A 57,671-nucleotide genomic window follows, 5' to 3' on the forward strand; every position below is an offset into this window, starting at 1 on the left:
TTTATCTGCTCCTTTTATACCATGAATAGTATTTATAAGTATTGGCCAAAAACTTCCTATTGTTATTACGGTTATTTTAGAAGCTTCATCTATACCCATCCATAATATAAGTACAGGAACCCAGGCTACAATAGGAATAGGTCTTAAAAGACCTATAATTAAGTCAACAGCTTTCTCTGCTATTTTAAATAATCCAATCAATATTCCGCATATTATACCTAAAGAAGCTCCTATAATATATCCTTTTATCACCCTTAATATACTTATAAATAAATTTCTAGCCAAATCACCACTTTGCAACATATCCAAAAAAGCTAGAAATATAGTATGAGGAGACGGAAGAACAGACTGTCTAACAAGTCCTTTATTACTTAGCAATTGCCATATTATAATTACTATTACAGGAACTATTAATGCAATAAGTATATTTCCCAAAAGTTTAATCTTTTCGTTTAACTTCAATTTTATATTCATTTTATTCACCCCATCATAATATAGGAAATATTTCAATTATTCACACTATTATTTTTGCATGTTATCACATATTTAATCTATAAGAAATTAAAAAGCTGTTTTTCAAATAAGAAAAACAGCCTAAATTCAAATTAAAAGTTTTAACTTAACTATTTTTCTTATCTCTCAGAATAGTTATATTCTGCAGGAATTGACACCGATACATATATAAATGCCGGTTGTCGGGCTTCATAGGGCCAGTCCCTCTGCCTCTCGTGATAAGATATTACTTAGTGATTTATATTCAAAATATATAACCAACTTTGTTAATTTTAATATTCAATTTTATTATTTCTAAAAAATAAAATTTCTATTCTCTAGTTACAGAGACAGAAATTTTCCACAGTCCCACTCTGCTTACTGCAAATAATTACTTTTATAATTCACTAATTTCATGTATTATTATATCAAACAAAAAAATACATATCAAATACTTAAAAAATATTGAATTGATATAAATAAAATATAAATCAGGTGATTATTAGATTCAGTTGGAGCTTGCTCATAACTAATACTTTTCTTAATCTTAATTATTGTATCAAAAGCGAGGTGAATATTTTTATGGATATCAGACAACTGAAATATTTTTTAGCTATAGTAGAAAATGGCAGTATAACTAAAGCTGCAGAACAACTTCACATTGCACAACCCCCACTTAGTCAACAGTTAAAATTGCTTGAAGAAGAACTTGGAATAAAATTGATAGAGCGCAGCACAAGAAAAATAAAAATAACTGATGCAGGTAGAATACTTCAATACCGCTCCAAACAAATTTTAGGCCTGACACAAAATACAAAAGAGGAATTAAATAACTTGAAAGAAGGATTTAAAGGCCTGCTTTCTCTGGGAACTGTGCCGTCTTCCGGAACTACAATACTATTAAAAAAGCTTAATGAATTTCATCACGAATACCCCCATATAGACTTTAAAATACGTGAGAGCAGCACTCCTCAAATTTTAAAACTACTTGATAGAGGTACTATAGAATTAGGCTTAGTATTTACTCCCTTTAATTCTGAAAAATTTGAATCATTACTATTACCCAGCGAATCAATGATAGCAGCAGTAAATCAAAGTGCCTTTTTTACAAATTTCAAAGGTAAGATTAGTTTGAATGATTTAATAAACAAGCCTTTAATAGTTGATCATAAATTTAAAGATATGTTAATTTCCTCATGTCAACAAATTGGATTTGAACCAACAATAGTTTGTGAAAATGAAGATGCCCGTGCAGTACTGCTCTGGGCCAATACTGGAATTGGCATAGGTATAGTTCCAGAATCTGCCTCAGAGCTCATTCCAGGTTTAAATTTAAGATATATTGATATAAATGAACTTTCTTTAAAGACACGTCCTGCTGTAGTATGGATTAGAAATAGATATTTATCTGATGTAGCTAAAGATTTTTTAAGAACTTTCAAAGTAAGTTAACATAACAAGCGGAATAAATCAACTAGACTTATGTGATTTACACTATATGTTGTTTCTGATGGCATAAGCCGACCCTCCCGTTTGCCAAGATATGCTGACTTGTTAACAAGTATGTTTTCAGTTATTTGCTCCTTACTATTGCTTGTGCAGACAATCAAGAAAAAGGTGCAGACTAATAAAAAAATAAGAAGAATTGTTTTTGTTGTCCTATAAAAATCCCCTCCTTTTAGATTGGCTTATTCTGGATAGGAATAAAACTCAAAGCATATATCACACTACCAAATAACAGACAGGATATAATTTGAACAAGAATAATGTTATGAAATATAACCATATTGAAAAACCACACTAAGGCAGCATTAAGCGGTGAAAAAATCATTACTATAATAAATATATCAACTATCCACCCGTACCATTTACCTTGAATAAGCATCATTGTGTGCAATATGCAGCAGAATAAAAACAATACTGCGCTAATTTGAAAAAAAGCACTTAACGACCCGTGAGAAGCAAAGCCCAGTACATCCAATAAATCCACTGTATCGGAGAGCTTTCCACTTAATACAATAGCTTTATCTATAGTAAGGCGGGTAATAATACTTACTGCAGCCGCTATAACAATGGCGGGAATGTATGAAAATATAGCACTTTTGAAAAACTCTTTTCGTCTGCCGCCAAGGTTCATCAGTTTAGTAAAATGTGCAGTTGGAATAAAAATCGCCATGCAGAGCGGTAACAAAAAAGGCAATTACCTACTGGGGGTAATACCAGCAGCCGTGTCATGTACTGAAAAGCATATACCATATAAAGGAAATTAAGAGCCTAATTTATCATTTGCAAAGTAGGCTCTTGTATTTTAAAAATTTATTTATGCTTGTCCTGAAATAGTATAAGTATCTATTGGAATTCTTTCATTCATATCTAAGTCAAAATTTCCATATGGATTTACATGATTATATATTAATGGTGTTAATGCTCTAAAATCTTCAGGTTCCATCATATCGTACCATTTCTTTTCAGATAATACTTGTTGTATCATTAGTGTATTTACGTATACCAAGCAATTTTGCAAGAGATGAAGACTTAATACTGAAAGTTCCTGATCTTCGATTCTATTTGTTGATATTTCACCACTTTTACCATAGAAGATAAATGAGTTGGCTGAGTTCCAATTTTCAACTACATTAAGCCCCTCATGAATCTCTATTCTTAGAGATTCTGAATTTAAATATTCACAAAGGAATATAGTTTTTATAGCTTTTCCTAATTCTGCAAGAGCTAGATATGTTGGATGTTTCAAATTATTTCTAGTAAATCTTTTTAATATAGCTTCTGTTTCTGCTGTGCCTAGTCTTAAAGCTGTAGCATATTTTATCATTTGATCGTATTGTTGCCTTATAAGTTCCCAGTTTATAGGTCTTGTTAATACTTGTTGCAAATTAGGGAAAAGTTCACTTATTCCAGTATCAGGTCTATATAATTTTTGTGAATGTATTGCTTTAATTCTAGGCATCAAGTTAAAACCTAATATATAACAAAACCCAAAAGCAACTTCACTTTGACCATGAGAATCAACAAAATTTTTTTCTATTTCCATATCTGTACAATGTTTTAATAATCCTTCTATCATTGCAGATACCTCAGAAGATGAACACTGCTTTAATTGAGAGTATATGCAGGTAGAATTTTTTTCAACATGCCAATATATCATTACACCACGTCCACGATATCTAATATGCCATTCCGTCATGAGATTTTGATCCCAAGCTCCAAATTTTTTACTATCAGAAGCACAAGTTGTTGTTCCTTCACCCCAGATATCTTCTACTCGACTTTTAAGTATTGCATTAACTACTGCTGATATTGCATTATGTAAGTTATCTTTATTTATAAATTTTCTTTTTATATAAAGTAAATCTTTATAACTTTCCCCATGATTTCCTGATGAAATACGCTTTAACCCTGTATTTGTTCCTAATCCATATAAAGCTAAAATAAGACGTTTTTGAATTAAGGATCTATCCAATTTTTCGTATGCAGCTACAGTTTTAAAATTATCAGTAAAGTTTATCCTTAGATCTGCTTCTTTAAGTACGTCAAGTAAATTAGTCATTGGCCAGTGTCTCATAATTTCAGCTTTTATTTTTGACAAATTCAAAGGTTCATCTTGTGGCTCACTGGGAGATAAAGTAATCCAACCTTTGTTATTTTTATTTGATATACGTACTTTGGGATTCTTAGGAATGGCAATATCTAGTTTGTTTAATGCATTATACATAGATTGCTTAATACTACTTATAAACTCTTCTGAATCTAACGGTTGTTTTAAAGCTTTATAATTTTCTTCTCTATGTTCTTCAAAGTCAGTTGGTAAGTCTTCATCAGGATTTCTATATCTATTTGCACCAACTACCCATATTTCTTTACAACGTAATTTATCTCTTAAAGCCTGTAAAGTAACAATTTCATAGTTTATTCTATTTATGCGTTCATGGCCACTATCATCAGTTTCTATAACCGCATCTCTCATAGATGTACGAATAACACCATCAATTGGTATAAATTCATTGCTGGTAATATAATGGGTACCTATATTATAATATTTTTTGATAATATCCAAAGCTTTTATAATCGGTTGATATATTTGATTATTTGAACAAAATTGTAGAGTGCCAAGTATTTCTGGAACCATTCTTCTATAATGATTACTATACGATGATCTCATAATTGTATACACTTTTTGTTTATATGCAGAACCGGTAGATTTAAACTCCTTTACTAAATCTTTTAATGTAGTCTCACTTACAATTGGGAATAATACTTTCTTTATTGTACCATCTGGATTGTTTATAGCTGCATCTGCCATTTTAAATAAAATATTTGTTTTCCCGTTTACACGTCTAAAATCATTTAAAAATTCTTTATCTACTTTTCGTTCAGCTCTAACGCCTATCCTATGAATAATCTGTATTAAAAGTTCAATAAGATTATCTGTAATTTCTCTGCTTCTAAGCCAAAAAAACATGATAATAAAGTATATCGAAGTGGTTTTGAATGTCTGCGAAGCTCTCGTAAATCTTCTGAAACAGCTCTTAATTTATATTTTTTGAGGGATATTATTAAAAAGATCTTCAGGAAGATTAATTTGTTGAATTGTTTTAAGTTTAGTTACTTCTTTAAATACACTTTCTAATCCGATACGCCCTGGATCAGCTCTCAAATCACTAAAAGAAATATTATCTGAATTACTGTAATTTACTTCATTTTCCTCATAATTAGTTAAATCATTAATTAAAGCATCCATCTTATTTAATGATTCCTTTGATAATTTATCAAAAGTTTTTTGAAAAAATTTATTTTCATAAGTAAAAATAGCTGATTTAGTTATACGGTCTATACGTTCAGGTGTTGGAGGTTCTATTTGTAATTCTCTAAATCTACTGTATACAAGGTCTTTTAGAACATCTATATCAGCATAATGATAAAAAATATATTTAGATAACCAATTTGATATGATATCAGCATCTTCTGAAGTAGGTTCCCTAAATCCAAAATATTCTCTAATTTGAGACTTATGATTATAATAAGTTCTGCTAGTCATATCATAATTATCAAAAAGGTTTCCTTTGACTTGAACTTGCTTTGCAATATACTCTAATACCATTTTAGGTATCTCTTTTTTCGAATTTGGAAATTTTCCTTCATACTGAAAAAATTTTAAAAGTGCCATAAATCCTAGTTTGGTTTCACCAATTTTATTTCCAATAAGAAACATTTCATTTGGCATAATTGTAAAATGATCAATTAAATCATCTAATTCCCAGTTCCTTCTCACAGAATATCACCTTCCATCTATATAATTTGATATTTAATAACAATAATATCATGTAAATGTAGTAAAATAAACGCTCATTTAATTTACTGTTTTTCTTTTTATACTACAAAACGTAAATAAGCCATTTCTATAGTTAATAAACTTGGTAACTAAATCAAAGTGAAGATATTGACTTAGTTAACCATTTACTTTACTATATTTAGTATAAATTGCTATGAAAGGACGTTAAATAATGATATTTGGATATGCAAGAGTTAGCACTCAGGAACAAAATTTAGATAGGCAGATAGATTCTTTAAAAATATCAGGTGCAGAAGAAATAATACAAGAAAAAATCACAGGTACAAAGGCAGATAGACCTGAATTGAATAAATTATTGGATAAACTACGAAAAGGTGATGTTATATTAGTAACTGATCTCACCAGATTAAGCAGGAGTACAAAGGATTTATTTAGTTTAGTAGATCATATTGAAAAAAAGAGTGCTAATATTAAAAGTTTGAAGGAAAGTTGGCTGGATACTACAACACCCCAGGGAAAATTGATGTTTACTTTTATGGCTGGAATAAGTCAATTTGGAAGAGATCTAATAAGCCAAAGAACAAAAGAAGGTCTTGCTGCAGCAAGAGCACGAGGTAGAAAAGGTGGTAGAAAACCAAAGCTTGACGATAATAAAAAGAAAGCAATATATGAATTATATCAGCAGAAGAAAACAACAGTAAAAAATCTATGTAATATGTTTAATATAAGTAAACCTACTCTCTATAAAGTCATAGAAGAAATTAGTAAAAGTAAAGTATCATAGAGATATTATAAAGTTATAATTAATACGCAGTTGTAAAATATGACGACTTAATTATATTGAAGTATTAAAATTAAGTATGCTGAATTGAACCATTAATGATATAGTTTTTGTTTCTCCAAAATTATAAAATGGTCCATATTAACAACTAATATGAACCGTTCTTGTTAAAGTTTAATTTAAGTAATGGCTATTAAATTTATATATTATAAAACTTCATTAATTTTTTTAGAGAACGTACCTAGATTTGTGTAAATCAAATCTAGGTACGTTCTTTTTATGTATGTAGAACTGGTAATAGTGGTAATAATAAGTATAAATAATTTTTGAAAGGAGATTAAATATGAATATACTAGAAGTACCAGACATTGATTTAAAAAAGGAATTAAAGAAGTGTAATAGTATGGAAGATTTAGTAGGGAAAAATGGACTTATGCAAAGGCTATTTGGAGGTATAATACAGCAGTTTTTAGAAGCAGAAATGGAAGAACATCTTGGAAGAGAAAAATATGCAAGGCTCTCTGATGAGGATAAAGACTATAGAAATGGATACAGTTCTAAAAACATTAGAACCAGTTTTGGCCCGGTTAAAGTAGACGTACCAAGGGATAGAAAGTCTGAGTTCGAACCTAAGATAGTCAAGAAATATGAAACTGTCTGTAATGAACTTGATAAGAAAGTTATAGGTTTATATGCACGTGGTATGTCTGTAGATGATATAAAATCAGAGATAGATGAACTTTACGGGGTAGATATATCCCCTGCAATGATATCCAAAATTACAGATAAGGTCATGGATACAGCTCTAGCATGGCAAAATAGAGCCCTTGATCCAATGTATCCTATAGTATATATGGATGCTCTATATTTTAAAGTCAGAGATGAACATAGAATTGTAAATAAGGCTGCCTATGTCTGCATGGCACTTGATGTAAAAGGCCATAAAGACATTTTGGGAATATGGGTTGGCGAACAAGAAGGAGCAAAATACTGGTTATCTGTATGCAATGATCTTAAAAACAGGGGTGTTAAAGATATTTTAATAGCCTGTATGGACGGTCTTAAAGGACTTCCAGATGCAATTAAAGTAGTTTTTCCTGAAATTAACATACAAAATTGTATAATACACCAGATAAGGAATTCTATAAAATATATACCATCAAAGAATGTTAAGACTTTTATGAAGGATTTAAAAGAAGTATATAAGGCAGTTAATGAAACAATGGCAAGTAAGTCATTACAATCACTGAATGATAAATGGGGAGATAAGTATCCTATAGTTGTACAGTCGTGGCAAAATAACTGGGAAAATCTATCTACATATTTTGATTTTCCTCAAGATATAAGAAAAATAATATATACAACTAACGCCCTGGAAGGTTTCAACAGGCAGCTTAGGAAATTCACTAAGATAAGGACTGTATTTCCTACAGACGATTCCCTTCTAAAAGCCCTATACCTGGCAACCGAGCAGATAATGCTGAAATGGACGGCACCTTCTCCAAACTGGGCAAATACGCTGGCCCAATTAACCATAATGTTTAAAGATAGAATAGAGCCATATATATAAAGATAAAGCCTGTACTATTTTATATAAAGATGAATAATAATAGTATTATTGCTAACAATACTATTATTAGAAAGCTAAACCACACTATTATTAGTTATTTCCTAAAAAATAAAAATTACTACAGGAATTTAATCCTATAGTAATTTCCAAATAAATTTTATCCCGTCTATTCTATTTACACAAACCTATGGACGTTCCCTTTTTTATATAATTATTAAGAGATATTAAATGTTTATTTAATATAAAATGTTATTTTGTATTTTGGTACTTGGAGAATATCAAATCCAATTACGATCAATTTCCCGTTATTATTTAGCAGTCCGTTTGCTTGTTTAAGAAAACTATCCCTATTTAAAATTTGAACAGATGATATTTTCATAGTAGAAAGGTCTTGTATAATCTGTTCTTTTGTTGTCCAGTTTCCCATGCTCTGTGATGTTGTACTAACCCATTGAGTTACTCTTGGCAACAAGTCCCTAATATCAAGGACTGATGTCTTTTTAGGATAAATAATATCAACAACATTAGATAAATAATCATCTGGACCTGGTTCACTACTATATAAACGTAATGAATTTATGTCTTGGAATTTTTTAATTGAAGTAAAGTCATTTTCCTTTAACTCTGAAATTCTGTACACGCCTAAGTCTATGATGTTATTCGCTGGAGTTGTCCACAATTGCTTTTGCCTATCCAGAGATAATGCACCAACAATTCTAAGTAAAGATAATGCATCTCCAGTACCATCTAAAGTAGCCTCTGCTAATCCAGGATAGTAACTGAAACCTCCTTTACTTTCAATATAATATTTTTCAAATTTATTTCTTACGATATTCTCCATGAACTCCTTGGATTTATTTTTATTTTCAGTGGAAATGCCTTGCCACAAATAATTTGTAATCAAGCTTATTCCTTGATACCTTGTTAAGTTCCAGTCATGTAGTTCACTCAAATTTGCATCTTTAGGTGCAGGCTGAGAAAGTTTATTAATGGCTGTTGTTATTATCTCATTATTATAGCGTAAAGGAAACTCACTATGTATATTGTCTCCATTTTCATTTACAAACAACTTGATAATATGGAAAGTAGATCCTAAGTCCCCAGAATCTAAAAGCTTTCCGTTGCTCCTTAATCTTGGGCCCCAAAAGCCTGTTTTACTATCTTCATTATTGTATAGCCATTGTAAGAGTGCTTGTTTCCACTCAGGAGAAAAAGTGTATAAATTAGTATGTTCAAAGTCGTTATAATAGCATAGTTCAGCTATTTCAACATAAGGTGTTCTTGGAAGTTTAGATGCTATAAACCCAATTGTAGATAAGTCATCTAAAAAGGGCTTTAGCTTTTCAGGCGAATTGATTTGATTCAAAAATTTAATTGGATATTTAAGTTTTATAGGCTGACCTGTATCATTTGATAAAGATTCAAGATGCTTAATCATGTTTAAAGTTGAGCCAATATATGTAAAAAGTGGGTAAGAGTTATCCATAAACGCCCCCGTTTTAGGATTTTGTAGACCAATATAAAACTCAAATTCCTCTTTTTTGCTAGTGAATTTCGGAACTTTTATTAAACCTTCTTTAGTCTCTAACTGCTTATGTATTTGATTCAATTTAGAAAATGCTGTTATGTAATGTCCCTTATCGAGATAATAAGCACATCCAAGCATTTTAAATTCAAATTGCCCCATATAGTAGCCTTCAGCTTGAAGTTTGCTGTTTAAACGAAATATTTCTGAAATTGATGTAACACTTCTATAAATAAAACTTCCTAAACAAATTAAAATTATCATTACAAATATAGATATTATTATAATTAAACGTTTTTTTTTCATTATATTTAACTATCCTCACTTTTTCTTATTATTAATTATTTCTCGAATATAATCTAAACTTTCTTCAGCCCAATAAATGTGAGATTCAACATCATGAAAACCTCTACTAAGTGCTATTTTCCAATAATAAACTTCATCCTCTCTATCAAACATTTGTAGATATTCTCCAAGTTTATTTTCAACTGATTTAAGGTTTTCATAATCTCTTTTATACTTTTTTAATCTTTCTTGAAGCTGAAAAAATAATTTTTCAAAACCTACATTTGAGGATAAAAAAACTCTCGATAAAAAAGCATTACGGTTATCCTCGTCTATTTCATCAGGGACATTAGTAAGCCATTCTTTCAGGTAGGATAACCCTTGTTCAGTAATGCTATATATACGCTTAGATGGACCCTTATCACTTGGTTTTACTACAGAAACTATGTAACCTTTTTCCTCTAATGTTTTTAATTCACGATAAATTTGACTTGTTTGAGCTGACCAAAAAAAGTTAATAGAATCATCGAAAATCTTTTTCAAATCATAACCAGTCATAGAAGCATAATTTAGCAAACCTAATAGGGTGTATGATAATGACATGAAATCACTCCTTAAACTATTATACATTTACTATAGCATAAGTAGAATAGATAATCAATTTTGAAACAAATAACGTTTTAAGCATTTATAAAAAGACTGAATTTACTCATTTATGCTAATTACTCATTATTCGTAATTTGCGGAGTAACCTACTCTAAAAGCAAGCTTATCTTTAAGTAAACTTGCTTTCAGAAATATAACGGATTTACCTTATTTTAAAATAGGTATTCTTTCATCCATATTCAATTCAAAATTGCCATAAGGATTAATATATAATCACGTAAATCCGTATGGCAATTTTGACTTAGATATGAATGTAAGAATTCCAATAGATACCTATAAAAATTCAGTACAAGCATAATAGAATTGTTATATAGAAATCTACTTTATGTTTACATTAGATCTAAAGTAGATTCCTACTTTGCCCCTTTATATAGTAATGACTTCAAACAAATATAATGATATACTAAGTATATACTTTATAGGTAAAGGAAGTTGTTGCTTTTAATAAATACAAACACCGAGAAATAACTGGAACTAAAGCTATGGAAGAACAGTGGGGAGGAAAAAGTATATGATCACCAATAACACTGAAGGAGAAAAGTGGAAAATATCGACCAGGTTTCAAACTATCCTTATTGCTTTTGGTATAATATCTTCAATTATCTATGTTATCACCGACATAGTCGCATCTGTTATGTGGAGTGATTATAGTCGTACATCACAAACTATCAGTGAATTAATTGCGGTCGATGCGCCAACCAGACTGTATGTAGCTATACTTTTTATTATTTATGATCTGTTGATATATGCATATGGTGTTGGTATTATACTCTCTTCAAATAATAAACGAGCCCTTAAAATTGCAGCATTTCTGATTATTGCAAAAGAGATTCTTGGATTGGTGGCTACGTTATTCTTTCCAATACATCTACGAGGAGTGGAAGGTAGTTTTTCGGATACGATGCATGGAATTTTAACAGCAGCAGGAGTTTTTCTATGTATGTTTCCGGCAATGATAGCAGGATCGATATCCTTTAAAGGGGTATTTAGGGTCTATTCAATTATTACAATGATATTGTTTGTTATTTTTGGCATATTGACTGGCTCGGATCAACCTAAATACGCTTTAAATATGCCTACACCCATGATGGGTGTTTGGGAGCGTATTAATATTTATGGATACATGTTATGGATTGTAGTATTGTCTATTAAGCTTTTAAGATTGAAAAGAGTGAACGAATCGTCAAAATAGATAGATTAAATAGGAAAATAAGTATTTAATATTGTTTCACTTAAAACAAGTAATCTCTAAAAACAGCTATTTTACTGGATTTTTAATGCTGATTTGCACTTCATAACACGTTTGCTGGTATTAGGCCTTATAAATGAAGTCAAATATGAAGCCAAATAACTTTATTTATTAAGAAAGAGGGTATTATAGTGAGAGCATTTCAATTGGTAATAGCAGTTATTACTGTATTAATGATGTTTGGCATGTTTGGAATGAGCATATGGATCAATTCCAAGTTTTCAGTCAGTGGAGTAGCCCAATGTTACATGCCAATAAATATTATTACTACAGTGCTTGTACTTATAACCGTAATAACGATTTTTATAAGGAAATAGTTGGGGTAATACCAGTAGCTCTGTAACCAGGGGCAAAGTAAATTATTAATAGTCGTTCTGAGTATTTTCAATGTTACACAACACACTTTTGTAACATTCACTTTCTTTATTTAGCAGTGATGTTATCTATTTTATATGAAAAGCAAGTATAATGGGTTGCTACTACAATAATTAGTGGCAGCTTTTGTGTATAACGAATAGTAATGTTCTTTATATACTAAAGTAATTATTGAATTTTTGTGTTCAAGAAAAGAATATTGATGAATATATCAAACAATTATATAGAGAATCTTCTAACTAAGTTTAAATTTTATTGACATACCTCGAATATCTATGTATAATTTATTACATAGATATTCGAGGTATTAATAGTTTAGGAGGTGTACATTTTGAATTTTGATAAAAGTCTTATAGCAGGGAGTACAGTGCTTATGGTTTTACATCTGCTTGGTACTCAAGATATGTATGGATATCAAATGGTGAAGGAGTTAGAAAAGCGTTCAGAAAACACTTTTACCCTTAAGGAGGGTACATTATACCCTATACTTCATTCTCTTGAAAAAAACGGATTAGTTGTTTCGTATGTATCATATGGACAATCAGGAAGAAAACGGAAATATTATCAAATAACAAAGAACGGGAAAAAACAGCTAGCTGACAAAAAAAAGGAATGGTTGATATTCAGCGAAACAGTAAATAAAGTCATTAGGGGGAGTATTTATGCACTATAATAACGATAAATTTATTCAAAAAGTATGTGAACAGATAGGCTTTAAAGCTGCTCGCAAAGGAATAGAACAAGAATTAAAGGCACATATTGATGATAATATAGAACAGTTTATAGCTCAAGGTTTAGATGAAAAAACTGCAATTATAAAGGCTACTGAGTGTATGGGAGATCCTATTGAAATAGGAGAAGCACTTAACAGGATACATAGACCTCAAACTGAGTGGGGTGTGATAAGTTTAGTTATTTTACTTAGTATATTTGGTATTGGCACAATGTTTTTTATAGGAGATTTACCGGCTGGTAGTAGCAGTATATTTGGGAAAAAACAAATTGTATATGCAATACTTGGCATGGGTTTTTTAGTTGGAATATACCTATTTGATTATATGAAACTTTGTAAATATGGTAGAAAGATATTTTTATCTGGCATTATTTTAACCATTACTACTGTATTATTTGGTACCAATGAGAATGGTATATTATGCTTAAAGATGGGAGAGATTACCTTTACAACAGCGTTTATTTGCAACTTAATGTTTATGATATATGTTATTGCTGAATTAAGCAAATGCAGGGGAGAAGGAATAATCGCTTTTTTAAAAATATGCTCATTATGTGCAATATCACTTATTTTATTGTTTTTTAATATGGCATTTGCTCTTAGTCTTATTATGCTAATAGTATATGCAATCATTCTTACAGTTGCTGCAATAAAAGGGCATTTCAATTATGAGAAAAGATGGAGTTACATATGTGCTACATGGGGAATTAGTGTTATATCATTAATTGCACTTATTCCACATATGATGTTAATTAATTACAATCCGCATAATAGTGAATATTCGACTAATATGGTAAGCAAGTACTTGGAAGGCTCTCAATGGATTGGAAAGTCTGCATTTTTAAATGCGCATGGATGGAGGTATTTACCTAAACATTGGGCGGACTATTTTTTAACAATAATTATCACTAATTTTGGATGGATTATTGGATGTCTTATAATATCATTTCTTATAGTACTTTTCAGTATCATGATATTTAGAACATTAAATTTAAAGAATACTTATGGATTTTATTTGTCAGTGGGAATAGTTGTTTATTTAATAATTAATTTTGTTTTAAATATTTTAATAACAATGGGCTATGTTAATAATTTAGATTGCAACCTATCATTTATTTCCTTCGGTGGAACAGACTATCTTAACAATATTTTTGTTGTAGGGTTGTTTCTATCAGTTTGGAGGAGAAACTTGATTATGCCATCAGATATGTATAGTAGCTTAACTCACTATAATTAGTAATATTAAAATAAGCTTATTATGGAACAAAAATATGTAGGGGGCAGTATACATAAAGAATTTGGTACGATTTAAAGGGGGATAAATATGAAATCACAGATAAAGGACAATGGAGTGGTCGAAAGGAAAGCTCTAAAACGAAAAATCAAGATATTAATATGCACATTATTAGTATTAATACTTGGAATTGTGTATGAACAAATCGGAGAACTTTTGGATAGTAATCGATTTCAACCACCAGGAAAAATTATAAATGTAAATGGACATAATATGCATATTTTTGCAGAAGGAAAAGGCAATACAACAGTAGTTTTTGCATCAGGATGGAAAATACCATGCCCATATGTTGATTTTTATCCACTATATAGTGAAATATCAAAACGTACAAGAATAGCTGTGTATGATAGACCAGGGTATGGATGGAGTGAGGAGGCAAATACTCCTAGAAATATTGATGTTATAGCAAAGGAAATGCATGAGTTGCTTAAAAAATCGGGGGAAAGAGCTCCTTATATACTCGTTGGACACTCTATAGGGTCACTTGAAGTTATAAGATTTGCTCAATTATATAAAAATGAAGTTAAGGGCGTTGTTTTGATAGATGGATCAAATCCTAATATGTATTCAAATGCGGAAAAACCGTCAGTACTCGTTACTCTGCGTACATCAATATTTAATAATTCAATTTATTTATTTAATAAAAGTGGCATAGCTAGATTACTATTAAATCTAATACCAAATTTTTATTCTTCAACTGTATTGGTTACTGCAAGAAATAATTTTCAATTTGCTCCAGAAAATTTTAAAAAGCTTGATGCGGCAATGTTCTTAAAAACCTTTAATAATAGAAATCAAGTTGATGAAGCTAAGAATAAAGAGGTAAACGCTAGTAAAGTAGCATCAAATGGCTATATAAAAGATATACCTCTCAGAATAATCACATCTGAAGAAACAAACAGTTATAAAGAAGCTGGAAAAAATCAACGCAATTTTAAAAAATGGTCTGCAAATAGCAAGCAAATTATTGTGAAAGGAGCAGAACATGCCGTTCATTGGGGACATCCAGAAGTGATAAATAAAGAGATATTGGATTTACTAAACAACTGATATTGGTGATAGTGAACCCACATAAAATTAATATTATATAAAAAAATATTGCTCATTGATGATGATAAAACATATCTCGAAAGAGGTAAATATGATAATGTACTGCAAAAAATTACAGGTTATTGGAGTTGGAGATGTTGAACTCTTGCATCTTACAAAATAAGTTCCGTTAATTCGGAATATTCTTATATTGTTTACTGACTTAACTAAAGCAAAAATACTCTAGTTTTATTTTATTTGAAAGTACCATAAACGTTGAATTAAATAACAATGTTAAAGAAAAAGATTATGTTATTGAAAAATTAAATACCCAAACAACCAAACTAAATATCAAGAATGGCGAAGATATTCAATCTGTTAAAGATAAAGCAGAGCTGCAAAGCGAAAAGGAAATATTAGAATTAAAATCACAACATCAAGAGGAGAAACAGGAACTACAAAATAGGTATAACAAAGAAATTGAAGGATACCAGAATAAATATAAAGAATTATTAAAGGAGATGGAACAGAAGAAGGCTTCACGTACAACTACCACCAGAAAAAAACAGACTTCTAATACAAAAACTACTGAATAAACCACACATTCATTTTACCTTCAGGAGTAAAAAGAGCATCCGTGTCATGTATTGAAAAGCAATGAAATATATGATAAATATTAATAAAAAACAGTATGATTGATAATCATACTGTTTTTTATTGGCAAACAATCTTTAAAAAGTTGATTTACTTTAATAATGTAATAATACATTATTTTCAAATGTATGTAAATAAATATAGATGCTATTAGGGGCAAGTCATATTCCATATATTAGACATAAAATATATAAAGTTTAAATTTTTAGGGAAAATGATGTATTTTCAATGATTAACATTAATTAGTATTTGATATTAATACTCCGAAAATAGGTGCCTGGCATAGGTGCTTATTTTTTTACTTTAGATTTGTACCCCTATATACTAGAGGCTAAAAACCTATTATTTTCAATAATCAAATTTATAGTTTTATACCTCTAAGTAGGTAAAGTATCAAGGTATGTGCGATAGGCATAAAGTTGATAATTTTTACCAATAATAAAGTTTTTTTATTAAATATTTCAAAACAAAATAAAAGATTAGTAGTTAATTTACTAGCCTTATTATCGGACATTATTTTTATTTATTATTTCAAGGTCTATCATTTCCTTCTGTTCTACTTCAGTTAAATCTCCAAAAGTTCTAAAGACAAATCCTTGGTTTTTCAAGTATGCTATTATTTCAGGCAGAGATTCTACTGTAAAATGCTTATAATATGTGTCATGCATAAGTATTACTGCAATTTTTTTATTCTGACATTGATTTTTAACATTTCTTTTTATTTTCTCAACAGATACTTCATGACTGTCTGCATCACCTGAACAAACATTCCAATCTACATATTTTATTCCCTTATCATTTAAAGTCTTTTTTATTAAATTTAAGTTTGTTTTACTGATTATCAGATTAGTTGAGCCGCCTGGTAATCGAGTATAATTTATAGGTTCTTTATTTGTTATCTTTTTTATTGTACTTTTACATATTTCATAATCATTAATATAAGCATCTAAACTTTTATATATTTTTTTATAATTATGAGAATAAGTATGAACTCCTATACACATACCACTATTACTTAATTCTTTTAGTGCTTCAGGATTTTCTTCAGCCTTTATTCCAACCACAAAAAAGGTAGCCTTTATATTGTTGTCATTTAATATTTTTAATATTTTTCCTGTATTATTTACGCTTGGCCCGTCATCAAAAGTTAAGAATACTTCTTTAGGGCATTCCTGAATATTTTTAGACTTATTGTTGGATAGAGCTAAATTATCGGTATATCCAACACTCGAACAATTTGAACATATAAATAGTATTGTAATTATGAGGATACCACAGCGTAAACCACAAAACTTTTTCATAAAAAAAACACCTTCTTTAGTTTAAGAATATAAATTTATACCTCAAACTTATCATTACCTTTATTCCATAAATGATTACGGTAATTTATTCTAAAACTGTTTTAGGTATAAATGTTTTTCTGTGAAAATCATTAGAGTTTCAAAATGTACCTGTACTATGGGTGTGGGTGAGAGGTATAATTGATGGGTAAATATGATTAGATATAAAAATTCATTGAATTAAAATTTCCTTGTACCATTTCAGGAAAGACGGATGATACAAGGAAACAAAACAATTAATGACTTTTTTAATATACCCTTCTTGGGGTGCAGCCAACAAAACCGACAAAACCCACGTTAAGAAAATTAATCCCATAAACGAGGGCTTTCCCTCTCTTTTTATTTTTGTAAGATAATTTTAATGATATAAGAAAGGATACGAGGTATGAAAAATAACACAAACAATAGAACTTATAGTTTTTTAAACTTTTTTAGAAGCGAATCTTTTAGTGGAATAATATTATTAACTTGCACTGTTATTGCAATCCTACTAGCAAATTTTAATTTTGCTCCAATTTACAATGAAATATTACATAAGAATATAACAATTGGGTATAAAGCAACATCTGTATCAATGCCAATTTCTCATTGGATTAATGATGGATTAATGGCAGTATTTTTCTTTGTAATTGGTATGGAAATTAAGAAAGAGCTGTTAATTGGGGAGCTTAAATCCTTAAAAACAACTATACTGCCAATTGCTGCTATAGGTGGAATAGTTGTACCTGCAATTCTCTATGCATTATTTAACTATAATCAACTAACTATCAATGGCTTCGGAATTCCTATGGCAACGGATATTGCATTTGCATTAGGGGTAATTTCTTTAGTTGGTAAAAAAGCACCTAAGGGGATTGTAGTTTTTCTTACAGCTTTGGCTATAGTTGATGATTTGGGAGCAATTATTGTAATTGCAATATTTTATGGCACTGAAATATCATGGTTTTACTTTTTATTAAGCTTAGCTATTGTTGGTGTGCTTATATTAGCAAATAAATTTAAAGTGAAATCTTCAGCTATTTTTATTATTATTGGAATTGTACTATGGTTTACTATGTTCAAATCAGGTATACATGCTACATTGGCAGGAGTATTACTTGGAATGATAATACCTGGTTCAAGAGATGAAGAAGTATTTAAAGAATCAATGCTAAATAAACTTGAACATGCAATATCACCATGTTCTTCTTATTTAATTATGCCTATATTTGCATTAGCTAATGCAGGAGTAGTTATAAATATGAGCAGTCTTTCAACAATTATGTCAACACCTGTTAGCGTAGGAATTATTTTAGGACTTTTCTTAGGAAAACAATTGGGTATATTTGGAGTTTCAACAATATTAGTAAAATTAGGTATTGCTAAGTTTCCTTTAGGAGTAAACCAAAAACACTTATATGGTGCAAGTGTGCTTGGAGGCATTGGATTTACAATGTCAATATTTATTTCATCTTTATCATTTTCAGATGAAGCTATATTATCTACAGCAAAGATAAGTATAATAGCAGCTTCGCTTTTATCTGCAATATGGGGATTAATAATTTTTGCACTTATAAAACCTGAAACTGATAATGTGAATATTGTTTAAGGATATATTTTTTGTATATTAAAAAGTAAATCTATGATATTTTTTGTTACACAATATTCTATGTGAATTTATGAACATCACCAGCTTAACATTTCTTAAATAAAATACATTGGTCTTCTATTATAACTATGTACTAAAGTATAAGATATTATTTTGAAATTATTTCATCTAATCTTTTCCTCAAAGTTGCTTTGTCTAATTTATCTACTGGTAGATCAATAAGTAAATTAATTCTTGTATTTAACTCATTTCTTATTTTTTTAAAGTGAGTAACTGTGTCTTCCTCGTTACCTTTAAAGTCTCTTGGGTCAGTTATTCCCCAGTGTACATAAATTGCATCATTGGGTAAAATAGGACATTCATTTTTGGCCTTATCACATAATGTAATAACAAAATCAAACTCTTCATTTAAAAATTGTTCTACTGACTTAGGTTTGTAATTACTAATATCTATACCCATTTCTTTCATGACAATTTTGGCATGAATATTAATATCATCGGCTGGCTGACTTCCTGCACTAAAAGCAATAAATTTATCTTTACCCTTGTCATTTAATATAGCCTCTGCCATTTGGCTTCTTGCAGAATTTTGAGTACATAAAAATAATACTTTCTTTTGCATAATATCACTCCCTAATTCTTTTATGTAATCATTCATAATCATATGATAGATTATATTAGTTATCAATAATTATAACAATTATTTAGCATATATTTAACATTATAAATATAATGATACAATAAATTCATAATATCCAGTTAATCTTACACACTAAAAAATAAAACTTTGTATCTTAATAAATTCCTAAACTAGTTTGGACAGTTACAATTATGTACGATAAGAGATAACACCAGTAGCTCTGCAACCGGGGGCAAAGTAAATTATTAATAGTCATTCTGAGTATTTTCAATGTTACACAACTTATTTTTGTAACATTCAGAATGGGCCAACAATAGGGATTAAAAGAGATTACATAAAAACAATGCTATTGAATGTTACATAATCTTAGGTATGATGTTACTATGTAACATTATATCCTAAATAAATTTATAGATCACAATTCAGGGAGAAATAAAAAATGAACTCAGTAGAACCAATAAGGGATATTAAATCAATTAAAAATATGAGGGCAGTTTTAAAGAGTCAATCAACTAGAAATGAATTACTTTTTATACTTGGTATAAATGTTGGATTAAGTGTGACTTGTTGCTAGACAAAGGAAGGCGAGGGTCTTCTACAAAACTAGCCTAATTAGCTGGTTAAATTCAGAAATTAGAACTGTTATTGTGAAAGGTAGAATGATAGGGTAACGCCTTGAAATGCCTTCTCAAAGGATACGATTAGCGTTTTGATGAGTAAACATCAGAGGGTTAAAAGCTCGTTAAATGGCTTGAGAGCTACCGTAAGTAAATACAAATATTTACACGAAATGCGAACCAGAGGTGGTCGAGTAGTGATAGAGCTAGGGTCTATAAAATATCTATGGTTAGGATGTTCCAAAGGGAACTGACGAAATCAGGAATGTACGGGTCTAAACAACGAATACCTAGAAATGGGTATAACACATATGTGTAGTGGGTGTGGATTAGTAAAACTTTAATCTATGAAAATCCATATAGTGTTAAAGGCATTATCAAGCCTACAGGCTCATACTGATGACCTACGGATATATGTACAGATAGCAATAACGGAACAAGGAAAGCTTAGAATATGGAGGTTTTATTACCGAAGAAGTAGTGATAAGGAAAGCAGTCAATGTATAACTTATCTTAATCTAAGTGAGAGTGGTGGCATGAAGCAGTGAAGTTTCTGTAATGGAAATAGAGCAATAGCCACTAGACAAGTTGTTATTTGAAAATTAAATACTGAATAATTCAAGGTTCTGGTATGACTAAGAGATATGAAATCCCCAGAAGGGAGAGTAATAGACTTGAAGGAAAGCTTATTAAAGAAGAAACAGAAACTAAGAAACAATGAATACTATGACATGCAAGAAATATTTGATAATTTGTATAGCCAAAGCAGTAAAGATAATAAATTTACTAACCTGATGCAGTATATAGTCTCTGAACAAAACATCCTACTAGCTTATAGGAATATCAAGAAAAACAAAGGCTCCATAACTGTGGGGACAGATGGTTTAAATATTGAATTTATAAAAAATATGGGTATTGAAAAATATATCAAATATATTCAAGATAAATTTAAAAATTATCAACCTAAAAGTGTAAGACGTATTGAAATCCCTAAAAACAATGGTAAAACTAGACCATTGGGGATACCCTGCATAGATGATAGAATAATGCAGCAATGTATCAAGCAGATTTTAGAACCAATATGCGAAGCTAAATTCCATAAACATAGTTATGGTTTTAGACCTAATCGGTCAACAGAACATGCCATAGCAAGATGTTATAAACTAATAAATAGAGCAGAATTACATTACGTCGTAGATATAGATATCAAAGGATTTTTTGATAATGTAAACCATAGCAAATTAAAAAAGCAGATGTGGCATTTAGGAATTCAAGATAAAAATCTATTAAGCATTATTGGAAAGATATTAAAATCAGAAATTCAAGGTATAGGAATACCAACTAAAGGAACGCCACAAGGTGAGTTATGCGAAGCTTTGCATAAGCCACCTTATGCAAAGTTGGAGATTATGCGAAGTAAACCTCATCAGGCATTGGTTTAACTGGGTTCTCTGAAGATTTACTTTGCATAATATCTCGACTACTTTAATTTAGAAAGCCAATTTAGTAATGACGCATCTTCACTCCAATCAGGCAGGTTGATATCAACTAAATCGGGATAAGCACTCTCAATTGCCTGACGTTTTAACTCTGTATCACACTTAGCATAAGTCTCTGTAGTTTTGATGCCCTCGTGTCCTAAAAAATCCCGGATATATATCAGATTGACTCCGGCTTGTAGCAGATGCATTGCTTTGCTGTGACGAAACATATGTGGTGTTACTTTTTCAGGGACAATCGTTGAGATTCTTCTTGCTGAGCATACATACTGTGAAATAATGTATGCAATACCCTCTTTAGTAAGTTTGTTATGCTGCTTGTTCGTAAATAAGGGGCAGTCACTTTTCCAATTCACGTTTAAGGAATTTTCCTGAATATAGCGTGACAATAAAGCAAGTGCATTTTTCAATAGTGGAACTCTACGTACCTTATTTCCCTTTCCAGTAAGAATAAGAACTCCTGGATTATTCAACACAATATCACGCACCCTTAGATCGACAAGTTCCTGTACTCTGCATCCAGAATCATAAAGGATACTTAAAAGGGTTAAATCACGACGTCCTTTTGGAGTAGTCTTGTCTGGCTGGGATAATAAGAGCTTCATAGCCTCTGGTATAAGATGCGGTATTGATGGTTTTTGTGTCTTCTTAATCGGCAGTGAAATCACTTTTTGAAAATGAAGAATTCCCTCTGGTTCCTCGTACTGCGCATAGCGAAAAAAGGAATGTATAGCTGCAAGTCGTTGGTTTCTAGTTGAAATACTACATTTTTTGCTTGTTTCCAGCCACTCAAGGAAATCCTTAATCAATCCATGCGTCAGCATGTTCAGGTTGAGTCTTTCAACAGGCATATTTCGTTGTTCCTGACAGTATCTAATTAGCAGTTTAAAGGTATCCCGGTAGGATGTTATTGTATTTTTGCTAGCATTTTTTTGTCTTGGCAGGTATTCAGACAAGAATCCAGTAAGGTGTATTGCAAAATCAGTAGGTTTCACCAGCATCACCTTCCAATTCGGGGATAATGTCTGGATAACATCCCTCTAGCTTAATAGATATATCGGGGAATACATCAGCAGTCATTCTAAGGTAATATGAAGTTTCATTAAAGGAGTCGTGTCCCATATATGTCTTCAGTATTGGAAGGTAAACTGAAAGGTCTTTTTCTTCTAGAACCCATTTTTTCAGACAGTGGCATGCAAAAGCATGGCGAAAGTCATGAACTCGTGGACCCTTGCCGCGGCCTCCATGTGAAATTCTAGCTCTCCATAGAAAGCGCCTAAAGTTGTGATATACATTACCTATAGTCATTGGCTTGCCATCCAATCCGGGAAAAAAGTAATCGCTACGCTTGGAAATCACATGGACACATTTGAAGTAATCGCGACAGCGACTTGTTAATTCATCCGACATTGGAACTAGACGGCTGTTGTCTTTCTTGGAATGCTGGATGGTTAGTACTCCATCCCTAAGATCTACATCATCTATTTTAAGTAGTCTTGCTTCTGAAGAGCGAAGACCGCATGAGTAGATCATTCTAAAGAATACTGGCATAATCAAGTGTCGTTGTGGACATTCGCTGACATAAGGACATTTGTCTGTCTCATGGAAGAAACGCTGCAATTCATCTACTGTATAAATATATGGAACGTATTTCTCTTCAACCGGATAGTAACCTTTTGGAAGAATATATGCATTTATTCCTATACTATCCAAATATATAGCAAACTGTCGAAGTACTGAAGCTCTTGAGCATTGATTAGCTTGTGCCTCATAAATCTTCTTAGAGCACCAGTCTAAAACTATTTCTCTTGTAAGTTCTTTTGCTTTAGAATACTTTTTAGCAGTAAATGCAGAGAATCGCAGGAGATGCTCTTTCTCAGTTTTATACTTATATCCGATTGCTTGTTTTAACTTAACATGGTTTTCGATATACTGAGCAAATGGGCCTTTGAAAAAATAATCACTCATGGTTATCCACCTCCGGTGTATTCAGGCAGCATTCCTTCAGCTTATTTAAATCTACTTTTAAATAAACTGCTGTGGAATCAGTATCCGTGTGACCAAGGATATCTGAAATTACTGCGAGAGGTGTGCCATGTTCAAGCATTCTCGATGCTGCAGTATGTCGAAGCGAGTGCATACCCCGACGTTTTTTTAGTGTTGGCAGATGGGCAATTACCATGTAGTTCTTGATTAATTGAGATAAGTGATCCCCTTCTGAAAAAGGGAGGAACGGTGCCATATGTCTTACAAATACAATTGATGAATCAACCTTTGGTCGTCCATATTTCAGATAATCAATAACAGCCCATCCTACTTCAGAGGGAATTGGAAGAGTAACTGTTTCTCGCGTCTTTGATTGTACGAATACCAACTTCTTCTCTTCCCAGTGAAAGCAATTAAACGTCAGGTTTTTGATGTCAGTAACCCTAAGTCCCAGCATACAAGCGAGAAGAATGATGGCATAATCCCGTTTTCCTTTTGGGCTTCCACGATCAATAGCTCCTATCAGTGCGACCAATTCAGCCTTTGTCCAAACGGAAGGAATGCGTGTCTGCTTACGTGCTTGAACCATCGGTGTCTTTGCAGCTAAATCAGTTTTTAAAATGTCCTGCTCGAGAAGATATCTCAAAAAAGTACGTATTGAGCAGATATTCTGTTCCACAGTTTTATAAGTGTAACCAGCTAGAGTTCTGATATAGCTATGTATAATTGAAAGGCTGATATTACGGCAATTACAGATGCCCTGTGAAATAAGATAATCCATAAATCGCTCCGCTTGATTCACGTAGTGATCAATAGTTACCTTAGAATAACTCCTAGCTTCACAGTAACTTTTGAAGTCACTGCTGATTTTCATAAAGTATGGATCAGTCAAAAGATCTCTGTATTTATAATACCGCCTTAAAACGGTATTATGCATTTGGAAATCGCCAATCATTCTGATGATACGAAGTTCCTGAGTATCCTTTTGGCACAAGGTTTTATCAAAATCCTTTTTAAAAATCTGAAAGTATTTTTCTACAAAGTCTATTCCCAATTGTTCGGAGTAATAAGTTTCGTTACGATTTTCTGCAAACTTTATGATTTTCTCCCAACGATTACGATAAAACTTCATAGAGCCTTCAGTGTAGCCTAATCTCAGTAGCTCCTGTTCTAAATCTAGCAATAATTCTTTAAGTGGTTTTCTATGCATATAAAATGCCTCTTTCAATAATTTTTTAGTTTTTACATTATTATCATTGACGGAGATTATGCAAAGTAAAACAATGGAATGTCATCATAAAAAACCTAAAAGTCTGGGTGGGGATGATAGTTATAATAATCTAGTGTGGATAAAAACAGAAGTCCACAGATTAGTTCATGCAGTACAACAAGAAACTATTGAAAAATATTTAGAACAACTAGATTTAAATAAAATAGGTTTAAAACGAGTTAATTCTTTAAGAAAGTTAGTAGAAAATTCAGTTATTTAATTAGTAAAATGCAATTTGTTGGAACGCCGGATGAGGTGAAAATCTCATGTCCGGTGTGAGGTGGGGGAAAAGATTGAGATAATTTCAAAGTCTTACCTATCACGCATGGATCAGTGATATATTAAAATTAAAGCTTTCAGATTTATTAAAACCTAATATGAAGACTGTAAAAGATTATGTAACAATTACCGAAAAGAAAACTAAAAAAGGCAGTACTGCCTTTTTTTATTCCTACTTTGCCCCTGGTTACACGGATGCTCCCATTACCCCTTATTATGTTATTATTTCACATCAACTCATTTAGTTTGTAAATCTTCGCTACATCATGTTCCGATATAATTCGAGATAGGCTGTATGCAATGATTATAATTCCTGGAATATCTACTAATAATCGCGTAATAGCAAATTTTGAACCTAAGGCAGACAACTCAAATAAAAACATAGGTATTTTGGTGGTAGACCATGCACCAATAAATATAAGTATATTGGAAAATTTAACACCCTTTTTCATAAAGACGGCTGCTATAGGAAACGCTCCATACAATGGCCCTGCAGCCGCAGAACCTAAGATAAAAGATAATATAATTCCTTTTATTCCTGAATCATCTCCCATAAATCTTATCATAGTTTCCCTTGGGACCCACACATCTAAAAGTCCTAATAGTATAAATATAGGAGGAATTACAAGAAACATTTCCTTAAAACTAAACCCTATAATACCTATAGCCTTTATACCAACATTCTTATTTATTAGAATTAATACTAACATTATTATAATAGTTACAGTAAAAAACCTATATCGCTTTAAAAGTTTCTTCATACACCACCAACCACCCTTCCAATGACAAATGCTACAAAAAATGAAAATATAAATGCAAGTACATTTCTCCATATAGTAAGTTTTCTCCCAAAATATTTCATCTCAACAGGCATAGTAATTATTCCTACCATCATGAGAGTTGATACAAATGCCCCTATCTGCATATACCCTGCACCATTTTCAACTAACATTTGTGCAGTTGGAAAGGCCACAAAACCAGGGATTAATGTTATTGACCCAATAACTGCTGATATTATAACACCAAACCAGCCAGATTCTCCACCTATTATTTTAGATATGAATTGGGTATCTAAAATAGAAAGAAGTATTCCGACCAATATAATAACACCTAAAAATTGTGGTAAGATGTTTTCAAAGGATTTCCACGCTTTTTTTAGAGTCATCTTTGTTTTTTGCTTATCCTTATAAAATGAAATAATTAAAAGAATTATTGTTATTCCATATAAAATATAGTTACTCATTACATGCATCTCCATAGCCTATATAATTTACTCTTAACAAAGGCTATCTCAAAATTAATTAAATATGTAATCTTGAGGCAGCCCTCTTGGTAACTATAAATACTTTTTAATTTCTTCTGCTGTTGGAACTCTTCCAAAAACTTTAACTTTTTCATCAACTACAAGGCCTGGAGTCTTCATAATTCCATATTTCATGATATCCCTAATATCTGTAACCTTTTCAATAGTAGCATCTAATCCTAACTCTTTTACTGCATTTTTAGTATTTTCCTCTAATCTTTTGCAATTTGAACATCCCGTTCCTAATATTTTGATTATCATTTTGATACAACTCCTTCTAATATTTTTTCATTTATAGTATGCTTCCTTAGACTTATACGAATAAAAATCCGAAAGCATTAAATAAATATCCAATTATTATTATTCCGACAGATGCTATACCAACAAATATACTTAGTAATTTAGGTTTAACAACTTTGCTTAGCATTATTATTGATGGAAGTGAAAGTGTTGTAACTGCCATCATAAATGAAAGTACTGTACCTATTCCTACACCTTTGCCAAATAATGCTTCAGCTATTGGAAGTGTTCCAAAAATATCAGCATACATTGGTATTCCGACTACTGTTGCTATAAGTACTGAAAATGGATTGTTAGCACCAATAACATTTTGAATTATTGATTCTGGAATCCAATTGTGTATTGCTGCACCTATTCCAACACCAATAAATACATATAGGCATACCTTTTTAATTATCTGTGTTACTTGATCTTTTGAATATGATATTCTTTCTTCTCTAGTTAACTCAATTATTTCAGCATTTACATTATCAATTTCTTTTACATAACTTTTTACATATTCTTCAAGTTTCAATTTATCAATAATTGTTCCGCCTATTACTGCAAGTATTAATCCTACGATTACATAAGCTATTGCAATCTTTGCTCCAAAGAATGACATCAATAAAAGCAATGATGCTAAATCTACAAGTGGTGACGAGATTAAAAATGAGAATGTTATTCCAAGTGGTAATGCAGCTGAAGTAAATCCTATAAATATTGGAATACTAGAACAACTACAAAATGGGGTAATTGTCCCAAGTAATGCTCCGAGTATATTTCCTTTTATCCCTTTTATATTCCCCAATATCTTTCTTGTTCTCTCTGGTGGAAAATAGCTCTGGATATAGGATATTATAAAAATAAGCACCGAAAGCAATATAAATATTTTTATAGTATCATATATAAAAAAGTGAATACTTCCCCCAAGCCTTTCATTAGTTGACAATCCAAAAACATTTTCAACTAATTTTTTTACTAAATTAGATAACCAAGTCATCTTTAACAATTGATCATTTAACCACTCAAATATTGTTGATAGTAAATCCATAACTAGTTCCCCTCCTCCCTATTCTATTAACTACCTATACTTCTTTATTTTTAATTTGGCACATTTTTCTTTCCTTAATTTCATCAGCATATTTTAATCTTTCAAGATCATCCTTTATAACTTCATATTGACTAGAATTATCTATAATATTTTTTAAGATTTCTTTTAGCATTTCATTATTATTTAAATAGTAATATATAAATTTCTCTTTTCTTTCATCCTTTACAAATTCCATATCTCTAAGTTTTGCTAAGTGTTTTGAAATTTTAGGTTGAGATTCTTCTTCCAATATTCCTTGTAATTGACAAACACATAACTCTTTATTATATAGCAGAGTTAAAATCCTTAATCTTGTTTCATCTGATAATACTTTAAATAAATCTGTAAGTTTATACATTTCTATACTTCCTTTCACTAGTATACATTTTAATCCAATACTCATATACCCATATGGTTATATGAGTATATTATTCCTTTATATCGGATTTGTCAACTTATAAATTTAAATTTTACAATCCTAGTACTTTAAGAACTTTTCCATAGATCTTTATAAAGAATATAAAGACTAATAATATAACTCAAAAATTAGTTTATTAGTTTAAGTGTAATTGAGGGTATGTTTGAAAATTTAGTTTATGATGGAATTGAGGATTTACTTAAAACATTAGAATATAATAACAAGATACTGGTTGTTGCAACATCTAAACCTCAAGTATTTGGGGTACCGTCAGGAAAATGCGGATTTACAACGCTAAGCCCATTTTCAAGACGATTCCCCCATTTTTAACAACGTTAAGAAAGTTTTAGTGGTCTTAAAGAATCTAATGAGATCACTTTCTCCGAATTAAAATGGTATTCTCCTAGTAAATTAATATGTTCCCAGCCTAAAGGTGACATATGGTGCAATAAATCTTCATTAAAACTACCTGTCCGTTTTTGATATTCAACTGCTTTTGTTAGATGTAGAGTATTCCAGATACTAATGGCATTGATAATTATGTTTAAAGCACTGGCCCTTTGAAGCTGATGTTGTATGGTTCGTTCCCTAAGCTCTCCTTGTTTTCCGAAGAAAATAGCTCTTGCCAGCCCATTCATGGCTTCACCTTTATTCAATCCTTTTTGTATTTTTCTTCTTAGCAATTCATCTGAAATGTAATTAAGAATAAAGATTGTTTTTTCTATTCGGCCCATTTCGCGTAAGGCTGTAGCTAAACTGTTCTGTCTTGCATAAGAACCTAATTTTCCCATAATAAGGGATGCTGAGACTGTTCCTTCTCTTATTGAATGGGCTAATCGTAAAACATCCTCATAATTTTCTCCAATGACCTTTGTATTTATTTGTCCACGTAAAATAGCTTCTAGTTTTGGATACTCGCTTGCTTTATCTATTGTAAATAATTTTGAGTCCGATAAATCTCTTATTCTTGGAGCAAATTTAAATCCTAATAAATGGGTCAATCCGAAAATTTGGTCTGTGTAACCTGCTGTGTCTGTATAATGCTCTTCTATGTTGAGATCCGTCTCATGATGCAATAAACCATCCAAAACATGAATCGCATCTCGTGAATTAGTATGTATAATCTTTGTATAGTAAGAAGAAAATTGATCACTTGTAAATCGATAGATGGTAGCTCCCTTTCCAGTTCCGTAATGTGGGTTTGCATCTGCATGCAGTGATGAAACTCCTAGTTGCATTCTCATACCATCTGACGAGGATGTGGTACCGTCACCCCAATAGGAAGACAATTGCAATTTGTGATGAAAATTTACTAATACGGCTTGAGCTTTATTCATTGCGTCTTCATACATGCGCCATTGAGACACATTGGCTAGTTGTTTATATGTAAGTCCGGGTGTGGCTTCAGCCATCTTACTCAATCCAATATTCATTCCCATTCCTAAAAGGGCAGCCATGATAATGATTGTTTCTTCTTTATCAGGTTTTCGATTATTAGAAGCATGAGTAAATTGCTCATGAAATCCCGTTATATAAGCAACATCCATGAGTAAATCAGTTAATTTTATTCTTGGCAGCATTTGATAAAGGCTCGCACTAAACTTTTTTGCTTCTTCTGGAACATCTTTTTCTAAGCGTGCAAGTGACAGCTTTCCTTTTTCAAGAGAAACCCCGTCTAACTTGTTGAAATTGGCAGCTAACCACCTTAACCTTTCGTTAAGGCTGCTGGTTCTCTCCGTCATATAATCTTCGAATGATAAACTAACTGATAATCTCGTATTCTCCTTCGTTTGGTTCCATGTATCTTCTGAAAACAAATATTCCTCAAAATCTCTATACTGTCTGCTGCCGACAATGGAAACATCTCCTGCCCGAACATGCTCCCGAAGTTCTGTTAAAACAGCCATTTCATAGTAATGACGATTGATTGTTGTACCATCATCCTCGTATAAATGCTTTTTCCAACGTTTTGAAATAAAATCCACAGGCGAGTCATCAGGCACTTTTCGCTTTCCGGATTCGTTCATTCCTCGGATAATCTCAACAGCTTGTAAAAGTGGCTCATTTGCCTTTGTTGAATGAAATTCCAATACCCTTAATAGCGTTGGCGTATATTTTCTAAGTGAATAAAATCGTTTTTGCAGTAAGTCTAAATAATCATAGTCCGCAGGGCGTGCAAGCTCTTGAGCTTCTTCCACTGAAGAGACAAAAGAATTCCATTCAATAACGGATTCTAAAACCTCAAAAACGTCTAATTTTTCCTGTTTTGCTTTGATTAAAGCTTGTCCGATGTTCGTAAAGTGTATGACTTTCTCATTTAGCTTTTTACCGTTTTGTTTCTGAATTTCCTCTTGAGCCTTACGGCCTTTTGATAACAGACTAAGTATTTGTCTGTCATGGATTTCAAAAGCTTTGTCAGTTAACTCCTGAGTAAGATGTAATAAATAGACGGTTAATATCGAATATCGTTTATTTTCTTGAAAGTCACGAAATGCATAAGGCTCATATCTTGAACCTAAACTAGATAGCTGTAACAGGCGATTGCGATGCAAATGACTAATTTTTACCGTCTCTAATTCTATTCCCCGTATGTATTCGAGTCGTTCTATTACTTTTAGAAATGTTTCGGGTGAAGGATGACCCGGTGCTTCCTTTAACCAACCCAATATCGTTTTATTGGATTCGGATGGATGCTGCAAAGTAATGATCCCTTCAAGTTTTACTTTTTGCTCATTTGTTAGGGACTGACTAACCGTATTAAATAGCTTCTTTTCAGCCATTGCTCTTGCCTCCCACACCATTCTCTCAAGTGTAGTGATAGCAGGCAGTATGATTTTGTTTTTTCTTAGAAAGTCGATACATTCATGTAGCAGATGAATGGCATCGCCATTTTCCAAAGCCAATTGATAAAGATGCTTAAATGTTATTCGGTATTCTTTTAGGGTAAAAGTTACAAAATCGTATTCACTTCGAATTTCTTTCAAATGATCCCAAAGTGTATTTTCTCTTTGAGGATAAAGACTAAGTGAAGATGGACTGGCACCGATTTGTTTTAATATGTAATGTATGACTGAACCTGGGATGCTTTTGATATGAGTGTACGGCCAACCGGGATACCGAAGAACGGCTAATTGAACGGCGAACCCTAACCGGTTTTCTTCTCTTCTTCGTTTATTTATAATTTCTAAATCTCGTTTGGAAAAAGTGTAGTAGGTTCCTAGCACCCACTCATCTTCAGGAATTTGCATAAGAGCCTGTCTCTGTTCGGGTGTAAGCAATTCACTACCTCTTGCGATTTTCATTTAGCATCATCCCATTTCTGTAATTTTTCAATTTATTACTTCAATTATATATCAATAGAGTGTACTCTATTGATACAAGTATAGTAGACTGATAAAATAGTAGTTAAGAGTGTCTCATAAGACTTGTCTCAAAAATGAGGTGATATTTTGCGGAAAATCGGTTATATACGTGTCAGTTCGACTAGCCAAAATCCATCAAGGCAATTTCAGCAATTGAACGAAATTGGAATGGATATTATTTTTGAAGAAAAAGTTTCTGGAGCAACAAAGGATCGTGAGTAACTTCAAAAAATGTTAGAGGATTTACAGGAGGGTGACATTATTTATGTTACAGACTTAACTCGGATCACTCGAAGTACGCAGGATTTATTTGAATTGATTGATTACATACGGGATAAAAAGACCAATTTAAAATCATTAAAAGATACTTGGTTAGATTTATCAGAAGATAATCCATACAGCCAATTCTTAATTACGATAATGGCTGGTGTTAACCAATTAGAACGAGATCTTATTCGTATGCGTCAACGTGAAGGGATTGATCTGGCCAAGAAAGAAGGAAAATTTAAAGGCCGATTAAAGAAATATCATAAAAATCATGCTGGAATGAATTATGCGGTGAAGCTATATAAAGAAGGAAATATGACTGTAAATCAAATTTGTGAAATTACAAATGTGTCTAGGGCCTCATTATATAGAAAGCTATCAGAAAGGAGCAGTTGATGGGTTATACTAAAAATCGGAAAAATATAGTAGAAAATAAATTCCATATAGAGGTGGAATTATATGCCTAAAATTGACAATATACTAGCAATTCTATGGATGCTTAGTTCAGGTGAAAAAATTACTGCAAAACAAATTTCAGAAAAATTAGAGATGAATATAAGGACTGTGTATCGTTATATTGATACACTTTCAACAAGTGGCGTACCTATAATTTCAGAACCAGGACATAACGGTGGATACACTTTATTGAACAGTTTTATTGAAGCTCCTCTTTTTTTTGATTTTGAAGAGCAAACCTCACTTTATCATGCTGCTGTTTTTGCAGAAGAAGCCGGATATTATGGTGGTGAAGCACTAAATAGAGCTATTTCAAAGCTAAGCAAATATTCAAATCAAGAGCAGGAAACAAAGATAAACCAACATTTAACCAGTCTTGAAGTAATAAGTCGATTAAGTTCCCTTTCCATGGAACCTTTCTTGAGGGAGTTGGAGAAGGCCGTAGCTGACGGATACACTGTAAAAATTCAATACCATAAAAGTGGCGAAGAGAAATCAAAGTATAGATTGGTTAATCCGTACAGAATTATTTATTGGAATAATAAGTGGTATGTGATTGGATTTTGTCACCTTAGGAATGATATCCGAAGTTTTAGAGTAGATCGAATTGAAAGTCTAATGCTAATCGAAAATAAGTTTAACCGGCCAGAAAACTTTTCAGCACGTGACTTTTTTATGAAAAACCTTCTTCCAACTATAGAAGATAAGGAAGGGATTATTTCTTTAGTTATTAATGGAAATACAAGGGCGTTGGATGATATTTGCCAACATTGGTTTTTAGGACATTATTTACAAGAACGGACTTCAAATCAAGCAGTATTTCTTCTTGAAAAAGATATGATACATACATATGTACCTTATTTACTTTTACCGTACGGTAAATCTATTCAAGTTATTGAGCCAATAAGTCTTAAGAAAAGACTTGTTGAAGTTCTGTCGGAATTAATAAAATTTTATCAAGTATGATAACTTCCCTGACGTTAGCTGTCAGGGAGGTTATTTTATAATAGGCTATATCAATTGTGATTGGAGTGTTATTGGATGCAAACAAAAAAAGTTTATCTTTATGTATTTAATACAATGTCAGACTGGGAATATGGACATTTAATTGCTGAACTAAACTCAGGAAGATATTTCAAAAAGGATTTAGCACCTTTAAAAGTAATTACAGTGGGAGCTAATAAAGGAATTATTACTACCATGGGAGGACTGAGCATAAAACCAGATATTTCCCTTGATGAATGTACTCTTGAGAGTAAAGATCTTTTAATTTTACCAGGAGGGACTACTTGGAGAGAAGATATTCATCAACCTATCTTGGAAAGAATTGGCCATGCATTAAAGGTTGGCACTATTGTTGCTGCAATTTGTGGTGCAACTGAGGGCCTCGCGAATATGGGATACCTAGATTCTAGAAAGCATACAAGTAATAACTTAGAGTATATTAATATGGTATGTCCTAATTATAAAGGAGAAAAGTTTTATGAGTTGGGACCTGCGGTATCTGATGCGAATTTAGTTACTGCATCAGGAGTAGCTCCTCTGGAATTTGCGATGGAAGTACTGAAAAAAATAGATGTATTTACACCAGATACATTACATTCATGGTATAACCTAAATAAGACCCATAAACCTGAATACTTCTTCCAGTTAATGAATTCAATAAATAAATGAAGTAACTGAAAAGCTCAATTTCTCTATTTTGATTTGCAGAGAAGTTGGGCTTTTTAATTTGGAATTTCATTAGCGTTGTAAATCCGCATTTTCCTGACGGTACCCCTATTTGCACAACAAATATTAGAGAAGTTTGATATTGCCAAATATTTCACGTATATTGCTGGAAGTAATCTTGATGGAACAAGAGTTAAAAAAGATGAGGTTATTCAATATGCATTAGAAAGCTGTAATATCACCAATTTACCAAAAGTAATAATGATATAGGGGACAGGGAACATGACATTAATGGTGCAAAAAAGGTAAGAATAGATTCAATTGGTGTTCTGTACGGATATGGTGATAGGGATGAACTTGAAAAAGCAGGCACAGATTTCATTGTTAATCTGGTAGTGGACAAAGTTTACTATAAAGTTAGTTCGGAATCTTCTTATTAAGTTTAGTAACTAAGACCACATGATGGATATTAATTCTACCATATGGTCTATTTTTATACATATAAATACTATATTCATAAATTACCTTTATATAGTATATGCTTTTCAGTACATGACATGGCTGCTGGTATTACCCCTACTGCTAAATTTTGACCGTTTGAATTATCGATCAAGAAAGAAATTGCATATGTCAATATTCCTATGGCAAAACCAATTCCCGCTGTTAATTGCGGCATTCTTGCATGACGCAAGTTGACTTTTGCCATTCCAAGTGTTGTTTTCATTATTAATAATCCCCCTTTTCGTTGCCTACTAGTCCAACAAAGAAATCCTGTAAGCTCAAAGCAGAAATCCAAACATCCTTTTCATCAATACGTCTGTCAAAAATATACCGAGATAAATGATTACCTACTTTTGTTTCACCAATAACTCGTAAGCCATCTGTGGCAGCCTTTACAAGCTCTGCGGAACCTGTAACACAATATGCTTTTTCATCAATATTATTCATATCACAAAATAAGATAGGCGCTCCTTTATCTATGATGATAAGCTGTTCTGCCACTTTTGACATTTCATCAACAATGTGTGTTGATACAACAACAATTTTAGGTTTTTCCGCACAACTTTCCATTAACATATCGTAGAAGGCCTTGCGCATAATTGGGTCGAAGCCGAGTACAGGCTCGTCAAGAAGTAGTGTGTTTTTACTTGAAGCCAACGCAATAAGTGTATTTACCATTGATTTCATGCCAAAAGATAATTGATTATATTTTTTATGAGTGTCCAACTTAAAACGCTCTGCCAAGTTTATCGCGAATGAATAGTCAAACAATGGATTTATATTGGCAGCAGCATGAATTAACTCATTAAGCCGAATATTGAATTGTCTTGCATCCGCTTCTACAAAATGAATATCATTGGGCATATCCATCATGTCTACTTTTTTTCCATTTATCTCAACTTCACCAGAGGTTGCCGCAATATGTCCTGCCATAGTTTTAAGCATGGTAGTTTTTCCTGCTCCGTTACGCCCAAGCAAACAATATATACCGGGTTCTTTAATTGAGATTGAAATATTATTAAGAGTCGTAAGTTTCCCATAGCTCTTTGTTACATTCTTAAATTCAATCATGTAAATGCTCCTTTACAATATCTAGTAGTTCCATATCAGGAATACCTATTTTTCTTGCTTCGTTTATAAAATTTGGAATTATGTTGTCAAAAAACTCTTTTTCTCGTTCACTCAAAATCATTTCTTTTGCTTCTTTTGTAACTGCCATTCCAACACCACGTTTTTTGTAAATAATGCCACGGTCTGTTAGTACGGAGATTGCTTTTTGCGCTGTCGTGGGATTTACAGATAAAAGCTTTGCTATCTGCGGAGTTGAAATAATCAAATCATCCACATTATATGTGCCGTTGAGAATGTCGTCCTTTATCATATCTATTATCTGGACAAACATTGGCTTTTCAATATTCAATCTCACCACCCTTTCTTTTTTATAGTGGGTTAATGGATTAACTCACTAACATAATAACAAAACTATTTATAGCTGTCAATAAGAAAATTACAAATTATCAATTCACATATTAAAATATAATCATTGATGTTGATGTTTATACTCAAGGATTTAATTATGTTCCCAATTGATTATTATTGAATAAATTAACCCACCAGATTTAAAATCTTTAAACATTTCTTCTATATCAAATCTTTTTTTATATTCTCTAATTGCAAAGGTCTGTTCTGAATTATTTGCTATGAACCAGGTATCATCAGAATTTTCTGCCCTGCAGATTGCTAGATTGCATATATATTTTTTAGATGTTAATTTTACAATGTAAAAGTGTCACTACCATTTTATGATGATAAAATTATCATTTTTTCTAGTATTTTTTGATTCTGTAGTAATATATTCTTGATCATTGATCATAATATTCATCATTTCAAGTATAATATTTCATTAATTTACAGTGTAAATATTATCTGCAATAGGATTACTAATCAACTTTAACATAATACATCTAAATCACTGTCCGTAAGTCAGCGTCAAACCCGTGTTTTTTTATTTGGCGGGATATGGACAATATTGTTGCTTAACTTGTTCGGGTAAAATTTAATCCGATGGTTCCAATCATTATAAGTGAAATGAACATTATTTTAAGAAAATCTATCCGCTCCTTGAAGATCAAGACTCCAATGATTTCAATAGCGGTGATTCCTAATCCTGACCAGATTGCATAGGCTACACCAATGTCTATTTTTTTCAGTGCTTAATGATAAGAAAAGCAAGCTAAAACCGTAAGATACCAACATTGCCAACATCTTAAAGCTTATTATGTGATTTGAGCCTTTCAATGTTGTTGTTCCTATTACCTCAAAAGCTATAGCTAATATTAAATACACCCAACTCATTCCCATACCAATCCCTTTACAAAAAACAACGGGTAGATCACAAGATAAAGATTAAACGCCCACCACATTAAATCGAAATCTCTTCTCAGAAACCAAAACGATACCGCTTGTAGGCCGGAGCAAAAGGTCAGGGCAAGAGAAAGAAGGGCAAACTTCTTCAACAGATTGTTTTTCCTTGAAAATAAAATCATAGTGGTAATTCCAGTAAAAGCCACACACATATCAAGCGGGAAAAAAGACCAATTCCAAGCAGATATTATTGGGTTGGTATAATCCTTGAAAGCTAAATTGCTCGGAATAATATGCAATAAGGTTATGAACCAATAAATAAGAAATCCAAGATCGGTAGCTAAAAAGAATACCTTTAATCTCTTCAAGGCATTTCATCCTTTCCATCTTCAGACTGTTGATTTTTCAAATTGCCAACCACCCTATTTAACAAACAGCTTACGTCTGATTTTTGCTTATCCGTAAGATATTTCAACATATCATTTGCCAGACTATGATATAGCTCATAATCACCTTGAATTATTTGAGTGCCTTTTTCAGTTAATTCCAGATGGAAAATCCGCTTATCTTCTTTCTGACTGAATTTTTGAAACCAGTCCATTTTTCATCAGTCTTTGTACCATAGCTGAAATTGAAGGCTTTGTTAAGTGTAATGCATTGGCGACGTCTCCAAAATTGGGCGTTTCAAGTTGATAAATAACGGTTAGATAATAGTAATCGTTCATATTAAAGTTCTTTATTTGTCCGTCTGAAAGTATCCTGTTAATGTTGTCGATAGATTTTTTCCAGAAGTGGTTTGCGATTATGGCGATGTCCTCTTCAATCATATCTAATAGTTCACCTCATTTAATTAAATATATCTAACTAAATGCTAGTTTATCACAGATTATACCAATTTGTAATATCTTGGTTAAAAAGAATGTAAGTGTTGTCCCAGACTTTAAAGGACGGCCTTTGCGCTAGGGTTGCCCATTACATTCCTTTTCCGTTGAGACACCGGGACGTTGGTTTGATTACAGAGACAAAGCCTGTCTATGAAAAGTCCAGCTGATTATGTCCTTATTCGTAAAAATTGAGCAGCCGAACGGCGGAAATGTACAATTATATTGTTTATATTTTAATTTACCTTTATCTTTCATTTCCATTAGCGAATAAATGTTTAGCAGATCATCCTCTGTAAGCTTAAGCTGTCGATAGAAGATCCTATTTAACTCATGACTCATGCCTTTACTGATATTTCTTTGTTTACCAGTAATTTCATATAGATATTTAATTGAATATCTTTTAAAGTTAGTACCGTAAAATTCTTCTAAAGAAGTATCCAATTTCACCCTCAAATTCTTGTATTCTTTTTCCATGTAAACGTTTCTTAGACTATTCAGCTGTCTTGTCATCTATCTCCTGCATAATAGGATCACCCTTACAGTAGTCATAATTCCATAAGTACCTATATTGCAATTCATTTTTTGTTAATTTTCTGGTCAATTATAAATTCCCCTCGTCATCTAAAAGGTCCCAAGCTTCATATCTCTGAAATAGCTGCTCAATATTTCTGAATAATTTGTTACTTATCCTGTTTTTCTGGTGTACAATAGTACTTAAATATTGTGGCAAAATGTCCAGTTCGCGTGAGATTTCTGTATATGTTAAATTATTTTTCTTTCTTTTACAATACATATAGCCACAAGTAGCAGTATTTTACAACCTCTTCTATAATTAAAAATTTTCAAATAAAAATGTGCCATCTAAATAAAAAGTGTCTGTTTGCTCAAAAGGAAAGTTACTATAAATAACACATTCAATATCAGTATTGCGAATAGCTTTAAAGAAGGTTCTGGAATATGAGGTGTTCCGCAGACAATAATATTTTTCCCCTTTAAATCATCATATCCGCAGGTATTTCCAAAGTGCATATTATCCTCTACATTGAATCCAGCATCTTTGAATAAAGATTTAAAATTCTTAAATGTTAAAACTGTGCAATCAGTGTAATTCTTGCCCCTTGCTTTTAGACTATCTTTTATATATTGAAGTTTTTGGTCTGTGTTACTCGACAAATTGCTTCTGCTAAAACTATGGGCAATATGTTGTAATATATTTCCTACATAATCAATATAATCCAACTGATAAAATTCCAACAACTAAAGAAATAGTTAATACTTTGGCTTCCAATGAGTTTGAAGGAAGATATGTAGGTTCAAAAGGCAAAGATAGCAAAAAAGCTGTAATAGTATCAGCACATTTTGACCATTTAGGATATGTAGATAGAAAACTTATTAGAGGTGCTTTGGACAATGCTTCTAGATTTTCCTTAATGAAAATAGCCAATGGACTACAAGAAAAAGCTAAAGAGAAACCTTTTGATGAAGATATAATTTTTTGTGCCTTTAATGGAGAAGAAGAAGGAACAGCAGGAAGTCATGCATTTGTTAAACAGATCACATCAAAATCTTTATATAACAGTATATACAATATTAACATAGACTCTATAGGATCTAAAGAAGGAGGAAAACTTGCTTTAAAGAATATGAGCAAGGTATGTAATAAACTATATGACGCTGTGAAAACCACTTCAAAAAATGATAATGTTGAATTTGCAGATACTAGAGTTATGGGTGTAGGCGATTATCTTAGTTTTGAAAATGCAGGTATATCGAATGTCTTTTTTGTACAAGAAGGTATAGAAAAGTTAGTTCATAAGCCTACAGACACTCCAGATATTTTAGATTATAACCAAATAGATAAGATTGCAAATTTATAAGGGGATTTTATACAAGAAAATAATGGTATAGAATTTTAAAATTAGATTATGAAATATATTATTAGTTTATGTTTTATTTTGTGAAATAAAAAGAGTTAGTTTTAAACCCACTCTTTCAGTTCCTTATTTTGACGCATTTCCTTTATCCGTCTACATAAGATCGCTCTTGCAACTCCAGTAACTTCACAGATTTTGCGGAGTGACATAGATTGAGCTTTATATAACTCCAGTGCAAAGTCCAACTGTTTTCCACCTAATATTGACAACTTTTTAATATTATATTCTTAGCAATTTCTTTCTCTTTATCATCAAATACCCATCTGGTTCCATTCCTTTTTAAACCTGATGCCCTTAATGCTTTTCTGGCATTATAGGGTAATATCTCTGCAAACTTTTCTGCCTTTATCTCTTTTAATAGTTCTTTTAATGTTAACTTTTCCATTTTCAGTTATCCTTCCTTATACCTATTTCTTAACACCTGCACATCAAAACTATTTTGAGCTGTGGCTCCCTTTACATCTTTTAATTTATCCTCTATTATGTTTATAGTTTCTATTATATCCCTTAAATCTTTAGATACTGTTTTCAATGCTGACTGTGTCAAACTTATTTCATCCTTGAAAGTGTCATTTATCTTTTTAAACTGCCTTTCATTTTGTTTTGAGTGTGCCTGCTGTCCTTCTATTACTGTATTAAGCTTTTTATCCATGTTTTCAAGTAGTATTGAATGTTTGTCTTGCCCTGCTTGAAGTTTATCCAACCTATCATTTACAGGCTTCATCTCATTTTTTATCATTGTTTGTATAGAATCTAAAAGTTGTTTTTCATCCATCTTTTTTGTACCTCCGATATTTATATTTAAATTATAACTGAACACTGTAATTCCTTCAACTACTGTTTATATTTTCCACTGTGAAGCACTTTTTTATTCTGTTGGATTTACATATAAGCGCTCTTTCAGTTCTAATGTTTTGTGAGCTATTAATAAAGCTTTTGCCATTATTTCCTTTTCTGAATCTTCCTCATTAAAAGGAATATAGCCACCGGTTTGACGTATTTGTGGAAGTATCTCAGATGTTACCCATCTTTTAAACTTCTTTGCTATTGGAAGTTTAGACGAAAGTATTAAGCTGTAAAGACCAGATTCATTAATACATACAACATTACGATTTTGACCTGCCAGAACGATTCGTTCAGTCAGCTTATCTTCATCATCTATATGATCACGAATTGCTTTTTGTGGATTGGTATATCCTAATATCTCTGCCACATCTTTTCCGACAAACCGAGGCTGTCCATCTCTTTCTATCACCCTTGTATAATGAACATATAGTAAAAATTCATTATACTTTTCCTTTCTTAGAGATTTTTACTATAATTATCATAAGACGCTGTGGATTAGTTTTATCACCTATAGCTGGACTATTTTAATTGAGGATCTAACCACTGTCTTATGCTTATCTGTTAATTAGTTAGATAACGCATGACGTTTTATATATAGCAAGGATACATTTGCATGAGATTTGTGGAACATGGCGTATAATACTATAAAGGAGTTGTTCTTATGATTTATATTGGTATAGATATAGCAAAAAACAAACATGATTGCTGTATTATAGATTCAGATGGTGTTGTTTATAATGATTCTTTACGTATATCCAATTCCCGTCAAGGGTTTGAATTACTTTATTCTTCAATACTTTCCATTCTGCCTGACAAGGATATTTCCAACGTAAAAATAGGACTTGAATCAACAGGTCATTACAGCACCAATCTCCAAAACTTTTTGTATGCTAAAGGCTTCAAGCTCTCCATTCTCAACCCTTTAGCTACAAATCTCTTCCGTAAAGCCCAGTCTCTTAGAAAAACTAAGACTGATAAAACGGATGCATTGGTTATTGCTAAAATGCTCTTTTCTGATGATACAAAATCCTATTCTCCTGTATCATACCAGATTCAAGAGCTAAAGTCATTAACCAGGCATAGATATCGCTTAATTGGATATAGGTCTAAGTTGAAAACATCTGTCAATAGATTGGTAGATATTATGTTCCCCGAGCTGCCCGATCTTTTTTGGTCAATTCATCAATCTTCTTCCTATGCCCTTTTATCCATACTTCCAAGCCCAAAAGATATAGCTGCCTGCCACCTGACCAAGCTAACAAACATACTAAATACAGCTTCCAAGGGCAAGTATGGAAAAGATAAAGCTATTTCTCTAAAGGAGTCTGCTGCAAATTCTATTGGCACTAACTCAAGGTCTCTAAGTTTTGAACTCAAGCAAACCATTAGGTTAATACAGTCAGTACAACACGAGATTGATTCCTTAGAGCTTCTCATAAAAGAAATCGTTGTTGAGATCAATTCCCCACTTATTAGTATTCCAGGAATTTCATATACCCTGGCAGCTATAATATTGGCAGAAATCGGCGATATTAAAAGATTCACCACTCCCTGTAAACTCCTGGCCTTTGCCGGATTAGATCCCTCCACCTATCAATCTGGAAAGTACACTGCATCCCATACACCCATGGTCAAACGGGGTTCTGCCTACCTTAGATGGGCCATACTTATGGCTGGGAGAACTGTTTCAATGAGAGATGCCACTTTCTCTGCATATTTGTCGAAGAAACGCTCTGAAGGCAAGCACTATTATGTTGCCATGAGCCATGTTGCTAAAAAATTGATACGTATAATATTTCATCTTCTAAAGACCAATGCAACTTTTGCTCCACAAATATAAACTTATCCATAAAAATTAATATTTTTCAAAAAGCAATTTTCCATTGCTCTTTTTGTCATGCTTTCTTTTTTCAATTAAATAACTATAAAAATCTTTTGATTTTTAACTTGACTTCATATAGTTAGTCTCACTTTCCTGAACTCTGGATTTTTAAAAATTTGCTGTAATTTCTAAAGTACTGCTTGAGTAGTTTTAAATAACTTGTCAGCCACCAAGAGTAGGACATTTTTGGATAACCAATATAAAGTCAGTGTTTTCAATGAATCCATACTCAGCCACCCTATCAAACCATTTTTATAAGGTGTTCCAATTTCTAAATTCTAAAAATTTACAACCTGTATATAATGCTTTATTGTACTTTTTCTTAAATTTTTTACTTTACAACTTAAAATAAATTTCTCAAATGCTTCTTCTAAAGTTAAATTTTTTTTATCATTATTTTGCAATTCAATTTTATGCCTCAAAATTTCACCTCCAATATGTGTACGTTATATACAGACACAAATAAAAATCCCTCAACAGATTACAAACATTTTGTAAATATAATCTATTGAGGGGTTTTCTCTACATAATTATTATTAAATTTTAGTTATATCAATCGAAACTCTGTAATATAAAGGTTTTTGGTGCGGATAACAGGACTTGAACCTGCATGAAGTTACCCTCACTAGAACCTGAATCTAGCGCGTCTGCCAATTCCGCCATATCCGCAAAATTACTTGATTATTATATCATACTTTTTTAATTAAGTTAATATATAAAATTTTATTTTTATCAAAATATATAAATCCATTTGCTAATCTACGTAAAATTTTTTATCTAATTGGCTACAGCAGAATTTGAATATAAATTAAATACTACATTTCCTCCTGATGTATATCCCTCTATATATATAGGATATTTAAAATCATTTCTAAATTTATAGTCTATATTTCCATAATCTACAGTAGCATCCATACCTTCTTGCACATAATGTACCGGAAGAGTGTGGTGAGATCTCTCAACAGATGGCAGGCCTGCCTTGTTCACTGCATTGTAAAGAGTGGTAGATACCTGACATATTCCCCCTCCTAATCCATCCTCCAGCTTATCTCCAATAATAACAGGAGCTGCTTGATACCCTTTGGCTGCAGTTCTCTCTCCTACAACTCCATTAAAACTAAAGGTATCACCAGGCATTACTATATATCCATTTATGCTTCCTGTAGCAAGCTTTATGTTATTTGCCCTCTGAGATGAAGATATACTCCCATAGTTTGTACTAAAACTGGATATTAATGTATCCACAACTTTTAATTCTTCTGCTTTTATTGCAGCTTCTACAGACTGGAGTTCTGCCTTTATGCTTAAATCTTTACCTACACTGCCATCTATTTTAGAAGCTAACTCTTTTTTTAATGCATTTTTATTTAATTTAACTCCACTTTGTTCAGATATTACTGTAAAACCCAATCCTTCCATTTTCAAAGATGCATTTATAGGATCTAAATTAACCTGCTTTTCAATATCATCTATAAATGTTTCTACAGTTTTTTCATCATAAGTAAATTTTAATGTGTAATTTACAGCCTTAGGGGAATTTAAAATTTTATATTTTTTAAATATGTTACTATCCTTTCCGTAGGAATATGCCTGATTTACCACTTCGCTCACATTATACTTAGGATTGAGATTTGAATAAGACAGCTCATACTCCTTATCTCCCGCAGTTACAATAATTTTCTTGTTTTTTATTTCATCTGAATAGGCGGCTTTTACCATACTTTCAGCTTCTGTCTTGGTTTTTCCAGAAAGATCTATATTGTTTATAGACACCTTAGGATAAATTAAATTATCCCAGTATTTTATGTCATTATAATGATACACTATAAATCCACAACTTATACTTATAAAGACAGCTAAAGCACATACAATTGCTACTGATAACCTTTTTCTTAATAATCGTTTTGATTCCTGCGATTTATCTCTTCTACTCATTTTGACCACCTCTTTATTTTTACATAATTATTATACTATACAGTTATAACTTTGGGTATGTAAAAAATATTATTTAAATTATATTATTCCCTGAAAATAGACATAATTTTATGATATTATAAAATCATAATAATCCAATAAAAATTATTTGAATACTTAAAATACGGAGGTAGTTAAGCCATGAAATCTGAAATATTATGTGTAGGTACCGAAATCTTACTAGGAGATATAGTAAATACTAACTCTCAATTCATTTCTAAAGAACTGGCAAATTTAGGCATAGAAGTATACCATCAATCTGTAGTAGGAGATAATCCCCAAAGACTTTTAGATGAACTGAAGCTTGGATTTGAAAGATCTGACATTATAATTACTACAGGAGGACTTGGCCCTACCCAAGACGATTTAACCAAAGAAACCGGTGCTAAATTTTTTAACAGAGAACTTGTACTAGACGAAAAGTCTTTAAAGGAACTAAAAGAACACTTCAATAGAATGGGAAAGTCCTATTCAGACGGAAATAATATAAAGCAGGCTTATTTTCCAAAAGGTTCTACAATATTTTCCAATCCTTACGGCACAGCTCCAGGATGTGCTATTGAAGATAAAGGTAAGATTTTAATAGTTCTGCCAGGTCCCCCAAGAGAAACAAAACCCATGTTTAAAAACTACGTAATACCACTTCTCAAAAAATATAGCAATGGTATAATAAAATCCAAAACACTTAGAATATATGGACTTGGAGAAAGTTCCATGGCAGAAAGAGTATCATCTTTTATAGAAAACAGCACAAATCCTACTGTAGCCCCCTACGCTAAAGAAGAGGACATAATACTTAGAATTACTGCAAGGGCAGCAGAGGAAAAAGAAGCTTTAAGTCTCATAGAACCTGTAGAAATTGGACTTAGGAAAATTCTTGGAGTCAATGTATATGGAGAAGATGATGTAAAAATGGAAGAAGTACTAGGCAGACTACTTATAGATAAGGGATATACACTATCTTGTGCAGAATCCTGTACCGGTGGATTAATTGCCTCAAAGCTTATAAGCTATCCTGGTATATCCAAAGTATTTAAGGAAGGCATCGTAGCTTACAGCAATGAGGCTAAAATTAAGAGACTTGGGGTAAAAAAAGATACCCTGGACAAATATGGTGCTGTAAGCCCTGAAGTTGCAAAAGAAATGGCTATTGGTATAGCTGAAACTTCCAATACGGACATAGGCATATCTACTACAGGAATTGCAGGCCCTGATGGTGGAACCCCTGAAAAGCCCATAGGTCTTGTATACATAGGTCTTTACAACAGAGGTGAAATCAAGGTAAAAAAACTCCTCCATGCGGGAACAAGAGATATGATAAGAAAAAGAGCCACCATGAATGCTCTTGACTGGATAAGACGACAAATACTATAGATATATTTCAGATTTTAGGCATCTGAAAATAAATAGCAGAAACCCCATTATTTATTTTTAGATACCTTTTCATATTTCTCAGGATAATTAAAATATTGGCACCAAGGTACTAGAGGACAGTTTTCACAGTCTGGCTTTCTAGACTTACATATAAGCCGTCCATGCCATATGAGGTAGTGGTGGGCATCACTCCACATAGATTTAGGTATATTTTTCATAAGTTCTTTTTCTACCTTGTCTGGTGTATTACCTGTTGCAATACCAAGCCTGTTAGATACTCTAAAAACATGGGTATCCACGGCAATGGCCGGTATGCCAAAGGCATTTGATAAAACTACATTTGCAGTTTTTCTTCCCACTCCTGATAATTTAGTCAGTTCTTCCATAGTTTTTGGAACTTGACCTTTGTAATTTTCCAAGATTGCCCTACTGGTTTCTAATATATGTTTGCTCTTACTCCTGAAAAAACCACAACTTTTTATTTTTTCTCCCAATTCTTCCTCAGTTAGAGAAAGCATTTTTTCAGGAGTGTTATATTCCTTATAAAGTTCACATGTAACTTTATTTACCCTAACATCTGTACATTGAGCTGATAATATGGTTGATACCAAAAGTTCATAGGGAGATCCAAAATTCAATGCACATTTTGCCTGTGGATATGTTTCACTTAGTGTTTTTAATATATTATCTATATTTTCTCTATTCAAATTTTATCACCTTCATCCAAACTGTAAACTCCTCTATATTTTTCAGGCAGTAATTCAGATATTTTAAACATAAAAAGATCTGCCATCCTATTCTCATAATCATGTTTATTTTCGCCTTTTTCTTTAATGGGAATATCTACTTGTGATCCTATATTTACATAAACCTTTGCATTATGAAAGTCTTCTAATGCCATATCTTTGCCGCTTATAGGTAAAAGCTTTTCAGTACCATAAATGCCAATAGGTACAATTGAAGCTTTAGTCAATTTTTGTATTAAAACTACACCCTTTCTAGCCTTTCCCATAGCTCCTGTTCTGCTTCTCGTCCCTTCTGGGAATATAAGTATACTTCCTCCTGCTTTTAAAGTCTTTACAATTTTAGATATAGCATCCTTATCTGCGCTGTTAGGTTTTATGGTTATAGTTTTGGTCATACTCATCCCCAATTGAGTCAAAGGATTTTGATTAAGTTTTGCTCCTGCCACAAAAGTTAAATTTTCCGATTTAAGTACACTGCTTAATACAAGTGCATCTGAATTACTGAGATGATTACAGATAAATATTGCAGGTTTTTTCACCTTGTTTAAATTCTCAACACCTTTTACCTTTATATCTGCATATTTTTCTAAATAACCAAATAATATTTTGTTTGAAATATAACTTACACATTTTTTAGGAAGATATCCTATCAATTTAGCTATCCATGGAGAAATCATATATAAAGTCACCTTTCCTTTCACATTACCTTATGTTCTAAAATTAAATGCTGCTATAATAGATTATAATTTTAAAAGCTGGAAAAGTCTATCATTATAATAATTTTTAAAAATTAAGAAAAGACAATAATGCCATTGTCCTTTCTGTATCTATGGAATTATAATTAAAAATTATATAACCATTTCATTATATATTTTTCTTCTTTTACCTGCATAATCTTTTATTTCTATAACCTGGGCGATGGGCTTATATATAGTCCTTGTTGGTACTCCTACTGCAGTACAATTTGAAGGTACATCTTTCAATACAACTGCATTTGCACCTATCTTTACATTATCTCCTACAACTATTGGTCCAAGTAATTTGGCTCCACTGCCTATAAATACATTGTTTCCAACAGTAGGATGCCTTTTACCTGTATCCTTACCAGTTCCTCCTAACGTCACCCCATGATACAGAGTCACATTATCTCCTACTTCCGCAGTTTCACCTATTACAACTCCCATCCCATGATCTATAAATAATCCTTTACCTATTTGGGCTCCCGGATGTATTTCTATACCAGTTAAAGCTCTAGCCGCCTGTGATATAAAACGTGCAATAAAAAAACATTTCTTTTTGTAAAAAAAGTGAGCTATTCTATACCATATCAATGCGTGTATAAAAGGATACAGTAAAAATACTTCCAATGGATTTCTAGCAGCAGGATCACTTTTCATGGCATTTTTAATATCGTAAGCCAATAATTTAAATGGATTTTTCATCACTATCTCCCCTCTTAAGTTTTTTAGATTAAATCCCTTTTTGCCCTGTTGTAAGCTAATCATATAGTCCCATAGACAAATATTTTTCTCCTCCATCTGGTGCCACTGTTACCACCTTTTTGCCATTTCCAAGCTCTTCGGCCACTTGTATTGCTGCAGCTATATTGGCACCTGAAGATATTCCAACTAATATTCCTTCTTCTTTTCCCATAAGCCTAGCATATTTAAAGGCTGTTTCATCTGTTATGGTAATTATTTTATCTACCAGCTCTGGTATATATATATCCGGTACAAATCCTGCGCCTATGCCTTGTATTTTATGTGCTCCGGTTTGACCTCCCGATAAAACTGGTGAAGATGCTGGCTCTACTGCAATAATTTTTACATTCTTATCGCGTCCCTTTAAATTTTCTCCTACCCCTGCAAGTGTTCCAGCTGTGCCAACTCCCGCTACAAATGCATCTACATGCTGTAAATCCTCTAATATTTCTTCTGCAGTAGTTTCATAATGTTTTTTAGGATTTGCTTTATTTATAAACTGCTGTGGTATATAATATCCTCTTTTATTTTTAGCAATTTCATAAGCTTTTTCTATAGCACCCTTCATACCTTTAGTACCATCTGTCAAAATCAATTCTGCTCCATAAGCCTTTATCATATTTCTTCTCTCTACACTCATGGTCTCAGGCATAACAATTATAACTTTATAACCTTTCAATTTTCCTATCATGGCAAGGGCTATCCCTGTATTACCACTGGTAGGCTCAACTATAGTTCCCCCTTTTTCTATAAGGCCATCTTTTTCTGCTTCTTCAATCATTCCAAGGGCAGCTCTATCTTTAATACTTCCACCTGGATTATATTTTTCAAGCTTAACGTATATTTCAGCTGAATCTTTATTTTTAAAATTATCCAATTTAAATAAAGGTGTAGCTCCTATCATATCTATGGCATTATTAAATATCATTTTTATTCCTCCTAATAACTTTTAATAATTTAATATTTTAGTGAAATACTTTAAATTTCAACATAAAAAAAACTCCCTCTCTATACTCTATAGAGACGAAGTATTACTCCGTGGTTCCACTCTTTTTAGATCTCCTGACCTCACTCATCAAACACAACACTATGTTCTATCACTATAACGGGTGAATCCGATACAACCTACTATCAGTTCGGTCAATAACTCCAAAGAGCACTTCATTTAAATTCCATTTAGAAGCCTTTCAGCCTACAGCTTCCTCTCTGTGAAACTTTATTTAAACTACTTTTCTTTTTCAAAGTATTTCTGACTATTTTACTATAATTTATATATTTATATTATACAACTACCTAAGTTTTTGTCAACGTTTTTTTATATTTTATTGTAAAATTTAAAAATATATTTCATAATATATCCTGCTTTAAATCTATGAATAAAATCAAGCTATTTTATCCAGGCACTGGAATTAGCTAATACCCACATCCTATTCAAAGTGTGAGATAGACATTTCCCATGAGCAAACTCTATCTGAACTTCTGAATCACTTGATTCTATGTGTGAATAATACAGAATTGATTTCTCCCCCCAAAATAGTTATAACAGATAGTATAAAAAGCCATGTCATAAGCATTATAGCTGCCCCTATGCTTCCATATATTATAGAATAATTGGCAAAATTATTTACATAAAATGCAAAACCCATAGATGCTATTACAATACCAACAGTGGAAAAAAATGCTCCAGGCATTACTTCCCTCCATCTAAGCTTTACATTAGGAGTATACCGATATACTGCTGAAAAAATAAATATAGTTGAAAAAAGAATCATTAAATACCTGAATATATTCCACATAAAATTAAATTCTTTAGAAAATCCTAAATTAAATGCTAGGAAACTACCTATAATTCGCCCGAATACCAGCAGCAATATGGTAATTATTATTATAACCGTTATTCCCAGCGTGCATACCATGGATATAGCATAAATTTTTAGTACAGATCGGCTTTCTTTTTTATTATAGGCCTTATTAAGCCCCTTTATCACTGAATGAAATCCTCCTGATGAAGACCATATGGTAAGAGCTAAACTACTAAATAGTAATTTTATATCTCTCGTATCAGTTATTCTTATTATGGTAGTTTTTATCAACTGTAATATATTCTCAGGCAATATATAACTTAGACTACTGAGTATATTACTACTGCTTATATCACTATACCCTATGATACTTATAATAAATATTAAAAAGGGGAAAAAAGAAAATATTAAGCTGTAAGCCAATTGGGAGGCTAGTGCCAATACATCATCCTCTATAAATCTAAAGATAAAGGCCTTTAGTCCATTAAATGATAATGAATTTTTTTTCACATATACACCTCCACCAATTTATCAGGTTTATCTGGTTTAAATTCAAGATTTGATATTTTAAAATTATATTTATATTATATTATATTATCATTATATTATTATAATTTTTTATTTTAGTATGTTAAATTATAAATAAATGTATTGAATATGCTTTTTAAAACAATTAAACTTAACTATGGAGATATTTTTATAAAGAAAGGAGGGTAAAAGTGAAAAAATTTATCAAAAGTTTTGTAATATTGTGTATAGTTTATGTAATTACCCAGGGTTTTTGTCATAAAATTGTACTTGCATCAGATAACGAAAACGACCCTTCCTCAATTACTTATAGTATTCCTAGTGAAACCACTTTGGAACAAGATAAAAATTCGGATGATTTATCGGAAAATAGCGCTGTAGATACTCAGAATCAAAATAATATTGATTTAAATAAAGAGAATTCAACCCAGGATACTAAATCCAAAACCGACACATATTATGATGAAGATTCATCAAACAGTAATACATATAGCGAAAGTATTGCCAAGAAAACTACTACATCCGATAATGAAAACGAAGATGTACAGTATAATACATTGATTAAATACAATGTGTCTCTAACTAAAAAATGGAAAATAATGTTTAATCAGCCAGTGGATCTGAACTCTCTAGAAAAGAACATAAAATTAGTTGATAAAAATAATACAGAAGTTCCTATAACTTTATCCCTAGAAGATAATGGCACATCCGTTATTGTAACTCCCAAAAATACCTATGATGCCGAATCAGAATATATACTGACTGTGGGAAAAGATGTAGTATCCATGTATAATAAAAAACTTAAAAATCCAACTACAGTAGAATTCAAAACATCCCCTGCCATAGCATCTATTGATGACATAAATGTAACTATAGATCAGGAAGCTTCCTATAGTCTTCCAACAGAAGTAGAAGCTAAACTGTCAAATAATTCAACTACTTCCGTAGGTGTATGCTGGGATAAATCTGTAGAAAGGACAAGTATCCCTGGTAATTATACTTACACAGGTACAGTAGAGGGCTATGACAAATCAGTAACCCTAAATTTGACCATAAAGCCCTTTGAGCCTGTAGAATCTATTTCCAATGAATATAGAACCCAGTCTACAATTGGGACAAACCTCTATAATTATTTTATGAACTATGATAATAGACAATCTGTTTTAAACAGAGCTATTGAGCTTCACAGGGGAATCACCAGCAATAACTGTGTATATTTTGCTAGCGAAGGACTCCGCAGGGCAGGACTAACTGATCTTCCAAATTATGTGGCAAATACTGTTACACTCACATCCCAACTGGAGAGCAGAGGATGGAATAGTTCTACAGATTTCTCCATACTTCTGCCTGGAGATATATGTTTTACAACTTCCTATGGAAATGGTCCAACTCATGCCTATACATTTATGGGATGGGTTAGTGAAGGTAGTTATGACTATGCTTATGTCTGTGATAATCAGGGTTATGATTATGGATATAATGACTACCACATAAGAAATGTAAGTATTGCTACACCAACTAAAGACGCTACATGGTATTTTATGTACACGGTTTAAAATATAAAAAGAACTTAAATAATTGAATTCTCATACCGCTGACAGTTACATTTGTCAGCGGTTTTTGTTCTTCACAAAATAAATTAGCCCATATGTCTTTTAAAACACATGGGCTTGTAATCAATCATTAAAAACCTATCATTTCAATATAAAATTAAATGACGCTAAAACTTTTTCAAAAGAGATAATAGCACTACATACATGAATAAAACAATTGTGATTTAAACTGTAGACGTTGTCATTAAAGCATAAATCGACACATTAACTACCAATCACACAACATCCAATATCAGTTACTCAATGTACCATTATCATCCCAACACACATTATCTCCATCTTCTCTAAGGTGATTTAAAACCTTGCCTATTCCCTCTCTAGTATAGGAACTTACTCGGAAAATTGTTTTACAGCCTGCAAGCTTCAGCCAATATTCAGCTTGGTTAGCATTAGCATCAGACCTGTCTATCTGTGTTACTATACCTACAACCTCTCTGTTTACACAAGGTGCAATATTAGGTGGAAATATAGAATAAGGTTCTATGGCACTAAGTAAAAGCCCTACTACATCTGCCTCATAGGAATATATAGCAAGTGCACTTCCCAAGGACCTATTTTCTGCATATTCCCCCGGAGTATCAATAACTGCATCATAGTGATTGATATACTGAGTCTTATGATAAACTATATCCTGTCCTCTTAATGCCTGAGTCAAAGTAGTTTTTCCACATCCACTTCTACCAAATAATATTATTTTCCTCATACAATCTCACCTACGTTCTTGTTATTTCACATACTGTAAAAAAAAGCTTGTCCCTGCAATAATTTGCAACTGCTTTCATAGCAGACTCAACTTCTGCAACTCCTCCTGTTATAATAAGCGTTCCACTGAATCTGTCTACAAAGCCAATGTCTATGTTAGCTGCTTTAGAAGCAATGTCTCCTGTAATGATTGCAGTTTCGCTGGGACTCATACATACAATTCCAATAGCTGCCTTTCCATAATCAATGGTAGGATTTAATCCTAGCTTTTTATATATAATATCATCAGGACTGGCAATTATGTGTGCAATTGTGATTTGCTTACCTGGAACAGTTTCCTGAATAATTCTCACTTTACCTTCTTGTGCCAGTATATTTTGTAAATCCATGTCACAATCTCCTTTTCGACTTTTTCGATATTAGTTAAGTTAATAATACGCCACTAATGCGTATTTGTCAACTACGGAGAGGAAGTTATACCAGGATAAATAGGTGAAAATTTATAGCTCTATAAACAAAATTAGGTTTCATAAAATTTCTATATATTTTAATTTGCCTATAAAATTTTATATATCAATATCCTTATAATAGTATTTAGAAAAATATCCTATATATAAGGGAAAATACATCTTCCATGCCACATAGTAAAAGAACCTGGATACCCAAGTTCTTTTACTATATTTTTAAGAGGAGTAACTTTATCATGTTACTTTAGTATTTATCAATAATTTGGTAATGACTATTTAAAATATCTATTTAACAATCCCTGGAATGCACTTCCGTGTCTTGCTTCATCTTTACACATTTCATGCACTGTATCATGAATTGCATCATAGTTTAATTGTTTAGCAAGAGTTGCTAAATCCTTTTTCCCCTTACAGGCTCCTTCTTCTGCATCTACTCTCATCTGTAAATTTTTCTTTGTATCTGCTACTACGACTTCTCCTAACAATTCTGCAAATTTAGCAGCATGTTCTGCTTCTTCAAAAGCTATTCTCTTATATGCTTCTGCAACTTCTGGATATCCTTCTCTATCTGCCTGACGGCTCATAGCTAAATACATTCCAACCTCTGAACATTCTCCTGTAAAGTTAGCTCTTAATTCTTCTACTACTTTTGGATCCACATCTTTTGCAACACCTATTACATGCTCATCTGCCCAACTGATTGCTCCAGCTTCTTTCTTTTCCATGAACTTTTCTGCTGGTGCACCACAAACCGGACATTTTGCTGGAGGTGTATCCCCCTCATGAACATAACCACATACTGTACAAACAAATTTTTTCATTATAAATTCCTCCCTATATATTTATATTATATAATTATTTTTATAAGTTTCTTTTAACAATTATTATTATATAATATATATTATTATATTGCAAGAGGTTTTTAAAATTTTTTTATTTCTTTTAATATTTCTTTTTCTACCTTGTTACAATCAGGTACATAGCTTTTTAATATATCCATATCTCCTCTTAACATATATCTCCCCAAAAATGCAGGAATAAGCACACTATCTCCTGTAAATACAGGAAGCACTCCTCCTTCATATATTAAGTTTCCACAACCCCGAACACATGTAAATATATAAAATCTCCCCTCATCACTTTCCTCTACTGCCTCTGTATGAATATTATATAATTCTAAGGAAAATTCCCTGCAAAGACATAAATAAGTTTTTTCATAACCTTTTCTTTTCAGCGTAACCCCTCTGCTTTTTTCCCCTTTTAAATTCAAGTTTATTACATGTAGAGCTTTTTCAATATGGAGCTCCCTTTCTCTTCCATAATCATAAATTCTATAGGTTATATCACTATTTTGCTGAATTTCTGCTACAATCACCCCTGCCCCTATAGCATGAACTAGTCCGCTTTTTATAAAATATACATCTCCTCTATTTACAGGCACTTTATTTAAATGTTTTTCTAGGATTCCCTGTTTAATGGCACTTTTAAGTTCAGCTCCACTTATTATATTTTTAGTACCTAGTATCAAGCTGGCTCCTTCAGCTGCTGCCATTACATACCAAGCTTCCGATTTTCCCCAATCCTTTTCCACATTATTGGCGTATATATTATCAGGATGAACTTGTATGGAAAGTTTATCTCTTGCATTAATGAGTTTTACGAGAAGTGGAAATCTATCCAATTTAATTTTTCTTCCTAAAAGCCTCTCTCCTTCCTTTAGAATAAGCTCATCAAACCTAGCACCCTTTAACTTTCCATTTGCTACTATTCCCATACCATTTTTGTGACATGCTATATCCCAGCTTTCCCCTATTTTTCCCTCCGGCAGATTACTTCTAAATAGTTCCAGATCTCTTCCTCCCCAAATTTTACTGTAATATAAGTTTTCGAACTTAATTGGATATAACATAATTCATCTCCTTATATTTAAGATTTAATGATTATGTTATATACTTATAAAAGCTAAAACATTATTATTACATAATATAAGCTTAAGTAATCTCATCAAAAAATAAAAAAAACCTTCTGACAGTTAACTTGCCAGGAGATCTCTTATGATGAAATCCTCTTAAACAACAATTTCAAAATACCCTAATTAATTTTTAATATATTTTTTTATTTCTTCAAAACCAAGTTTGCTTAAACTACTAACTCTAAATATAGTTTCTGCCCCTGCCATACTTAACATTTCTTCTACCATTTTAACACTATCCATATCCTCACAAAGATCCATCTTGGTTATTATACCTATAACAGGTTTAGCAAATATACCGGCAAAGCTTGGAGGAAATACACTTTCCATACTTGTACAATCCTGACAAATAGCCATAATATCACAATCCGCTGAAATAATTGTAAGTGATCCATACCACTTGTTTTCTATATATTGTCCCGGTGTATCTATAAATGTACCATTTATAATATCTGTAGTTTGAGTACTTCTATAGCTCATTTCTTCAATACTTACATCCTGTCCACTTATAGCTTTACACAAAGTGGTTTTTCCCGAGCCTGTTTTCCCTATTACCATTACAATTTTCATGATAACTCCCCTATTGGTTATATTTAGTAAAATATTCCAATATTTTATTCAATATTCTCTTTAAATAAATCATCTTATCTAAACTACCCCATTTTTAATTTTATGCTTGAAATAAATATTTGTCAATACTAACGTTTCAAGTTTATCCAAAGGCTGTAATTTACTCTCCTCTATTCCAAAGCGGAACATAATAACTGCTGTTCGCTTAGATAAGTTTTTCTAAGGCTCAGATGGACAAAGCATTATTTGCTTAAGGCTTATTCATATAACTTGTAACTATATACTTCATAAATACATATAATTTAATTAACAGTAAAAAATAGGAGTTGTATATATGTACGATTATGACTACTTGAGATTTGAAGACGACCCCATGTACGATGAAGTTAACTATGAAGATACTACTTATGATGACATACCCGAAATGTTAGATCCCATGAATCAATTTTATTGCCCTTATCTTCAGTTTTATGCATTTCACCCGCCTATGTATATGCCTAATATGCCTAGACAGCAAAGTCCTCACAGGCTTCCACCAGGACCTCCTCCAGCTCATACTCCTTTTAAAAAAAATGCCAGTACAACAAAATCATCCTTAAGACCATGCTTATTTAAATATACTCATATATGGCCAAAAAGAGGTAATCCATTTTGGGCATGGATTACCCACGTAGACAGAAACAGTATTTCTGGTTATAGGTGGTACAGAAATAGATGGACCTATTTTGGTATGAGCATAAGACAAATAGAAAGTTTTATATGTCAATAATCATTCAGGGACACTTCAGTCCCTGTTAATTTTCCTATTTATCCGAGGGCCACTACTTCTTAAAATGGAGTATTAAGAATGTTACGCTCCTAGATAAGTCCTTCTACGGTTCAGATGGAGAAAAGCATTTCTCATGTAAAAACTCCATCTAAACCCCTCAATCACTTGATTTCAAATAAGTTTTACTATTTTCTTCTGATAAACACTCTTTTTTCAGACAAAGCTCTCTGTATAAATCCATCAAACTTACGTGTTTTACACTTTCAGAACTATATCCTCCTATTTTAAATGCCAATTGTATAGAAAGTCCCAAGGTTAATGCAATTATAAGAGTTCCTATGCCAACAGGGCCTCCTAAAAAATACCCTATAATCAATACACTTCCTTCTATAAACGTCCTTATCATCCATACAGGCTTATCTGTTTTTTTCACCAGCCCCTCCATTAAACTGTCTCTGGGACCTGCACCCAGGTTTACTTTCAAGTAAAAATATGTTGCCCACCCTATTACTAAGATGCCTATACCCAGCATAAGTATTCGTACTATCAATGCATCTGCTGTCCTTATGATATTAAATTTTTCAATTATATCAATAAAAAACCCTATAAATATCATATTAAATACACTGGCCAGTCCCAAAGGTACACCCATAAAGTAGCATATCACCAATATTAAAATTCCTACTAACTGTGATACCTGCCCTAATGTAAAGATACTATGTTTTACTATCCCTACATGTAATACATCCCAGGGACCCATTCCTAAATTACAGTGCAAAGTCAATAATATTCCTATAGAATATAGGATCAGCCCAAAAAATAAAGAAGGCATTTTTTTTATGAGCTGAATCATTATGTATTTTTTATTTTCCCTAGTATTATTCATTTTAAGTTCTCCTATTAATATATTAATATACGTTGCATTTTATGTTAACATCTTAATTTAATAATTTCAATAAATTCATTATTAAATATATAACTTGTACACTAAATATTTATTGATTACGAACTTTTATTGCTATATGAAAATTTCACACCAAATAAATATATAAATATACTAAGTACTATTATGTACATTATAATATATATTGGATGAATCATCCAGGAAGAACTGGTATTATAAATAGAAAGAGTTCCAAAAAATATGAATATACCTCCTGCTGTCCACTTTATGTATTTATCTGGAATATGCTTATATATCCAGGCTCCACCTATAATCCCTATACTATCTGCAAT

General features: G+C 32.0%; 65 protein-coding genes, 1 tRNA gene, 3 pseudogenes, 1 riboswitch and 1 other annotated feature (2 of these 71 only partly in view). Of the genes and pseudogenes, 24 read left to right on the forward strand and 45 right to left on the reverse strand.

Annotation, left to right across the window (positions count from 1 at the left end):
- Positions 1 to 474, reverse strand: partial view of an ABC transporter permease gene (locus tag BS101_RS19105; protein WP_073540253.1) — the 5' portion only. Its footprint begins 321 nt before the window's first position; 474 of the gene's 795 nt are visible here — the first part of the coding sequence; the start codon lies at positions 472 to 474; its stop codon lies off the left edge, out of view.
- 155 nt (positions 475 to 629) lie between these two features.
- A riboswitch (SAM riboswitch) is annotated at positions 630 to 738 on the reverse strand.
- Between the two features lie 336 nt (positions 739 to 1,074).
- Between BS101_RS19105 and BS101_RS19110 the strand changes: the two genes are divergently transcribed.
- On the forward strand, positions 1,075 to 1,944 hold the full coding sequence (locus BS101_RS19110; RefSeq protein WP_073540254.1) for a LysR family transcriptional regulator: 870 nt from the start codon (positions 1,075 to 1,077) through the stop codon (positions 1,942 to 1,944).
- Between the two features lie 226 nt (positions 1,945 to 2,170).
- On the opposite strand, the gene BS101_RS19115 is transcribed toward BS101_RS19110, so the two are convergent.
- Together BS101_RS19115 and BS101_RS19120 are read right to left on the reverse strand one after the other, a co-directional pair.
- A complete protein-coding gene (locus BS101_RS19115) occupies positions 2,171 to 2,668 on the reverse strand; it encodes a hypothetical protein (protein WP_073540255.1) in 498 nt (165 codons plus the stop codon).
- Between the two features lie 144 nt (positions 2,669 to 2,812).
- Positions 2,813 to 5,779, reverse strand: a pseudogene (locus tag BS101_RS19120) (Tn3 family transposase).
- Positions 5,780 to 6,011: 232 nt separating this feature from the next.
- On the opposite strand from BS101_RS19120, the gene BS101_RS19125 reads away from it, so the two are divergent.
- Together BS101_RS19125 and BS101_RS19130 are read left to right on the forward strand one after the other, a co-directional pair.
- The gene (locus tag BS101_RS19125) at positions 6,012 to 6,584 is read left to right on the forward strand and encodes a recombinase family protein (protein WP_073540256.1); all 573 of its coding nucleotides are present in this window, start codon (positions 6,012 to 6,014) and stop codon (positions 6,582 to 6,584) included.
- 340 nt (positions 6,585 to 6,924) lie between these two features.
- On the forward strand, positions 6,925 to 8,151 hold the full coding sequence (locus BS101_RS19130; protein ID WP_073538466.1) for an IS256 family transposase: 1,227 nt from the start codon (positions 6,925 to 6,927) through the stop codon (positions 8,149 to 8,151).
- Between the two features lie 232 nt (positions 8,152 to 8,383).
- Here BS101_RS19130 and BS101_RS23510 read toward each other — a convergent pair whose 3' ends face one another.
- Together BS101_RS23510 and BS101_RS19140 are read right to left on the reverse strand one after the other, a co-directional pair.
- The gene (locus BS101_RS23510) at positions 8,384 to 9,982 is read right to left on the reverse strand and encodes a hypothetical protein (RefSeq protein ID WP_073540257.1); all 1,599 of its coding nucleotides are present in this window, start codon (positions 9,980 to 9,982) and stop codon (positions 8,384 to 8,386) included.
- Between the two features lie 15 nt (positions 9,983 to 9,997).
- Positions 9,998 to 10,564, reverse strand: a complete 567-nt coding sequence (locus BS101_RS19140) for a PadR family transcriptional regulator (RefSeq protein WP_073537620.1) — start codon at positions 10,562 to 10,564, stop codon at positions 9,998 to 10,000.
- 574 nt (positions 10,565 to 11,138) lie between these two features.
- Here BS101_RS19140 and BS101_RS19145 point away from each other — a divergent pair.
- The 5 genes from BS101_RS19145 (at position 11,139) to BS101_RS19165 (ending at position 15,328) form a co-directional block, all read left to right on the forward strand.
- Entirely contained in the window at positions 11,139 to 11,819 is a 681-nt protein-coding gene (locus tag BS101_RS19145) for a DUF998 domain-containing protein (RefSeq protein WP_073540258.1), read from the forward strand.
- Between the two features lie 188 nt (positions 11,820 to 12,007).
- On the forward strand, positions 12,008 to 12,193 hold the full coding sequence (locus BS101_RS19150) for a hypothetical protein (RefSeq protein ID WP_073540259.1): 186 nt from the start codon (positions 12,008 to 12,010) through the stop codon (positions 12,191 to 12,193).
- A 389-nt stretch (positions 12,194 to 12,582) separates the two neighbouring features.
- A complete protein-coding gene (locus BS101_RS19155; RefSeq protein WP_156876097.1) occupies positions 12,583 to 12,924 on the forward strand; it encodes a PadR family transcriptional regulator in 342 nt (113 codons plus the stop codon).
- On the forward strand, positions 12,914 to 14,221 hold the full coding sequence (locus tag BS101_RS19160) for an FtsW/RodA/SpoVE family cell cycle protein (protein WP_073540260.1): 1,308 nt from the start codon (positions 12,914 to 12,916) through the stop codon (positions 14,219 to 14,221). The genes BS101_RS19155 and BS101_RS19160 overlap by 11 nt, the downstream gene beginning before the upstream one ends.
- Before the next feature lie 87 nt (positions 14,222 to 14,308).
- Positions 14,309 to 15,328: an alpha/beta hydrolase gene (locus BS101_RS19165; RefSeq protein WP_073540261.1), complete on the forward strand. Its 1,020-nt coding sequence runs from the start codon at positions 14,309 to 14,311 to the stop codon at positions 15,326 to 15,328.
- 1,136 nt (positions 15,329 to 16,464) lie between these two features.
- Here BS101_RS19165 and BS101_RS19170 read toward each other — a convergent pair.
- Positions 16,465 to 17,262, reverse strand: coding sequence for a polysaccharide deacetylase family protein (locus BS101_RS19170; protein WP_073540262.1), 798 nt, complete (start codon positions 17,260 to 17,262; stop codon positions 16,465 to 16,467).
- Between the two features lie 424 nt (positions 17,263 to 17,686).
- On the opposite strand from BS101_RS19170, the gene nhaA reads away from it, so the two are divergent.
- On the forward strand, positions 17,687 to 18,889 hold the full coding sequence (gene nhaA / locus BS101_RS19175) for a Na+/H+ antiporter NhaA (RefSeq protein WP_073540263.1): 1,203 nt from the start codon (positions 17,687 to 17,689) through the stop codon (positions 18,887 to 18,889).
- A 148-nt stretch (positions 18,890 to 19,037) separates the two neighbouring features.
- Here nhaA and BS101_RS19180 read toward each other — a convergent pair whose 3' ends face one another.
- On the reverse strand, positions 19,038 to 19,511 hold the full coding sequence (locus BS101_RS19180; RefSeq protein ID WP_073540264.1) for an arsenate reductase ArsC: 474 nt from the start codon (positions 19,509 to 19,511) through the stop codon (positions 19,038 to 19,040).
- A gap of 457 nt (positions 19,512 to 19,968) precedes the next feature.
- On the opposite strand from BS101_RS19180, the gene BS101_RS24310 reads away from it, so the two are divergent.
- From BS101_RS24310 to BS101_RS19190, 3 genes and pseudogenes are all read left to right on the forward strand, one after another.
- Positions 19,969 to 20,103: a hypothetical protein gene (locus BS101_RS24310; RefSeq protein WP_278335251.1), complete on the forward strand. Its 135-nt coding sequence runs from the start codon at positions 19,969 to 19,971 to the stop codon at positions 20,101 to 20,103.
- 390 nt (positions 20,104 to 20,493) lie between these two features.
- Entirely contained in the window at positions 20,494 to 20,694 is a 201-nt protein-coding gene (locus BS101_RS23025; RefSeq protein WP_156876098.1) for a hypothetical protein, read from the forward strand.
- Positions 20,695 to 20,790: 96 nt separating this feature from the next.
- Positions 20,791 to 21,525: pseudogene (locus BS101_RS19190) on the forward strand (reverse transcriptase domain-containing protein); the annotation flags it as partial.
- 101 nt (positions 21,526 to 21,626) lie between these two features.
- Here the strand turns inward: BS101_RS19190 and BS101_RS19195 are convergent.
- Genes BS101_RS19195 through BS101_RS19205 form a run of 3 tightly spaced genes read right to left on the reverse strand, consistent with a single transcriptional unit; the run spans position 21,627 to position 24,841 of the window.
- Positions 21,627 to 22,640 carry a site-specific integrase gene (locus BS101_RS19195; RefSeq protein WP_073540265.1) on the reverse strand — a complete coding sequence of 338 codons (1,014 nt, stop codon included), beginning with the start codon at positions 22,638 to 22,640 and terminating at the stop codon, positions 21,627 to 21,629.
- On the reverse strand, positions 22,627 to 23,613 hold the full coding sequence (locus BS101_RS19200) for a tyrosine-type recombinase/integrase (protein WP_073539205.1): 987 nt from the start codon (positions 23,611 to 23,613) through the stop codon (positions 22,627 to 22,629). Before BS101_RS19200 ends, BS101_RS19195 begins: the two co-directional genes overlap by 14 nt.
- Positions 23,606 to 24,841, reverse strand: a complete 1,236-nt coding sequence (locus BS101_RS19205) for a site-specific integrase (RefSeq protein ID WP_073539206.1) — start codon at positions 24,839 to 24,841, stop codon at positions 23,606 to 23,608. The genes BS101_RS19200 and BS101_RS19205 overlap by 8 nt, the downstream gene beginning before the upstream one ends.
- Before the next feature lie 58 nt (positions 24,842 to 24,899).
- Between BS101_RS19205 and BS101_RS19210 the strand changes: the two genes are divergently transcribed.
- On the forward strand, positions 24,900 to 25,121 hold the full coding sequence (locus tag BS101_RS19210; protein ID WP_073540266.1) for an HNH endonuclease signature motif containing protein: 222 nt from the start codon (positions 24,900 to 24,902) through the stop codon (positions 25,119 to 25,121).
- A 286-nt stretch (positions 25,122 to 25,407) separates the two neighbouring features.
- On the opposite strand, the gene BS101_RS19215 is transcribed toward BS101_RS19210, so the two are convergent.
- The 5 genes from BS101_RS19215 to BS101_RS19235 form a co-directional block, all read right to left on the reverse strand.
- Positions 25,408 to 25,941 carry a permease gene (locus BS101_RS19215; RefSeq protein ID WP_073540267.1) on the reverse strand — a complete coding sequence of 178 codons (534 nt, stop codon included), beginning with the start codon at positions 25,939 to 25,941 and terminating at the stop codon, positions 25,408 to 25,410.
- Positions 25,938 to 26,423 (reverse strand): permease, encoded by a 486-nt coding sequence (locus tag BS101_RS19220; RefSeq protein WP_073540268.1) that lies wholly within the window; start codon positions 26,421 to 26,423, stop codon positions 25,938 to 25,940. Before BS101_RS19220 ends, BS101_RS19215 begins: the two co-directional genes overlap by 4 nt.
- A gap of 93 nt (positions 26,424 to 26,516) precedes the next feature.
- Positions 26,517 to 26,744: a thioredoxin family protein gene (locus tag BS101_RS19225; protein WP_012102109.1), complete on the reverse strand. Its 228-nt coding sequence runs from the start codon at positions 26,742 to 26,744 to the stop codon at positions 26,517 to 26,519.
- A gap of 52 nt (positions 26,745 to 26,796) precedes the next feature.
- Positions 26,797 to 27,813 (reverse strand): permease, encoded by a 1,017-nt coding sequence (locus tag BS101_RS19230; protein WP_073540269.1) that lies wholly within the window; start codon positions 27,811 to 27,813, stop codon positions 26,797 to 26,799.
- Between the two features lie 34 nt (positions 27,814 to 27,847).
- Positions 27,848 to 28,210 (reverse strand): ArsR/SmtB family transcription factor, encoded by a 363-nt coding sequence (locus BS101_RS19235; protein WP_073540270.1) that lies wholly within the window; start codon positions 28,208 to 28,210, stop codon positions 27,848 to 27,850.
- A gap of 219 nt (positions 28,211 to 28,429) precedes the next feature.
- Between BS101_RS19235 and BS101_RS24655 the strand changes: the two genes are divergently transcribed.
- Positions 28,430 to 28,600, forward strand: coding sequence for a hypothetical protein (locus BS101_RS24655; protein WP_156876099.1), 171 nt, complete (start codon positions 28,430 to 28,432; stop codon positions 28,598 to 28,600).
- A 5-nt stretch (positions 28,601 to 28,605) separates the two neighbouring features.
- On the opposite strand, the gene BS101_RS19240 is transcribed toward BS101_RS24655, so the two are convergent.
- On the reverse strand, positions 28,606 to 31,572 hold the full coding sequence (locus BS101_RS19240; RefSeq protein WP_073540271.1) for a Tn3 family transposase: 2,967 nt from the start codon (positions 31,570 to 31,572) through the stop codon (positions 28,606 to 28,608).
- A 147-nt stretch (positions 31,573 to 31,719) separates the two neighbouring features.
- Here BS101_RS19240 and BS101_RS24055 point away from each other — a divergent pair.
- The 5 genes and pseudogenes from BS101_RS24055 to BS101_RS24065 form a co-directional block, all read left to right on the forward strand.
- Positions 31,720 to 32,124, forward strand: a pseudogene (locus tag BS101_RS24055) (recombinase family protein); the annotation flags it as partial.
- Complete coding sequence (locus BS101_RS24660; RefSeq protein ID WP_278335287.1) at positions 32,116 to 32,295, forward strand: helix-turn-helix domain-containing protein; 180 nt, start codon at positions 32,116 to 32,118, stop codon at positions 32,293 to 32,295. The pseudogene BS101_RS24055 and the gene BS101_RS24660, both read left to right, overlap by 9 nt.
- A 63-nt stretch (positions 32,296 to 32,358) precedes the next feature.
- On the forward strand, positions 32,359 to 33,321 hold the full coding sequence (locus BS101_RS19250; RefSeq protein WP_073540272.1) for a helix-turn-helix transcriptional regulator: 963 nt from the start codon (positions 32,359 to 32,361) through the stop codon (positions 33,319 to 33,321).
- A gap of 75 nt (positions 33,322 to 33,396) precedes the next feature.
- Positions 33,397 to 34,029, forward strand: coding sequence for a type 1 glutamine amidotransferase family protein (locus BS101_RS19255; protein WP_073540273.1), 633 nt, complete (start codon positions 33,397 to 33,399; stop codon positions 34,027 to 34,029).
- A gap of 317 nt (positions 34,030 to 34,346) precedes the next feature.
- The gene (locus tag BS101_RS24065) at positions 34,347 to 34,466 is read left to right on the forward strand and encodes a hypothetical protein (RefSeq protein WP_242649488.1); all 120 of its coding nucleotides are present in this window, start codon (positions 34,347 to 34,349) and stop codon (positions 34,464 to 34,466) included.
- Between the two features lie 74 nt (positions 34,467 to 34,540).
- Here the strand turns inward: BS101_RS24065 and BS101_RS24070 are convergent, their stop codons facing one another.
- The 10 genes from BS101_RS24070 to BS101_RS19300 all read right to left on the reverse strand — a co-directional run bounded on the left by BS101_RS24070 (position 34,541) and on the right by BS101_RS19300 (position 39,014).
- Positions 34,541 to 34,732 (reverse strand): hypothetical protein, encoded by a 192-nt coding sequence (locus tag BS101_RS24070; RefSeq protein ID WP_242951340.1) that lies wholly within the window; start codon positions 34,730 to 34,732, stop codon positions 34,541 to 34,543.
- 20 nt (positions 34,733 to 34,752) lie between these two features.
- Complete coding sequence (locus tag BS101_RS19265) at positions 34,753 to 35,598, reverse strand: ATP-binding cassette domain-containing protein (protein WP_073540274.1); 846 nt, start codon at positions 35,596 to 35,598, stop codon at positions 34,753 to 34,755.
- On the reverse strand, positions 35,591 to 35,953 hold the full coding sequence (locus BS101_RS19270; RefSeq protein ID WP_431732544.1) for a GntR family transcriptional regulator: 363 nt from the start codon (positions 35,951 to 35,953) through the stop codon (positions 35,591 to 35,593). The genes BS101_RS19265 and BS101_RS19270 overlap by 8 nt, the downstream gene beginning before the upstream one ends.
- Before the next feature lie 610 nt (positions 35,954 to 36,563).
- Positions 36,564 to 36,737, reverse strand: coding sequence for a DMT family transporter (locus BS101_RS24465; RefSeq protein WP_347472954.1), 174 nt, complete (start codon positions 36,735 to 36,737; stop codon positions 36,564 to 36,566).
- On the reverse strand, positions 36,673 to 36,888 hold the full coding sequence (locus BS101_RS24470) for an SMR family transporter (protein ID WP_347472803.1): 216 nt from the start codon (positions 36,886 to 36,888) through the stop codon (positions 36,673 to 36,675). Before BS101_RS24470 ends, BS101_RS24465 begins: the two co-directional genes overlap by 65 nt.
- Positions 36,879 to 37,259 (reverse strand): DUF5360 family protein, encoded by a 381-nt coding sequence (locus BS101_RS19280; protein ID WP_073540275.1) that lies wholly within the window; start codon positions 37,257 to 37,259, stop codon positions 36,879 to 36,881. Before BS101_RS19280 ends, BS101_RS24470 begins: the two co-directional genes overlap by 10 nt.
- Positions 37,256 to 37,492: a hypothetical protein gene (locus tag BS101_RS24075; protein ID WP_242951341.1), complete on the reverse strand. Its 237-nt coding sequence runs from the start codon at positions 37,490 to 37,492 to the stop codon at positions 37,256 to 37,258. Before BS101_RS24075 ends, BS101_RS19280 begins: the two co-directional genes overlap by 4 nt.
- Positions 37,455 to 37,718, reverse strand: a complete 264-nt coding sequence (locus BS101_RS24475; RefSeq protein WP_347472804.1) for a MarR family transcriptional regulator — start codon at positions 37,716 to 37,718, stop codon at positions 37,455 to 37,457. The genes BS101_RS24075 and BS101_RS24475 overlap by 38 nt, the downstream gene beginning before the upstream one ends.
- Before the next feature lie 186 nt (positions 37,719 to 37,904).
- On the reverse strand, positions 37,905 to 38,249 hold the full coding sequence (locus tag BS101_RS19290) for a hypothetical protein (protein WP_207649437.1): 345 nt from the start codon (positions 38,247 to 38,249) through the stop codon (positions 37,905 to 37,907).
- 387 nt (positions 38,250 to 38,636) lie between these two features.
- Complete coding sequence (locus BS101_RS19300; RefSeq protein ID WP_073540278.1) at positions 38,637 to 39,014, reverse strand: hypothetical protein; 378 nt, start codon at positions 39,012 to 39,014, stop codon at positions 38,637 to 38,639.
- A 38-nt stretch (positions 39,015 to 39,052) separates the two neighbouring features.
- Here BS101_RS19300 and BS101_RS19305 point away from each other — a divergent pair, with 38 nt between their 5' ends.
- Complete coding sequence (locus BS101_RS19305; protein ID WP_242951342.1) at positions 39,053 to 39,652, forward strand: M28 family metallopeptidase; 600 nt, start codon at positions 39,053 to 39,055, stop codon at positions 39,650 to 39,652.
- 101 nt (positions 39,653 to 39,753) lie between these two features.
- Here BS101_RS19305 and BS101_RS23035 read toward each other — a convergent pair whose 3' ends face one another.
- From BS101_RS23035 to BS101_RS19320, 4 genes are all read right to left on the reverse strand, one after another.
- Entirely contained in the window at positions 39,754 to 39,894 is a 141-nt protein-coding gene (locus BS101_RS23035; protein ID WP_156876101.1) for a hypothetical protein, read from the reverse strand.
- An 11-nt stretch (positions 39,895 to 39,905) separates the two neighbouring features.
- Positions 39,906 to 40,094: a hypothetical protein gene (locus BS101_RS19310; protein ID WP_073540279.1), complete on the reverse strand. Its 189-nt coding sequence runs from the start codon at positions 40,092 to 40,094 to the stop codon at positions 39,906 to 39,908.
- A 6-nt stretch (positions 40,095 to 40,100) separates the two neighbouring features.
- The gene (locus BS101_RS19315; protein WP_073541430.1) at positions 40,101 to 40,484 is read right to left on the reverse strand and encodes a hypothetical protein; all 384 of its coding nucleotides are present in this window, start codon (positions 40,482 to 40,484) and stop codon (positions 40,101 to 40,103) included.
- A 93-nt stretch (positions 40,485 to 40,577) separates the two neighbouring features.
- A complete protein-coding gene (locus tag BS101_RS19320; RefSeq protein ID WP_073540280.1) occupies positions 40,578 to 40,964 on the reverse strand; it encodes a BRO-N domain-containing protein in 387 nt (128 codons plus the stop codon).
- Positions 40,965 to 41,216: 252 nt separating this feature from the next.
- Between BS101_RS19320 and BS101_RS19325 the strand changes: the two genes are divergently transcribed.
- Positions 41,217 to 42,395: an IS110 family transposase gene (locus BS101_RS19325; protein ID WP_073538976.1), complete on the forward strand. Its 1,179-nt coding sequence runs from the start codon at positions 41,217 to 41,219 to the stop codon at positions 42,393 to 42,395.
- 320 nt (positions 42,396 to 42,715) lie between these two features.
- Here BS101_RS19325 and BS101_RS23045 read toward each other — a convergent pair whose 3' ends face one another.
- The 3 genes from BS101_RS23045 to BS101_RS19335 all read right to left on the reverse strand — a co-directional run bounded on the left by BS101_RS23045 (position 42,716) and on the right by BS101_RS19335 (position 44,372).
- Complete coding sequence (locus BS101_RS23045) at positions 42,716 to 42,859, reverse strand: hypothetical protein (protein ID WP_156876102.1); 144 nt, start codon at positions 42,857 to 42,859, stop codon at positions 42,716 to 42,718.
- Between the two features lie 160 nt (positions 42,860 to 43,019).
- Positions 43,020 to 43,106: transfer RNA gene (locus BS101_RS19330), tRNA-Leu, on the reverse strand.
- 108 nt (positions 43,107 to 43,214) lie between these two features.
- Entirely contained in the window at positions 43,215 to 44,372 is a 1,158-nt protein-coding gene (locus BS101_RS19335; RefSeq protein ID WP_242951343.1) for a VanW family protein, read from the reverse strand.
- Between the two features lie 180 nt (positions 44,373 to 44,552).
- Here BS101_RS19335 and BS101_RS19340 point away from each other — a divergent pair, with 180 nt between their 5' ends.
- The gene (locus BS101_RS19340; RefSeq protein ID WP_073540282.1) at positions 44,553 to 45,785 is read left to right on the forward strand and encodes a competence/damage-inducible protein A; all 1,233 of its coding nucleotides are present in this window, start codon (positions 44,553 to 44,555) and stop codon (positions 45,783 to 45,785) included.
- A 47-nt stretch (positions 45,786 to 45,832) separates the two neighbouring features.
- Here BS101_RS19340 and nth read toward each other — a convergent pair whose 3' ends face one another.
- The 5 genes from nth to BS101_RS19365 form a co-directional block, all read right to left on the reverse strand.
- Positions 45,833 to 46,492: an endonuclease III gene (gene nth / locus BS101_RS19345; RefSeq protein WP_073540283.1), complete on the reverse strand. Its 660-nt coding sequence runs from the start codon at positions 46,490 to 46,492 to the stop codon at positions 45,833 to 45,835.
- On the reverse strand, positions 46,489 to 47,208 hold the full coding sequence (locus BS101_RS19350) for a lysophospholipid acyltransferase family protein (RefSeq protein ID WP_073540284.1): 720 nt from the start codon (positions 47,206 to 47,208) through the stop codon (positions 46,489 to 46,491). Before BS101_RS19350 ends, nth begins: the two co-directional genes overlap by 4 nt.
- A gap of 171 nt (positions 47,209 to 47,379) precedes the next feature.
- Positions 47,380 to 47,973 (reverse strand): serine O-acetyltransferase EpsC, encoded by a 594-nt coding sequence (gene epsC, locus BS101_RS19355; protein WP_073541432.1) that lies wholly within the window; start codon positions 47,971 to 47,973, stop codon positions 47,380 to 47,382.
- 55 nt (positions 47,974 to 48,028) lie between these two features.
- Positions 48,029 to 48,940, reverse strand: a complete 912-nt coding sequence (gene cysK, locus BS101_RS19360; protein WP_073540285.1) for a cysteine synthase A — start codon at positions 48,938 to 48,940, stop codon at positions 48,029 to 48,031.
- Positions 48,941 to 49,028: 88 nt separating this feature from the next.
- Positions 49,029 to 49,263, reverse strand: a binding site (T-box leader).
- Between the two features lie 233 nt (positions 49,264 to 49,496).
- Entirely contained in the window at positions 49,497 to 50,324 is an 828-nt protein-coding gene (locus BS101_RS19365; RefSeq protein ID WP_073540286.1) for a YihY/virulence factor BrkB family protein, read from the reverse strand.
- Positions 50,325 to 50,533: 209 nt separating this feature from the next.
- Here BS101_RS19365 and BS101_RS19370 point away from each other — a divergent pair, with 209 nt between their 5' ends.
- Positions 50,534 to 51,898 (forward strand): Ig-like domain-containing protein, encoded by a 1,365-nt coding sequence (locus tag BS101_RS19370; protein ID WP_073540287.1) that lies wholly within the window; start codon positions 50,534 to 50,536, stop codon positions 51,896 to 51,898.
- Positions 51,899 to 52,187: 289 nt separating this feature from the next.
- On the opposite strand, the gene BS101_RS19375 is transcribed toward BS101_RS19370, so the two are convergent.
- From BS101_RS19375 to BS101_RS19395, 5 genes are all read right to left on the reverse strand, one after another.
- The gene (locus BS101_RS19375) at positions 52,188 to 52,658 is read right to left on the reverse strand and encodes a EutP/PduV family microcompartment system protein (RefSeq protein WP_012103747.1); all 471 of its coding nucleotides are present in this window, start codon (positions 52,656 to 52,658) and stop codon (positions 52,188 to 52,190) included.
- Positions 52,659 to 52,668: 10 nt separating this feature from the next.
- Positions 52,669 to 53,046, reverse strand: a complete 378-nt coding sequence (locus tag BS101_RS19380) for a BMC domain-containing protein (RefSeq protein WP_012103748.1) — start codon at positions 53,044 to 53,046, stop codon at positions 52,669 to 52,671.
- A gap of 350 nt (positions 53,047 to 53,396) precedes the next feature.
- Complete coding sequence (locus BS101_RS19385; RefSeq protein ID WP_012103749.1) at positions 53,397 to 53,945, reverse strand: NADH peroxidase; 549 nt, start codon at positions 53,943 to 53,945, stop codon at positions 53,397 to 53,399.
- Positions 53,946 to 54,046: 101 nt separating this feature from the next.
- On the reverse strand, positions 54,047 to 55,033 hold the full coding sequence (locus BS101_RS19390; RefSeq protein ID WP_073540288.1) for a type I phosphomannose isomerase catalytic subunit: 987 nt from the start codon (positions 55,031 to 55,033) through the stop codon (positions 54,047 to 54,049).
- A gap of 186 nt (positions 55,034 to 55,219) precedes the next feature.
- Positions 55,220 to 55,666, reverse strand: a complete 447-nt coding sequence (locus tag BS101_RS19395; RefSeq protein WP_073540289.1) for a EutP/PduV family microcompartment system protein — start codon at positions 55,664 to 55,666, stop codon at positions 55,220 to 55,222.
- A 334-nt stretch (positions 55,667 to 56,000) separates the two neighbouring features.
- Between BS101_RS19395 and BS101_RS19400 the strand changes: the two genes are divergently transcribed.
- Positions 56,001 to 56,435, forward strand: coding sequence for a hypothetical protein (locus BS101_RS19400; RefSeq protein ID WP_073540290.1), 435 nt, complete (start codon positions 56,001 to 56,003; stop codon positions 56,433 to 56,435).
- 157 nt (positions 56,436 to 56,592) lie between these two features.
- Here the strand turns inward: BS101_RS19400 and BS101_RS19405 are convergent, their stop codons facing one another.
- Both BS101_RS19405 and BS101_RS19410 read right to left on the reverse strand, forming a co-directional pair.
- Complete coding sequence (locus BS101_RS19405) at positions 56,593 to 57,321, reverse strand: YczE/YyaS/YitT family protein (protein WP_073540291.1); 729 nt, start codon at positions 57,319 to 57,321, stop codon at positions 56,593 to 56,595.
- Positions 57,322 to 57,437: 116 nt separating this feature from the next.
- Positions 57,438 to 57,671 carry the end of a TMEM165/GDT1 family protein gene (locus BS101_RS19410; RefSeq protein WP_073540292.1) on the reverse strand. Its footprint extends 429 nt past the window's final position, so the window shows 234 of its 663 coding nt (coding positions 430-663); its start codon lies beyond the right edge, outside the window — the gene reads right to left on this strand; the stop codon is at positions 57,438 to 57,440.

This window comes from Clostridium kluyveri, assembly GCF_001902295.1.
Lineage (GTDB): Bacteria > Bacillota > Clostridia > Clostridiales > Clostridiaceae > Clostridium_B > Clostridium_B kluyveri_B.

Excerpts from the sequence above, each read along its gene's own strand:
- BS101_RS24075 (WP_242951341.1), bottom strand. The coding sequence starts at position 37,492 with ATGGACTGGTTTCAAAAATTCAGTCAGAAAGAAGATAAGCGGATTTTC.
- BS101_RS19130 (WP_073538466.1), top strand. The coding sequence starts at position 6,925 with ATGAATATACTAGAAGTACCAGACATTGATTTAAAAAAGGAATTAAAG.
- BS101_RS19205 (WP_073539206.1), bottom strand. The coding sequence starts at position 24,841 with ATGCATAGAAAACCACTTAAAGAATTATTGCTAGATTTAGAACAGGAG.
- BS101_RS19160 (WP_073540260.1), top strand. The coding sequence starts at position 12,914 with ATGCACTATAATAACGATAAATTTATTCAAAAAGTATGTGAACAGATA.
- BS101_RS19315 (WP_073541430.1), bottom strand. The coding sequence starts at position 40,484 with ATGGATGAAAAACAACTTTTAGATTCTATACAAACAATGATAAAAAAT.
- BS101_RS19225 (WP_012102109.1), bottom strand. The coding sequence starts at position 26,744 with ATGATAATCAAAATATTAGGAACGGGATGTTCAAATTGCAAAAGATTA.
- BS101_RS19350 (WP_073540284.1), bottom strand. The coding sequence starts at position 47,208 with ATGATTTCTCCATGGATAGCTAAATTGATAGGATATCTTCCTAAAAAA.
- BS101_RS19165 (WP_073540261.1), top strand. The coding sequence starts at position 14,309 with ATGAAATCACAGATAAAGGACAATGGAGTGGTCGAAAGGAAAGCTCTA.
- BS101_RS19115 (WP_073540255.1), bottom strand. The coding sequence starts at position 2,668 with ATGGCGATTTTTATTCCAACTGCACATTTTACTAAACTGATGAACCTT.
- BS101_RS19210 (WP_073540266.1), top strand. The coding sequence starts at position 24,900 with ATGCAAAGTAAAACAATGGAATGTCATCATAAAAAACCTAAAAGTCTG.
- BS101_RS23510 (WP_073540257.1), bottom strand. The coding sequence starts at position 9,982 with ATGAAAAAAAAACGTTTAATTATAATAATATCTATATTTGTAATGATA.
- BS101_RS19325 (WP_073538976.1), top strand. The coding sequence starts at position 41,217 with ATGATTTATATTGGTATAGATATAGCAAAAAACAAACATGATTGCTGT.
- nhaA (WP_073540263.1), top strand. The coding sequence starts at position 17,687 with ATGAAAAATAACACAAACAATAGAACTTATAGTTTTTTAAACTTTTTT.
- BS101_RS24470 (WP_347472803.1), bottom strand. The coding sequence starts at position 36,888 with ATGGGAATGAGTTGGGTGTATTTAATATTAGCTATAGCTTTTGAGGTA.
- BS101_RS24655 (WP_156876099.1), top strand. The coding sequence starts at position 28,430 with ATGTTTGAAAATTTAGTTTATGATGGAATTGAGGATTTACTTAAAACA.
- BS101_RS24070 (WP_242951340.1), bottom strand. The coding sequence starts at position 34,732 with ATGGCAAAAGTCAACTTGCGTCATGCAAGAATGCCGCAATTAACAGCG.
- BS101_RS19180 (WP_073540264.1), bottom strand. The coding sequence starts at position 19,511 with ATGCAAAAGAAAGTATTATTTTTATGTACTCAAAATTCTGCAAGAAGC.
- BS101_RS19290 (WP_207649437.1), bottom strand. The coding sequence starts at position 38,249 with ATGGAAAAAGAATACAAGAATTTGAGGGTGAAATTGGATACTTCTTTA.
- BS101_RS19250 (WP_073540272.1), top strand. The coding sequence starts at position 32,359 with ATGCCTAAAATTGACAATATACTAGCAATTCTATGGATGCTTAGTTCA.
- BS101_RS19140 (WP_073537620.1), bottom strand. The coding sequence starts at position 10,564 with ATGTCATTATCATACACCCTATTAGGTTTGCTAAATTATGCTTCTATG.
- BS101_RS19235 (WP_073540270.1), bottom strand. The coding sequence starts at position 28,210 with ATGTATAAACTTACAGATTTATTTAAAGTATTATCAGATGAAACAAGA.
- BS101_RS19335 (WP_242951343.1), bottom strand. The coding sequence starts at position 44,372 with ATGAGTAGAAGAGATAAATCGCAGGAATCAAAACGATTATTAAGAAAA.
- BS101_RS19405 (WP_073540291.1), bottom strand. The coding sequence starts at position 57,321 with ATGAATAATACTAGGGAAAATAAAAAATACATAATGATTCAGCTCATA.
- BS101_RS19395 (WP_073540289.1), bottom strand. The coding sequence starts at position 55,666 with ATGAAAATTGTAATGGTAATAGGGAAAACAGGCTCGGGAAAAACCACT.
- BS101_RS19145 (WP_073540258.1), top strand. The coding sequence starts at position 11,139 with ATGATCACCAATAACACTGAAGGAGAAAAGTGGAAAATATCGACCAGG.
- BS101_RS19170 (WP_073540262.1), bottom strand. The coding sequence starts at position 17,262 with ATGAAAAAGTTTTGTGGTTTACGCTGTGGTATCCTCATAATTACAATA.
- BS101_RS19375 (WP_012103747.1), bottom strand. The coding sequence starts at position 52,658 with ATGAGGAAAATAATATTATTTGGTAGAAGTGGATGTGGAAAAACTACT.
- BS101_RS23025 (WP_156876098.1), top strand. The coding sequence starts at position 20,494 with ATGAAAATCCATATAGTGTTAAAGGCATTATCAAGCCTACAGGCTCAT.
- BS101_RS19385 (WP_012103749.1), bottom strand. The coding sequence starts at position 53,945 with ATGAAAAAATTTGTTTGTACAGTATGTGGTTATGTTCATGAGGGGGAT.
- BS101_RS19265 (WP_073540274.1), bottom strand. The coding sequence starts at position 35,598 with ATGATTGAATTTAAGAATGTAACAAAGAGCTATGGGAAACTTACGACT.
- BS101_RS19240 (WP_073540271.1), bottom strand. The coding sequence starts at position 31,572 with ATGAAAATCGCAAGAGGTAGTGAATTGCTTACACCCGAACAGAGACAG.
- BS101_RS19400 (WP_073540290.1), top strand. The coding sequence starts at position 56,001 with ATGTACGATTATGACTACTTGAGATTTGAAGACGACCCCATGTACGAT.
- epsC (WP_073541432.1), bottom strand. The coding sequence starts at position 47,973 with ATGAAAAATCCATTTAAATTATTGGCTTACGATATTAAAAATGCCATG.
- BS101_RS19390 (WP_073540288.1), bottom strand. The coding sequence starts at position 55,033 with ATGTTATATCCAATTAAGTTCGAAAACTTATATTACAGTAAAATTTGG.
- BS101_RS19380 (WP_012103748.1), bottom strand. The coding sequence starts at position 53,046 with ATGGATTTACAAAATATACTGGCACAAGAAGGTAAAGTGAGAATTATT.
- BS101_RS24475 (WP_347472804.1), bottom strand. The coding sequence starts at position 37,718 with ATGATTGAAGAGGACATCGCCATAATCGCAAACCACTTCTGGAAAAAA.
- BS101_RS19110 (WP_073540254.1), top strand. The coding sequence starts at position 1,075 with ATGGATATCAGACAACTGAAATATTTTTTAGCTATAGTAGAAAATGGC.
- BS101_RS19220 (WP_073540268.1), bottom strand. The coding sequence starts at position 26,423 with ATGAGTAACTATATTTTATATGGAATAACAATAATTCTTTTAATTATT.
- BS101_RS19125 (WP_073540256.1), top strand. The coding sequence starts at position 6,012 with ATGATATTTGGATATGCAAGAGTTAGCACTCAGGAACAAAATTTAGAT.
- BS101_RS19200 (WP_073539205.1), bottom strand. The coding sequence starts at position 23,613 with ATGAGTGATTATTTTTTCAAAGGCCCATTTGCTCAGTATATCGAAAAC.
- BS101_RS19340 (WP_073540282.1), top strand. The coding sequence starts at position 44,553 with ATGAAATCTGAAATATTATGTGTAGGTACCGAAATCTTACTAGGAGAT.
- BS101_RS19215 (WP_073540267.1), bottom strand. The coding sequence starts at position 25,941 with ATGAAGAAACTTTTAAAGCGATATAGGTTTTTTACTGTAACTATTATA.
- BS101_RS19255 (WP_073540273.1), top strand. The coding sequence starts at position 33,397 with ATGCAAACAAAAAAAGTTTATCTTTATGTATTTAATACAATGTCAGAC.
- BS101_RS24310 (WP_278335251.1), top strand. The coding sequence starts at position 19,969 with ATGAACTCAGTAGAACCAATAAGGGATATTAAATCAATTAAAAATATG.
- cysK (WP_073540285.1), bottom strand. The coding sequence starts at position 48,940 with ATGATATTTAATAATGCCATAGATATGATAGGAGCTACACCTTTATTT.
- BS101_RS19230 (WP_073540269.1), bottom strand. The coding sequence starts at position 27,813 with ATGGATTTACTATCAACAATATTTGAGTGGTTAAATGATCAATTGTTA.
- BS101_RS19310 (WP_073540279.1), bottom strand. The coding sequence starts at position 40,094 with ATGGAAAAGTTAACATTAAAAGAACTATTAAAAGAGATAAAGGCAGAA.